Origin of the sequence: Rhodovulum sp. YNF3179 (genome assembly GCF_050586465.1) — a bacterium.
GTDB lineage: Bacteria > Pseudomonadota > Alphaproteobacteria > Rhodobacterales > Rhodobacteraceae > CAJXYS01.
The window spans coordinates 1-55,988 of the sequence record NZ_JBOCEG010000002.1 but is presented as its reverse complement, the minus strand read 5'-3'; the positions used below and the strand labels follow the sequence as shown (position 1 = coordinate 55,988).

50 protein-coding genes and 2 tRNA genes are annotated in these 55,988 nt (G+C 70.3%); 21 read left to right on the top strand and 31 right to left on the bottom strand.

From position 1 onward, the window contains the following. The first annotated feature begins 29 nt into the window (after window positions 1–29). Window positions 30–824, top strand: a complete 795-nt coding sequence (locus ACQ5SP_RS03190) for an inositol monophosphatase family protein (RefSeq protein ID WP_430936371.1) — start codon at window positions 30–32, stop codon at window positions 822–824. Between the two features lie 63 nt (window positions 825–887). On the opposite strand, the gene ACQ5SP_RS03185 is transcribed toward ACQ5SP_RS03190, so the two are convergent. From ACQ5SP_RS03185 to ACQ5SP_RS03175, 3 genes are all read right to left on the bottom strand, one after another. Further along, a complete protein-coding gene (locus ACQ5SP_RS03185) occupies window positions 888–1,646 on the bottom strand; it encodes a YgfZ/GcvT domain-containing protein (RefSeq protein WP_430936369.1) in 759 nt (252 codons plus the stop codon). Window positions 1,647–1,715: 69 nt separating this feature from the next. Further along, window positions 1,716–3,485, bottom strand: a complete 1,770-nt coding sequence (locus tag ACQ5SP_RS03180; RefSeq protein ID WP_430936367.1) for an ABC transporter ATP-binding protein — start codon at window positions 3,483–3,485, stop codon at window positions 1,716–1,718. 6 nt (window positions 3,486–3,491) lie between these two features. Then, entirely contained in the window at window positions 3,492–4,181 is a 690-nt protein-coding gene (locus ACQ5SP_RS03175) for a fused DSP-PTPase phosphatase/NAD kinase-like protein (RefSeq protein ID WP_430936365.1), read from the bottom strand. Between the two features lie 148 nt (window positions 4,182–4,329). On the opposite strand from ACQ5SP_RS03175, the gene ACQ5SP_RS03170 reads away from it, so the two are divergent. Continuing rightward, the gene (locus tag ACQ5SP_RS03170) at window positions 4,330–5,529 is read left to right on the top strand and encodes a pyridoxal-phosphate-dependent aminotransferase family protein (protein ID WP_430936363.1); all 1,200 of its coding nucleotides are present in this window, start codon (window positions 4,330–4,332) and stop codon (window positions 5,527–5,529) included. Here ACQ5SP_RS03170 and ACQ5SP_RS03165 read toward each other — a convergent pair. The 4 genes from ACQ5SP_RS03165 to ACQ5SP_RS03150 form a co-directional block, all read right to left on the bottom strand. Continuing rightward, window positions 5,526–5,711: a hypothetical protein gene (locus ACQ5SP_RS03165; RefSeq protein WP_430936361.1), complete on the bottom strand. Its 186-nt coding sequence runs from the start codon at window positions 5,709–5,711 to the stop codon at window positions 5,526–5,528. The two genes, ACQ5SP_RS03170 and ACQ5SP_RS03165, sit on opposite strands and share 4 nt — an antisense overlap. Window positions 5,712–5,769: 58 nt before the next feature. Next, window positions 5,770–6,879, bottom strand: coding sequence for a pyridoxal phosphate-dependent aminotransferase (locus tag ACQ5SP_RS03160; RefSeq protein ID WP_430936359.1), 1,110 nt, complete (start codon window positions 6,877–6,879; stop codon window positions 5,770–5,772). Between the two features lie 276 nt (window positions 6,880–7,155). Then, window positions 7,156–9,933 carry a valine--tRNA ligase gene (locus ACQ5SP_RS03155; protein WP_430936357.1) on the bottom strand — a complete coding sequence of 926 codons (2,778 nt, stop codon included), beginning with the start codon at window positions 9,931–9,933 and terminating at the stop codon, window positions 7,156–7,158. 84 nt (window positions 9,934–10,017) lie between these two features. Beyond that, window positions 10,018–10,452, bottom strand: a complete 435-nt coding sequence (locus ACQ5SP_RS03150; protein ID WP_430936355.1) for an Lrp/AsnC family transcriptional regulator — start codon at window positions 10,450–10,452, stop codon at window positions 10,018–10,020. Window positions 10,453–10,591: 139 nt separating this feature from the next. Between ACQ5SP_RS03150 and ACQ5SP_RS03145 the strand changes: the two genes are divergently transcribed. Then, a complete protein-coding gene (locus tag ACQ5SP_RS03145) occupies window positions 10,592–11,737 on the top strand; it encodes a type III PLP-dependent enzyme (protein ID WP_430936353.1) in 1,146 nt (381 codons plus the stop codon). A gap of 70 nt (window positions 11,738–11,807) precedes the next feature. After that, window positions 11,808–14,105 (top strand): xanthine dehydrogenase family protein molybdopterin-binding subunit, encoded by a 2,298-nt coding sequence (locus ACQ5SP_RS03140; RefSeq protein ID WP_430936351.1) that lies wholly within the window; start codon window positions 11,808–11,810, stop codon window positions 14,103–14,105. A 20-nt stretch (window positions 14,106–14,125) separates the two neighbouring features. On the opposite strand, the gene ACQ5SP_RS03135 is transcribed toward ACQ5SP_RS03140, so the two are convergent. The 4 genes from ACQ5SP_RS03135 to ACQ5SP_RS03120 form a co-directional block, all read right to left on the bottom strand. Then, window positions 14,126–14,701, bottom strand: a complete 576-nt coding sequence (locus tag ACQ5SP_RS03135) for a cobalamin biosynthesis protein CobQ (RefSeq protein WP_430936349.1) — start codon at window positions 14,699–14,701, stop codon at window positions 14,126–14,128. Between the two features lie 34 nt (window positions 14,702–14,735). Then, entirely contained in the window at window positions 14,736–15,353 is a 618-nt protein-coding gene (locus ACQ5SP_RS03130; RefSeq protein WP_430936347.1) for a hypothetical protein, read from the bottom strand. An 80-nt stretch (window positions 15,354–15,433) separates the two neighbouring features. Next, window positions 15,434–16,798 (bottom strand): TolC family outer membrane protein, encoded by a 1,365-nt coding sequence (locus ACQ5SP_RS03125; RefSeq protein WP_430936345.1) that lies wholly within the window; start codon window positions 16,796–16,798, stop codon window positions 15,434–15,436. A 45-nt stretch (window positions 16,799–16,843) separates the two neighbouring features. Next, window positions 16,844–17,497, bottom strand: coding sequence for a protein-L-isoaspartate O-methyltransferase family protein (locus ACQ5SP_RS03120; RefSeq protein ID WP_430936343.1), 654 nt, complete (start codon window positions 17,495–17,497; stop codon window positions 16,844–16,846). Between the two features lie 132 nt (window positions 17,498–17,629). Here ACQ5SP_RS03120 and ACQ5SP_RS03115 point away from each other — a divergent pair. Then, window positions 17,630–17,703, top strand: a tRNA-Cys gene (locus ACQ5SP_RS03115). 47 nt (window positions 17,704–17,750) lie between these two features. Here ACQ5SP_RS03115 and ACQ5SP_RS03110 read toward each other — a convergent pair. Then, window positions 17,751–19,010, bottom strand: coding sequence for an NAD(P)/FAD-dependent oxidoreductase (locus tag ACQ5SP_RS03110; protein ID WP_430936341.1), 1,260 nt, complete (start codon window positions 19,008–19,010; stop codon window positions 17,751–17,753). Window positions 19,011–19,099: 89 nt separating this feature from the next. Between ACQ5SP_RS03110 and ACQ5SP_RS03105 the strand changes: the two genes are divergently transcribed. The 4 genes from ACQ5SP_RS03105 to ACQ5SP_RS03090 all read left to right on the top strand — a co-directional run bounded on the left by ACQ5SP_RS03105 (window position 19,100) and on the right by ACQ5SP_RS03090 (window position 25,772). Beyond that, window positions 19,100–19,558 carry a DUF5615 family PIN-like protein gene (locus ACQ5SP_RS03105; RefSeq protein ID WP_430936339.1) on the top strand — a complete coding sequence of 153 codons (459 nt, stop codon included), beginning with the start codon at window positions 19,100–19,102 and terminating at the stop codon, window positions 19,556–19,558. 102 nt (window positions 19,559–19,660) lie between these two features. Continuing rightward, complete coding sequence (locus tag ACQ5SP_RS03100) at window positions 19,661–21,484, top strand: autotransporter assembly complex protein TamA (protein ID WP_430936337.1); 1,824 nt, start codon at window positions 19,661–19,663, stop codon at window positions 21,482–21,484. After that, the gene (locus ACQ5SP_RS03095) at window positions 21,481–24,762 is read left to right on the top strand and encodes a translocation/assembly module TamB domain-containing protein (protein WP_430936335.1); all 3,282 of its coding nucleotides are present in this window, start codon (window positions 21,481–21,483) and stop codon (window positions 24,760–24,762) included. Before ACQ5SP_RS03100 ends, ACQ5SP_RS03095 begins: the two co-directional genes overlap by 4 nt. A gap of 86 nt (window positions 24,763–24,848) precedes the next feature. Then, a complete protein-coding gene (locus tag ACQ5SP_RS03090) occupies window positions 24,849–25,772 on the top strand; it encodes a PHP domain-containing protein (RefSeq protein ID WP_430936333.1) in 924 nt (307 codons plus the stop codon). A 341-nt stretch (window positions 25,773–26,113) separates the two neighbouring features. Here ACQ5SP_RS03090 and tsaA read toward each other — a convergent pair whose 3' ends face one another. From tsaA to ACQ5SP_RS03045, 9 genes are all read right to left on the bottom strand, one after another. Further along, the gene (tsaA, locus tag ACQ5SP_RS03085; RefSeq protein ID WP_430936331.1) at window positions 26,114–26,587 is read right to left on the bottom strand and encodes a tRNA (N6-threonylcarbamoyladenosine(37)-N6)-methyltransferase TrmO; all 474 of its coding nucleotides are present in this window, start codon (window positions 26,585–26,587) and stop codon (window positions 26,114–26,116) included. A gap of 34 nt (window positions 26,588–26,621) precedes the next feature. Next, window positions 26,622–27,884 (bottom strand): aminotransferase class V-fold PLP-dependent enzyme, encoded by a 1,263-nt coding sequence (locus ACQ5SP_RS03080; protein WP_430936329.1) that lies wholly within the window; start codon window positions 27,882–27,884, stop codon window positions 26,622–26,624. Between the two features lie 83 nt (window positions 27,885–27,967). Then, on the bottom strand, window positions 27,968–29,950 hold the full coding sequence (locus ACQ5SP_RS03075) for a TRAP transporter permease (RefSeq protein ID WP_430936327.1): 1,983 nt from the start codon (window positions 29,948–29,950) through the stop codon (window positions 27,968–27,970). Continuing rightward, entirely contained in the window at window positions 29,950–30,366 is a 417-nt protein-coding gene (locus tag ACQ5SP_RS03070; RefSeq protein ID WP_430936325.1) for a DUF1850 domain-containing protein, read from the bottom strand. The genes ACQ5SP_RS03075 and ACQ5SP_RS03070 overlap by 1 nt, the downstream gene beginning before the upstream one ends. Before the next feature lie 47 nt (window positions 30,367–30,413). After that, window positions 30,414–31,373 (bottom strand): TAXI family TRAP transporter solute-binding subunit, encoded by a 960-nt coding sequence (locus ACQ5SP_RS03065; RefSeq protein ID WP_430936323.1) that lies wholly within the window; start codon window positions 31,371–31,373, stop codon window positions 30,414–30,416. Window positions 31,374–31,527: 154 nt separating this feature from the next. Further along, a tRNA-Arg gene (locus ACQ5SP_RS03060) sits at window positions 31,528–31,604 on the bottom strand. A 64-nt stretch (window positions 31,605–31,668) separates the two neighbouring features. Then, a complete protein-coding gene (locus tag ACQ5SP_RS03055; RefSeq protein ID WP_430936321.1) occupies window positions 31,669–31,980 on the bottom strand; it encodes an ETC complex I subunit in 312 nt (103 codons plus the stop codon). Window positions 31,981–32,294: 314 nt separating this feature from the next. After that, window positions 32,295–32,969, bottom strand: coding sequence for an SOS response-associated peptidase (locus tag ACQ5SP_RS03050; protein ID WP_430936319.1), 675 nt, complete (start codon window positions 32,967–32,969; stop codon window positions 32,295–32,297). Window positions 32,970–33,029: 60 nt separating this feature from the next. Then, entirely contained in the window at window positions 33,030–34,604 is a 1,575-nt protein-coding gene (locus ACQ5SP_RS03045; protein ID WP_430936317.1) for a bifunctional metallophosphatase/5'-nucleotidase, read from the bottom strand. A gap of 128 nt (window positions 34,605–34,732) precedes the next feature. Here ACQ5SP_RS03045 and ACQ5SP_RS03040 point away from each other — a divergent pair, with 128 nt between their 5' ends. Genes ACQ5SP_RS03040 through arsC form a run of 4 tightly spaced genes read left to right on the top strand, consistent with a single transcriptional unit; the run spans window position 34,733 to window position 36,831 of the window. After that, the gene (locus ACQ5SP_RS03040) at window positions 34,733–35,062 is read left to right on the top strand and encodes an antibiotic biosynthesis monooxygenase family protein (RefSeq protein WP_430936315.1); all 330 of its coding nucleotides are present in this window, start codon (window positions 34,733–34,735) and stop codon (window positions 35,060–35,062) included. A gap of 31 nt (window positions 35,063–35,093) precedes the next feature. Next, window positions 35,094–35,432, top strand: coding sequence for a DUF952 domain-containing protein (locus tag ACQ5SP_RS03035; protein WP_430936313.1), 339 nt, complete (start codon window positions 35,094–35,096; stop codon window positions 35,430–35,432). Continuing rightward, entirely contained in the window at window positions 35,429–36,487 is a 1,059-nt protein-coding gene (locus ACQ5SP_RS03030; protein ID WP_430936311.1) for a quinone-dependent dihydroorotate dehydrogenase, read from the top strand. Before ACQ5SP_RS03035 ends, ACQ5SP_RS03030 begins: the two co-directional genes overlap by 4 nt. Continuing rightward, entirely contained in the window at window positions 36,484–36,831 is a 348-nt protein-coding gene (gene arsC, locus ACQ5SP_RS03025; RefSeq protein ID WP_430936309.1) for an arsenate reductase (glutaredoxin), read from the top strand. Before ACQ5SP_RS03030 ends, arsC begins: the two co-directional genes overlap by 4 nt. A gap of 4 nt (window positions 36,832–36,835) precedes the next feature. Here the strand turns inward: arsC and ACQ5SP_RS03020 are convergent, their stop codons facing one another. Genes ACQ5SP_RS03020 through ACQ5SP_RS03010 form a run of 3 tightly spaced genes read right to left on the bottom strand, consistent with a single transcriptional unit; the run spans window position 36,836 to window position 39,109 of the window. Continuing rightward, the gene (locus tag ACQ5SP_RS03020) at window positions 36,836–38,158 is read right to left on the bottom strand and encodes an MATE family efflux transporter (protein ID WP_430936307.1); all 1,323 of its coding nucleotides are present in this window, start codon (window positions 38,156–38,158) and stop codon (window positions 36,836–36,838) included. Further along, entirely contained in the window at window positions 38,151–38,660 is a 510-nt protein-coding gene (locus ACQ5SP_RS03015) for a PaaI family thioesterase (protein WP_430936305.1), read from the bottom strand. The genes ACQ5SP_RS03020 and ACQ5SP_RS03015 overlap by 8 nt, the downstream gene beginning before the upstream one ends. Next, a complete protein-coding gene (locus tag ACQ5SP_RS03010) occupies window positions 38,657–39,109 on the bottom strand; it encodes a PaaI family thioesterase (protein ID WP_430936303.1) in 453 nt (150 codons plus the stop codon). The genes ACQ5SP_RS03015 and ACQ5SP_RS03010 overlap by 4 nt, the downstream gene beginning before the upstream one ends. A 328-nt stretch (window positions 39,110–39,437) precedes the next feature. On the opposite strand from ACQ5SP_RS03010, the gene ACQ5SP_RS03005 reads away from it, so the two are divergent. The 6 genes from ACQ5SP_RS03005 to ACQ5SP_RS02980 all read left to right on the top strand — a co-directional run bounded on the left by ACQ5SP_RS03005 (window position 39,438) and on the right by ACQ5SP_RS02980 (window position 46,049). Continuing rightward, window positions 39,438–39,836 carry a MerR family transcriptional regulator gene (locus ACQ5SP_RS03005; protein WP_430936301.1) on the top strand — a complete coding sequence of 133 codons (399 nt, stop codon included), beginning with the start codon at window positions 39,438–39,440 and terminating at the stop codon, window positions 39,834–39,836. A gap of 22 nt (window positions 39,837–39,858) precedes the next feature. Continuing rightward, the gene (locus ACQ5SP_RS03000) at window positions 39,859–41,637 is read left to right on the top strand and encodes an acyl-CoA dehydrogenase C-terminal domain-containing protein (RefSeq protein WP_430936299.1); all 1,779 of its coding nucleotides are present in this window, start codon (window positions 39,859–39,861) and stop codon (window positions 41,635–41,637) included. A 61-nt stretch (window positions 41,638–41,698) separates the two neighbouring features. Further along, a complete protein-coding gene (locus ACQ5SP_RS02995; RefSeq protein WP_430936297.1) occupies window positions 41,699–41,935 on the top strand; it encodes a hypothetical protein in 237 nt (78 codons plus the stop codon). Continuing rightward, window positions 41,932–42,570, top strand: coding sequence for a glutathione S-transferase family protein (locus tag ACQ5SP_RS02990; protein ID WP_430936295.1), 639 nt, complete (start codon window positions 41,932–41,934; stop codon window positions 42,568–42,570). Before ACQ5SP_RS02995 ends, ACQ5SP_RS02990 begins: the two co-directional genes overlap by 4 nt. 41 nt (window positions 42,571–42,611) lie before the next feature. Further along, a complete protein-coding gene (locus ACQ5SP_RS02985) occupies window positions 42,612–43,823 on the top strand; it encodes an acetyl-CoA C-acetyltransferase (protein ID WP_430936293.1) in 1,212 nt (403 codons plus the stop codon). Between the two features lie 33 nt (window positions 43,824–43,856). Further along, window positions 43,857–46,049: a 3-hydroxyacyl-CoA dehydrogenase NAD-binding domain-containing protein gene (locus ACQ5SP_RS02980; protein ID WP_430936291.1), complete on the top strand. Its 2,193-nt coding sequence runs from the start codon at window positions 43,857–43,859 to the stop codon at window positions 46,047–46,049. 110 nt (window positions 46,050–46,159) lie between these two features. Here the strand turns inward: ACQ5SP_RS02980 and ACQ5SP_RS02975 are convergent, their stop codons facing one another. Together ACQ5SP_RS02975 and ACQ5SP_RS02970 are read right to left on the bottom strand one after the other, a co-directional pair. Continuing rightward, on the bottom strand, window positions 46,160–46,825 hold the full coding sequence (locus ACQ5SP_RS02975) for a sulfotransferase family 2 domain-containing protein (RefSeq protein ID WP_430936289.1): 666 nt from the start codon (window positions 46,823–46,825) through the stop codon (window positions 46,160–46,162). Beyond that, the gene (locus tag ACQ5SP_RS02970; RefSeq protein ID WP_430936287.1) at window positions 46,822–47,757 is read right to left on the bottom strand and encodes a DMT family transporter; all 936 of its coding nucleotides are present in this window, start codon (window positions 47,755–47,757) and stop codon (window positions 46,822–46,824) included. The genes ACQ5SP_RS02975 and ACQ5SP_RS02970 overlap by 4 nt, the downstream gene beginning before the upstream one ends. A gap of 93 nt (window positions 47,758–47,850) precedes the next feature. On the opposite strand from ACQ5SP_RS02970, the gene ACQ5SP_RS02965 reads away from it, so the two are divergent. Both ACQ5SP_RS02965 and ACQ5SP_RS02960 read left to right on the top strand, forming a co-directional pair. Beyond that, window positions 47,851–49,482 (top strand): AMP-binding protein, encoded by a 1,632-nt coding sequence (locus ACQ5SP_RS02965; protein WP_430936285.1) that lies wholly within the window; start codon window positions 47,851–47,853, stop codon window positions 49,480–49,482. Window positions 49,483–49,564: 82 nt separating this feature from the next. Beyond that, complete coding sequence (locus ACQ5SP_RS02960) at window positions 49,565–50,581, top strand: hypothetical protein (protein ID WP_430936283.1); 1,017 nt, start codon at window positions 49,565–49,567, stop codon at window positions 50,579–50,581. Window positions 50,582–50,677: 96 nt separating this feature from the next. On the opposite strand, the gene ACQ5SP_RS02955 is transcribed toward ACQ5SP_RS02960, so the two are convergent. The 5 genes from ACQ5SP_RS02955 to proS form a co-directional block, all read right to left on the bottom strand. Continuing rightward, window positions 50,678–51,370, bottom strand: a complete 693-nt coding sequence (locus tag ACQ5SP_RS02955) for an ABC transporter ATP-binding protein (RefSeq protein WP_430936281.1) — start codon at window positions 51,368–51,370, stop codon at window positions 50,678–50,680. Then, on the bottom strand, window positions 51,363–52,649 hold the full coding sequence (locus ACQ5SP_RS02950; protein ID WP_430936279.1) for a lipoprotein-releasing ABC transporter permease subunit: 1,287 nt from the start codon (window positions 52,647–52,649) through the stop codon (window positions 51,363–51,365). The genes ACQ5SP_RS02955 and ACQ5SP_RS02950 overlap by 8 nt, the downstream gene beginning before the upstream one ends. Window positions 52,650–52,720: 71 nt before the next feature. After that, complete coding sequence (locus tag ACQ5SP_RS02945; protein WP_430936277.1) at window positions 52,721–53,932, bottom strand: PQQ-dependent sugar dehydrogenase; 1,212 nt, start codon at window positions 53,930–53,932, stop codon at window positions 52,721–52,723. A gap of 115 nt (window positions 53,933–54,047) precedes the next feature. Next, window positions 54,048–54,389 (bottom strand): hypothetical protein, encoded by a 342-nt coding sequence (locus ACQ5SP_RS02940; protein WP_430936275.1) that lies wholly within the window; start codon window positions 54,387–54,389, stop codon window positions 54,048–54,050. A gap of 53 nt (window positions 54,390–54,442) precedes the next feature. After that, window positions 54,443–55,789, bottom strand: coding sequence for a proline--tRNA ligase (gene proS / locus ACQ5SP_RS02935; protein WP_430936273.1), 1,347 nt, complete (start codon window positions 55,787–55,789; stop codon window positions 54,443–54,445). Window positions 55,790–55,988 lie beyond the last annotated feature (199 nt).

Here is a 55,988-nt window from a genome sequence, read left to right as displayed (position 1 = left end):
AGGACGGGCCTCGAGCAGAGGAGCCTAGGATGTATCAGGGCAGCGCCAATCTCAACGTCATGATCAAGGCCGCGCGCAAGGCCGGCCGGAGCCTCGTCAAGGATTTCGGCGAGGTCGAGAAGCTGCAGGTCGCGGTCAAGGGACCGGGCGACTTCGTCAGCCGCGCCGACACCCGCGCCGAGCAGATCGTGAAGGAAGAACTGACCGGCGCCCGGCCGAATTACGGCTGGCTGGCCGAGGAAGGCGGCGAGGAGCCCGGCAAGGATCCCACCCGGCGCTGGATCGTCGATCCGCTCGACGGCACCACCAATTTCCTGCACGGCCTGCCGCACTGGGCGGTCTCGATCGCGCTCGAGCACAAGGGCGAAATCGTCGCCGCGGTGATCTACGACCCGGCCAAGGACGAACTCTTCCATGCCGAGAAGGGCGGCGGCGCATGGATGAACGACACCCGTTTGCGGGTCTCGGGCCGGCGGGTCCTGATCGAGTCGATCTTCGCCACCGGCCTGCCCTTCGGCGGCCGCCCCGACCTGCCCGAAACGATCCGGGATCTCGGCCGGCTGCTGCCGGTCTGCGCCGGCGTGCGTCGCTGGGGCGCGGCCGCGCTGGACCTCGCCTATGTCGCGGCCGGGCGCTATGACGGGTTCTGGGAACGCCGGCTCAACCCCTGGGACATGGCGGCGGGCCTGCTGCTGATCCGCGAGTCCGGCGGCATGACCGAAGCGCTCCGTCCCGGCGACGGCATCTTCGAGTCCGGCGCCATGATCGCCGCCAACCCGGAGATTTTCGACAAGCTCGCCAGGATCCTCCGCGCGGGCGACTGACCGAGCCTTTCCAAGTGGCGGAAATATCCTTGCGCCCGCAGGGCGCGAAACCCCGGCCGGGCGTCAGCCCGGCCAGCGCAGGCGCGCCGCGCCGGCGGTCAGTTCCGCCCCCCTGGCGCGGTCGAACCGCAGATAGGCGATCGCGTGGCCGTCCGCGACGGTGAAAAGCCGCCCGGCGGGCTTGTCCCCGGCCATGATCTCGTCGCCCGGCGCCGCGGGGCCGTCCAGCTCGACGGTGACGAAGCCCTTCCGCAGCTCGGTCTTGTGCTTCATCCGCGCGGTCACCTCCTGGCCCACGTAGCAGCCCTTGCGGTGATCGACGCCGCCCAGCCGCTCGAACCCCGCTTCGAGGATGAAGGTCTCGCCCGGAACAAGCTCGATCCCGGTCTCGGGAATGCACCGGGCGACGCGGATCCGGTCCCAGTCGATTTCCGGCGCGGCGCCCTCCGCCGGGCCATAGGCCCGCCAGCCGAGCGCCGGGTCGCGCGGATCCGCGACCGCGCCCGCGGGCGGATCGCCCAGCCCGCGCGTCACGTGCAGGTCGGTCCGCTCGATCGTGACGTCCGCGCGCAGCTTGTAGAGCGACAGGCGCTTGATCAGGTCCGGCGCGTGATCGCTCTTGACGTCCAGCAGGATCCGCGCGCCGTCCGGGATCAGCAGGAAATCGACGAGATACTTGCCCTGCGGCGTCAGCAGCGCCGCGTAGACGGGCCCGGCTTCCAGCCCCGCCACGTCGCTGGTGATCAGCCCCTGCAGGAAATGCAGGCGATCCGGCCCGCCGATGGCGAGCACGCTGCGGTCCTCGGCCCTCTCGCCCGTCATGGCTGCCTCCTTTTCCGTGTTCCCCGTGCGAAGATAGGTGCGCCTGCCCGCCCTGACAGGGGGGGGGCGTCACGTGCCCCCGAACTGCAGCCGGTAGAGCCCGGCATAGATCCCGTCCCGCGCGATCAGCTCGTCATGGGTTCCCTGGTCGACCACCCGGCCCTTGTCCATCACCACGATCCTGTCGGCGTCGCGCACCGTCGAGAGGCGATGCGCGATGACGAGCGTGGTGCGGTTCGCCGAGAGGTTTTCCAGCGCCTCCTGCACCACCGCCTCGGAGCGCGCGTCGAGCGCCGAGGTCGGCTCGTCCATCAGCAGGATCGGGGCGTCGCGCAGCACGGCCCTGGCGATGGCCACGCGCTGGCGCTGCCCGCCCGACAGGTTCGCCCCGCGCGGGCCGGCCGCGCTGTCGAGCCCGGCGGTCATGGTCGCGACGAAATCATCCACATGCGCAACCCTTAGCGCGCGGTCCAGCGCCTCCGGGTCCGCCCCGGGACGCCCGAGCAGGATGTTGTCGCGGATCGTCTCGTCGAAAAGCGCCGCGTCCTGGGTGACGACCGAGTAGAGATCGCGCAACGTGGCGAGCGGCAGGTCGCGCAGGTCGGTCCCGCCGATCGTCACCCGGCCAGAGACCGGGTCCGCAAGCCGCGTCAGCAACCGGAAGACGGTGGTCTTGCCCGCCCCCGAGGGTCCGACCAGCGCCGTGACCTTCCCCGCTTCGGCGGTCAGGCTGACGCCATCCAGGACCGGCAGGTCGCCATAGGCGAAATGCACGTCCTCGAGCACGACGTCGGCTGTCCGCGGCGGCACGTCCAGCCCCTTGGGGCGCGCCGGGGAAAGGATCGTCGGCTGCGCCTCGAAGACCGCATGGATCCGTTCCAGGCTCGCCAGGGCCGTCTGCCAGGTGCCCGCCACGTTGCCGAGCCGCCGCAACGGGTCGAAGACCAGCGCCATGGCGGTGAAGAAGCTCATGAATTCGCCGACGGTCACCTCGCCCTCGATGATCTGCGTGCCGCCATAGGTCAGCACGCCGAAGAAGCCGATACCGGCGGCGATATCCATCATCGCCGGGATGCCCGACCGCCCGGCCGTCGCGCGCAGTTGCGCGCCGATGAAATCGTCGAGCGTGCGGTCGAAGCGGTCGCGGTCGCGGAGCTCGTTCGTATTGAGCTTGATCGTGTCGATGCCGTGGAAGATCTCGTCGAGCCGGGTCGACAGGAACGAGGCCGACGACCGCGCGATCCGCGACGTGCTCCGCACGAGCCGCTGCAGAATGGCGACGGGAAAGATCAGCAGCGGCGCGGCGACCAGCGCCAGCAGCGTCCAGACCCAGTTGATCGACAGCGCCACCGCGAACAGCGAGACAAGCGCGATGACGTCGCGCCCGGCCGCCGTCAGCACCGAGGACCAGATGTTGGACACCTGCTGGGTGTCGCCCCGGACCCGTTCGATCAGGTTGCCCGGCGCGTTGTCCTGGAACCAGACACTGTCGAGCGCCAGCATGTGCCCCACCATGTCCCGCTGGAGCGCCGCCGACACCTTCAGCCCCACCCGTGCCATCAGGATCCGCTGCGTGAAGCCCGACACCGATCGCAACAGGAAGGCGCCGAGGATCACCAGCCCGACCAGCGTCGCCGCGCCGCTGTTGGCGCCCACGAAGACCTCGTCGAACATGGGTTTGACCATGTAGCTGAGCAGCCCGATCGTGCCGCCCTCGATCGACATGAGCAGCAGCGCGAAGAGGATGATCGGCAGATGCTCGCGCAGATAGCCCCGCCAGAGCCAGCGGGCGATCACGCCGCCGTCGCTGTCGCCGATATGCGGAAGTGCCCGGGACATGCCCGCTCAGCCCCGCCGGCCGCGCGCGGCGTCGAATTCCGCCTGCAGCGCCGCCGGGTCGTAGCGCGTCTCCAGCCACTGCCGGATGGGCATCGGCGTCTCCGCGGTGTCGCGGGCATAGGCGTCGAGCATGCAGGACAGCACGCCCTTCGGGCCGCCGCGCAGGTGCAGGTAGCGCAGACCGAGCTGTTTCCGGGCCTCGGCCACGGGCACGTCCGCCTCCGCCATCAGGTAGAGCGCCGCCGCCAGGCCCGAGCGATCCGCGCCGGACTTGCAATGCATCACGAAAGGCCGCTCGACGCTGTGGAAGAGGTCGAGCAGGCGCAACAGATCCGCCGCCGGCGGCAGCCGCCGGGCCGAGAAGGGGCAGTTGACCAGCGCGAGTCCGAGCTCACGGCAGGCTTCTTCCTCGAACAGGTAATAGCTGCTCCGGGGTGCCCCGCGCAGGTTGATCACGCTGCGCAGCCCCATGTCCCGGAACTGCCGGAGACGCCGCGGCGACGGCTGGTTCGACCGCCAGACCCCCGGCGCGACCTCGTGCAGGTTCGACCAGACCGTCCGCAGCAGCCCGTGATCCATAAGGAGCGCATGCCAGAAGGCGCTGCGCCGCCCCGCCGGGGTGGATATGTCGCTGCCCGCGGGCTGGCGCAGGCTGCGCGCGGACCCTGTGAGGCGGTCGAGGAGCTGGTTGAGCATTCAAGGCCCTGGAACGGCGTTTGACAGGCGCCGGGTCTAGCCCGAATTGCCCGGCCTGACAAGCGCGCAGCCCCGGCCGGCCGGCCGGCCCGATTGACGCCATCCGCGCGCCGGCCTACCAGTTTCCGGCCAGAGAGGAGATGCCCCCATGCCGCACAGCCCCGGTCGCCCCTATCTCGCCATCCCGGGCCCCTCGGTCGTTCCCGACCGGGTGCTGGCCGCGATGCACCGGGCGGCGCCGAACATCTACGAGGGACCGCTCCACGACACCGTGGCCGGCCTGATCCCGGACCTGCGCCGTGTCTTCCGCACCGCCGGCGACGTGGCGATCTACATCGCCAACGGGCACGGCGCCTGGGAAGCCGCGCTCGCCAACACGATACCGCGCGGCGGCAAGGTGCTGGTGGTGGCGACGGGCCGTTTCGGCCACGGCTGGGCAGAGATCGCGCGGCGCATGGGGCTCGCGGCCGAGGTGCTCGATTTCGGCAAGCGCGCGCCGTCCGATCCCGCGAAACTCGAAGAGCGGCTCCGCGCCGACGGCGCCGGCGAGATCTCCGCCGTGCTCGTCACCCATGCCGATACCGCGACGACGGCGCTGAACGACATTCCCGCGCTGCGCGCCGCGATCGACGCGGCCGGCCATCCCGCGCTCCTGATGGCCGACTGCATCGCGAGCCTCGCCTGCGACCGCTTCGAGATGGACGCATGGGGCGTCGACGTGACCGTGGCCGCCAGCCAGAAGGGGCTGATGACGCCACCCGGGCTTGGCTTCGTGGCCTTCGGTGCCAGGGCCGCCGCGGCGCGGGCCGGGGCCGATATGGCCACCGCCTACTGGGACTGGGTCCCGCGCACCAGGCCCGAAATGTTCTACCAGTATTTCGGCGGGACCGCGCCCACCCACCACATCTTCGGCCTGCGCGAGGCGCTGGACATGCTGGTCCACGAGGAAGGGCTGGAGGCGGCCTGGGCCCGCCACGCGCGCCTCGCCGCGGCGGTCTGGGCCGCCTGCGCCGCCTGGGGCCGGGAGGGACGGCTGGAGCTCAACATCGCCGATCCCGCGGCCCGCAGCCACGCGGTCACCGCCGTGCGGCTCGGTGCGCCCGACGGCACGCGGCTGCGCCGGTGGCTCGAGGCCGAGGCCGGCGTCACGCTCGGGATCGGGCTCGGCATGGCCGACCCCGGCGACCCGGCCTGGCACGGCTTCTTCCGGATCGCGCATATGGGCCATGTGAACGCCCACATGACGCTGGGGGCGCTCGCCGCCATCGACGCGGGGCTGAAAGCGCTCGGGATCCCGCATGGCCCCGGCGCGGTCGAGGCCGCCACCCGCGCGGTGGCCGGGTCCTAGCCCCGGCGCCGCATCGCCATCCGGGCGATCGCCCAGTTCAGTCCCACCGCCAGGACGAGGACAGCCGCGAGCCCGAAAACGGCCCACAGCACGAAAAGCAGGTTGAAAAGGTTCACCCCGGCCATCACCAGCGCGGGCCTGGTATAGTTCGGAGCTTCGCCGATGGGGCGCCTGTACTGCATCGCGACCTCGCCATGTCCGGGGCGAAGCCTAGCATGATTCGGCGCGGGGCAGTCCCGGCTAACCGGCCCGCGCGGCGGCGAGCGCCTCGGGCAGCGCGGCCTCAAATACGTCGAGCTCGTGCTCCAGGCCGACGGAAACCCGGATACAGCGATCCAGCGGCGCGACCCCCGGCATGCGCACGAAAACGGCGCGCGCGACGAGACCGTTCAGGACGCGCCGGGCGAAGGCACCGTCGCCACCGCAATCGATCGCGACGAAATTCGTCGCCGAGGGCAGCGCCGCGAGCCCGTTCGCCGCCGCGATGGCGGCGATCCGGTCGCGCCCGGCGGCGACGCTGGCCTGCACATGGGCCAGCCATGCGCCGTCCTCGAGCGCGGCCAGCGCGCCGGCCTGGCTGATCCGGCACATGCCGAAATGGTTTCGGATCTTGTTGAACGCGTCGATGAGCGGCGCGGCGCCGATCGCGTAACCGACGCGCGCGCCGGCCATGCCGTGGGCCTTGGAAAAGGTTCGCATCCGGATCACCCGCGGATCGTCGGGATCGATCGCGGGGGCGGTGTCCTCGGGGGCGAATTCCAGGTAGGCCTCGTCGAGCACCATCAGCGTGCCGTCGGGCACGGCCTCGATCATGCGCTGCACGGTGTCCGCGTCGTGCCGGGTGCCCATCGGGTTGTCGGGGTTCGACAGGTAGACGAGCTTGGCGCCGGTCTCGCGAGCCTTGGCGATCAGGGCCTCCGGATCCTCGCGGTCGTCGCGGTAGGGCATCTTGTGCAGGACGCCGCCGAAGCCCGAAACATGGTAGGCAAAGGTCGGGTAGGCCCCGTCGGAGGTGACCACCGCGTCGCCCGGGGCGACCAGCATCCGCACCAGGTAGCCGAGCAGCCCGTCGATCCCCTCGCCCACCATCACGTTTTGCGCCCCCACGCCCAGAGACGCGGCCAGCGCCTGGCGCAACGCGAAGCTCTGGGCGTCGCCGTATTTCCAGACCTCGGCAGCGCCGGCCTCCATGGCGGCGATGGCCTTGGGCGACGGGCCGAAGGCACTCTCGTTCGCGCCGAGCCGCGCGCGGAAACCGCGCCCGCTGTCGCGCTCCTGGGTCTCGGGGCCGACGAAGGGCACGGTGGCGGGCAGGTCGGCCACCAGCTCTGTGTAACGTGGTCCTGTCATGGACCCGGGGATAGGGCATCGCGCGCGCCCCGGCAAGACGGGCGCAACGCCCCGCCGCGGGAGCCGCGACGGGGCGCCGTCCAAGTGGGCGGTCATCGGCGTCCCCGCCTGTACCGCCCGGCCATCCTGCGGCACGGCCGGTTTCCAAGTGGTAAAAATATCCCCGCCGGAGGCGGAAATCGCCGCGCAGCGGCCCGCGGGGCGGGCGGCCGCTGCGCGGCCGCGGATTTCATGCGCGCCGCGCGGGGGATATTTGGACCACTTGGACGGAGCCCGTCACGCGATCTCGGCCAACCGGTCGCGCGCGGCGGCGAGCTTGGCGGCCTCGTCCTCTTTCTGGGCAAGCTGGGCGCGGGTGTCCTCGACCACGTCCTCGGGCGCGCTCTCGACGAATTTCGGATTGGAGAGCCGGCCCTTCAGGCCACCCATTTCCTTCTCGAGCCGGGCCAGCGTCTTTTCGAGCCGCGCCTTCTCGGCGCCGACATCGATGATGTCGGCCAGCGGCAGGCAGAAGGTGCCGCCCTCTACCGCGACGGTGACCGCGCCCTTGGGCGGCGTGTCGGCCACGGTGATGCTGTCGATCCGCGCGAGCCGCTTCACCAGCGCCTCGTTGCGGTCGAGCGCCGCCTGCCCCGCCGCGTCCAGCTCGATCTGGAGCACCGGGATCTGCAGCCCGGCCGGCACATGCATCTGCTGGCGCGCCGAGCGGACGTCCTCGATCAGCCCGATCACCCAGTTCATCTCGCGGTCGGCCGCCGGGTCCACGAGGTCGCCGCCATGGGCCGGCCAGTCGGCATGGACGAGCATCTTCGGGCGGTCCGCGATCTGGCCCCAGAGCGCCTCGGTCACATAGGGCATGAAGGGATGGAGCATCACCAGGCACTGGTCGATCACCCAGGCCATGGTGGCGCGCGTCTCGGCGACCACGGCGGGATCTTCGGAATTCAGCAGCGGCTTGGCGAATTCCACGTACCAGTCGCAGACCTTCCCCCATGTGAAGGCATAGAGCCCGTTGGCCGCGTCGTTGAAGCGGAAGGCCTCCAGCGCGGCGTCGGCGGCCTCGCGGATGCGGGCGGTCTCGCCCACGATCCAGCGGTTCACGGTCTCGCGCACGGCGGACGGGTCGAAAGCTGGGTCCGGCCGGCAGTCGTTCATCTCGGCGAAGCGCGCGGCGTTCCAGATCTTGGTCCCGAAGTTGCGATAGCCCGCGATGCGCTGCGGGCTCAGCTTCAGGTCGCGGCCCATCGCGGCCATCGAGGCCAGCGTGAAGCGCACCGCGTCGGCGCCGTACTCGTCGATCAGCTCGATCGGGTCCAGCACGTTGCCGAGCGACTTGGACATCTTCTTGCCCTTCTCGTCGCGGACCAGCGCGTGGACATAGACGGTGTGGAACGGCTTCTCGCCCACCACGGCGTATTGCATCATCATCATCCGCGCGACCCAGAAGAAGATGATGTCGAAGCCGGTGATCAGCACGTCGGTGGGGAAGTACCTGCGCAGCTCCTCGGTCTCCTCGGGCCAGCCCAGCGTGCCGATGGGCCAGAGGCCGGAGGAGAACCAGGTGTCGAGGACGTCCGCGTCGCGGGTCAGCGGCTTGCCGCCGGCCATCTCGCGCGCCTCGGCCTCGCTCGGCGCGCAGTACTCGTTGCCCTCGGCGTCATACCACACCGGGATCTGGTGCCCCCACCAGAGCTGGCGCGAGATGCACCAGGGTTCGATGTTCTCCAGCCAGTGGAAATAGACCTTGGCGTCCTGCTCGGGCAGGATGCGCGTCTCGCCCGAGCGCACGGCGTCGATGGCGGGGCCGACGACCTTCCCGGCATCGACGAACCACTGGTCGGTCAGGTAGGGCTCGATCGCCACCTTGGAGCGGTCGCCGTGGGGAACCATGTGGCGGTCGGCGTCGATCCCGTCGAGCCAGCCCTCGTCGCGGGCCCAGGTCACGATCGCGTCGCGGGCCTCGTAGCGGTCGGTGCCGTCGAGCCGCTCGATGGCGGCGGCCAGCATCTCGGGATCGCAGCCCGCGGCGAAATCCGGATTGTCCGACAGTCTCATCCCCGCGCGGGTGTTCATAACGTTGATCGCGCGCAGCCCGCAGCGCTGGCCCACGGCCCAGTCGTTGAAGTCGTGCGCGGGCGTGATCTTGACCGCGCCGGTGCCTTTTTCCGGGTCGGCGTGTTCGTCGGCCACGACCGGGATGGACCGGCCCGTGATCGGCAGTTTCACCGTCTTGCCGATCAGGTGCCGGTAGCGCGGGTCCTCGGGATGAACCGCGACGCCGGTGTCGCCCAGCATCGTCTCGGGGCGGGTGGTGGCCACGACCAGGTAGTCGCGCGGCGCGGTCGCGGTGACGTTGCCCTCCGCGTCCCAGTCGACCGGGGCTTCCCAGGTCGCGCCGTCCTCGAGCGCGTAGCGCAGGCGCCACATCTTGCCGTCTACCTCGACCTGCTCGACCTCGAGATCCGAAATCGCGGTCTCGAAATGCGGGTCCCAGTTCACCAGCCGCTTGCCGCGGTAGATAAAGCCCTTGTTGTACATCTCCACGAAGACACGGATCACGGCGTCGTGGAAATTGCCCTCCTCGCCGGCGGGCGCGCCGGGCGCGCCGGACATGGTGAAGGCGTTGCGCGACCAGTCGCAGGAGGCGCCGAGGCGCTTGAGCTGGTTGATGATCGTGCCGCCGGACTGGCTCTTCCAGTCCCAGACCCTGGCGAGGAATTCCTCGCGCGTGAAATCGCGGCGCGACTTGCCCTCCTTGGCGAGCTCGCGTTCCACGACCATCTGTGTGGCGATGCCGGCATGGTCCTGCCCCGGCTGCCAGAGCGTGTCGTGCCCGCGCATCCGGTGCCAGCGCACCAGGATGTCCTGCAACGTGTTGTTGAAGGCGTGCCCCATGTGCAGGCTGCCCGTCACGTTGGGCGGCGGGATCATGATGCAGAAGCTCTCGGCGCCGGGCGTCGCGTTCGCGCCTGCGGCGAAAGCGTCGGCCGCTTCCCATTTCGCGTAGATTTCGGGCTCCGCCTTGGCGGCGTCGAAGGTCTTGTCCATGGCCATGGGTCGGGTTCCGCGTGCCGGTTGAGGGTTCGCGCCCCTGTTACCGAAAGCGCCCGGGAAGGGAAAGGCCGTAGTCCCGCCCCCTTACACCACCGCGCGGTCGATCTTGGTCGAGAGTTGCACCAGGCTTTCCGACGACCGGACCCCGGTGACCGCGCCGATGCGGTCGAGCGTCTCGTCCAGTTCGCGAGTGGTGTCCGCGGCGATCTCGAGGATCAGGTCGAACCGCCCCGACGTGGTATGGGCACGCTCCACCTGGGACATGGGTTTCAGCCTTTGCAGCACCGTGGGCGTGGCGCGCGGCTCGATCTGCAGAAGAACCGTCGCGCGGATGCGCCCGGCGCCGGCCTCGGCGCCCAGCCGGATCGTGTAGCCCGCGACGGTGCCGGTCCGCTCCAGCCGTTCGATCCGGGCCTGCACGGTCGAGCGCGCCACGTCGAGATGGCGCGCCAGCGTCGAGACGGAGGCACGCGCATCGCGCGCCAGCGCGGCCAGCAGACGGCGGTCGAGATCATCCATGTCGTTTTGCCATGATTTTTGTCATATCGCCGATCATTTCTGGCGATTCTACACTTTAACCCGGTGAAATCGACACCTAATTGCTCGATCCTGTTCCCCGAGCACGCGGATACAGTCTCCAGCCAAGGAGCCGACCACCATGGGGCTGAGCAAGACACTCTGGGCGACGCCGCAGGACTACCTGCGCGCCAAGGAGCCCGACACGCCGGTGATGTTCTTCTCGCCGGAGGTGCTGCAGGCAACTGCCGCGCGGTTCCGCGCGGGCTTCCCGGGGCTCGTGACCTACGCCGTGAAGGCCAATCCCTACCCCATGGTGCTCGAGAACCTGTCCGCCGCGGGGATCGCGGGTTTCGACGTCGCCTCGCCGGCCGAGATTGCCGCGCTTCGGCAGATCGCGCCCGACGCGGCGCTGCATTACAACAATCCCGTCCGCTCGCGCCGCGAGATCGCGGCGGCCGCCGCGGCCGGCATCCGCGCCTACTCGGTCGATTCCCCGGGCGAGCTGGACAAGCTGGCCGACCTGGTGCCGCCCGACGGCGTCGAGATCGCGGTCCGGCTGCGGCTGCCCGTGGCCGGGGCCACCTATGATTTCGGCGCCAAGTTCGGCACCGACCCGGACCACGCCGTCGATCTGCTGGCGCGGGCGGCGGCGCACGGCTTCACGCCGTCGATGACCTTCCATCCCGGCACGCAATGCGTGTCCGCCGATGCCTGGACCGCCTATATCGAGGCCTCCGCCGACGTGGCGCGGCGTGCCGGTGTCCGGCTTGCCCGGCTCAATGTCGGCGGCGGCTTCCCAAGCCACCGGAGCGGACCCGAAGCCCCATGTCTCGACGCGATCTTCGCCGCCATCGACACGGCGACGGCCCGCGCCTTCGGCGCCGCGCGCCCGGCTCTCCTGTGCGAGCCGGGCCGCGCCATGGTGGCCGAAGCCTTCACGCTGGCCGCGCGGGTCAAGGCGGTGCGCGCGGATGGAAGCGTCTTTCTGAACGACGGGATTTACGGCGCGATGGCCGAATTGCCGATCATGGGCGCGACCGACCGCATCGTCTGCCTCGCGCCCGACGGGACCCGCCGCGCGGGACCGCCCGCGCGGCGCGCGGTGTTCGGCCCGACCTGCGACTCGCTCGACCGCCTGCCCGGCGACCCGGCGCTGCCGGCGGACCTCGCAGAGGACGACTACGTCCTTTTCGCGGGGATGGGCGCCTACTCGCTGGCCACCCTGACGGGCTTCAACGGCTACGGCGCGTTGGAAACCGCGACGGTGCGACGGCTGGCCGGCTGAGCGGGGTTTTCCCTGCCCGATGATCGCTCTATCGTCTGGGCGGAATTCACGCGCTCAGCAGGGGAGCCTCATGTCCAAATTCGGCATCAGCCAACCGATCAAACGTGTCGAGGATGTCCGCTTCCTGAATGGAACCGGCCGCTACATGGATGACACCGCGCCCGAGGGCGCGCTGCGCGCCTTTGTCTTCCGCTCGCCGGTGGCCCATGGCGAGATCACGACGCTGGACGTCGCCGACGCCCGGGCGGCCGACGGCGTCCACGCGGTGCTGACCGCCGCCGAGCTGGACGCGGCCAGCGTGCGCAACCAGATGGACGCGGCGGTGGTCAAGAACCGCGACGGGTCCAGGGGCGCCGCGCCGCCGCGCCCGATCCTGGCCATCGACCGGGTGCGCTACGTGGGCGAGCCAGTCGCGCTGATCGTGGCCGAGACGCTGGCGCAGGCCAAGGATGCGGCCGAGCTGATCGGGCTGGACGTGGAGGATCTGCCGGTCTGGACGACGCTCGCCCCCGGTGGCGAGGCGATCCACCCCGAGGCGCCGGAAAACCTCGCCTATGACTGGGCCTTCGGCGACGCGGAACAGACCGAAAAGGTCTTCGCCGGCGCCGCGCATCGCGTCTCGCTCGAGATCGACGACAACCGGATCATCGTCAACTCGATGGAGCCCCGCGGCTGCTGGGCACGCTGGGACGGCGCGCGGATGCACGTCTCCTTCAGCGGACAGGGCGTCTGGGGGCTGCGTGACCAGATCGCCCGGAATCTCGGGCTCGACAAGGGGGCGGTGCATGTCACCACCCCCGACGTCGGCGGCGGCTTCGGCATGAAGGGCTTTGCCTACCCGGAATATTTCGCCGTCGCCGAGGCGGCGCGCCAGACCGGCCGGCCGGTGCACTGGATGGCGGACCGCTCCGAATCGATGCTCAGCGACAATGGCGGGCGCGATCTCGTCTCGGTGGCCGAGGCCGCCTTCGACGAGGACTACAAGCTGATCGGCTACCGCGTGCACACGACCAGCAATCTCGGGGCCTATAATTCGGGCTTCGGCCAGAACATCCAGTCGGAACTGGCGCTCAAGGTGCTGACCGGCACCTATGACGTGCAGGACGTCTTTTTCGCGGTGAAGGGCATCTACACCAACACCGTGCAGGTCGACGCCTATCGCGGCGCCGGACGGCCCGAGGCGATCTACGTGCTGGAGCGCCTGATGGACCACGCCGCGCGCCAGTTCGGTCTCAGCCCGTGGGCACTGCGCCAGAAGAACTTCATCCCCGCCGACGCCTTCCCCTACGTCTCGGCCAGCGGCGAGACCTATGACGTGGGCGATTTCGGCCGGGTGCTGTCCCGGGCCGAGAAAGTGGCCGATCTTGACGGTTTCGCGGCCCGCCGCGCCGACTCCGGGGCCGCCGGCAAGCTGCGCGGGATCGGGCTGTGTTATTACATCGAGTCGATCCTGGGCGATCCCAGCGAGACCACGAAGCTGGAATTCACCGACACGGGCAAGGTGCGGCTTTACGCCGGCACGCAGTCGAACGGCCAGGGCCACGAGACCGTCTACGCCCAGATCCTGAACGAGTTCACGGGCATCCCGATGGACGCGGTCGAATTCGTGCAGGGCGACAGCGACCTGATCGCCAAGGGGGGCGGCACGGGCGGCTCGCGCTCGGTGACGACGCAGGGCACCTCTATCAAGGCGACCTCGTCCAGGCTGATCGAGAATTTCACCCCCTTCGTGGCCGAAGAACTCGACGCCGCGCCGGAGGAAATCGACTTCGAGGACGGCAATTTCCACGCCCGCGGCACCAACAAGTTCATCGGGCTGATGGATGCCGCGCAGGCCGCGCGCGACAAGGGCCGCGACGACCTGCTGGTCTGCGAGGCGGAGACGAAGCTGCCGGGCCGATCCTATCCCAACGGCGCCCATGTCTGCGAGGTCGAGATCGACCCGGAGACGGGACAGACCGAGGTGGTCAGATACACCGTGGTCGACGATTTCGGCGTGCTGATGAACCCCACGCTGGCCGAGGGCCAGGTGCATGGCGGCGTCGTCCAGGGGCTGGGCCAGGCGATCATGGAGAACGCGGCCTACGATGCCGACGGCCAGCTCCTGACCGGCACCTTCATGGATTACGCGATGCCGCGCGCGATCGACACGCCCTTCATCACCTTCCATTCCGAGCCGGTGCCCTCCACCGCCAATCCGCTCGGCATGAAAGGCTGCGGCGAGGCCGGGACGGTCGGCGCGATGGCCGCCGTCGGCAACGCGGTGCAGGACGCGCTCTGGGACCGGGGCATCCGGCGGGTGGACATGCCTTTCACCCCCCTGCGCGTCTGGAGCTGGCTCAACCGGGCGGACATTGCGGCGGAATGACGCCGCCGGCCCGGCCGGGGTCAGGCTGAAAAGACCAGCCGCCAGAACAGCGTGGGCAGCATTTCCGCCAGCGCCGCCAGCGCGATCAGCGCCCGCGCGCCCGCCCCCCGGAAGCGCCGCCAGAGCAGCACGCAGAGGGCAAGCGCCAGCACCCCCTCAACCGGGCCGACAAGGGCCGCGTGATGGGCGTCGTCCCAGTAGCTGACCGGGCTTCGGACGACATGGTCCGAGAACGGCCAGAAATGGGGGCGCCCGTCGTCGTGGTGCAGCGGCAGGTCGGTCAGCACATGAAGCAGCCCCGCCCCGCCGAAGGCCGTCAGCGCGTCGCGGCGCAGCCAGGCGCCGGCGCCGAAGAGCAGGCCCCAGAGGAGGATCGCGTTGTCGATGCGGAACACGGCTTGCCAGCTCTCGGAAAAATAGAGCTGGTCGAAGACGATGCGCGGGGCGATCCCCTGGACATAGAGCGCATGCGCGGACAGCAGCCAGAGCGACAGGTCCGGCACCAGGGCCCCGGCCAGCGCGGCGGCCGTGACGCGCCAGGCATCGGGCCGTGCGAAGGCGGCCGCGCCGATGATCAGGTGTGCCGGGGTGTTCATGGCAGGCTCCGCCCGGCGGGCGGGCGCGACAGGGTTACTCGAATTCGCGGCTGGCCAGCGCCCGGTGAATCTCGCGGCGGACCAGTTTCTTGACGTTGCGGGTGATCCGCTCGCCCAGCTCGCCGCGCAGTTCCTCGCGCACGACCTCGGCCACCAGTTCGCGCAGCGCCTCCTCGTCGAAGGTCGCGTCCTCGAAGCCGGCATCGAGTCCCGGCGCGTTCTCCGGCGTGCTCTCCACATCTGCCGGCGCGGCGGCGGCGCTCAGATGAAGCCGCCGTCCATCCCGGACGGTCTCGGGCATCTCCGCAGGCCTATCGGGCGATGGGGCCTCCGCGATCGGGTCCGCGGCGGTTTCGGCGTCAGTGTCGCTTTCGGCCTCCGCGCTGTCTTCCACACGCAGCGCGTCTGTCAGCAGCAGCCGATCGCCGGGCTGGTCCGCCGGCACGTCCGGGGCCGCCCCGTCGGGCACGGTGGGCGCCTCGGGCTCGGTGGCCAAGGGTCCGGGGCTCATGTCTTGAACCGGCTCGGCGGGCGCCGGCGCGGCGTCTTCGGGATCGGTGGCCTGCTCGGGGGCCTTGGAGTCGTCCGAGACGAGCCGCCTTATGGAGGACAGGACGTCCTCGACATCCACGGATGACACGGAATTCGACATCGGGATCTCTCCGGTTCAGGGTGCAGGTATAGTAGCCTCCCGCGGGGCTCAATACAACGGCTGGTTTAACGCGCCTTGGCTCAGTTGCGGCCGCTGCGCTCCAGCACGCGGTCGAGCCGCTTGCCCTGGATCGACTGGACCGGCGCGTTCTTGACCGCGTTGTAATACGCCGCCGGATCGTAGCCAGCGACCTCGAGGCCCAGGTGATCCGTGGTCAACAGCCCCATCGCCGACAGCAGGGCATAGACCGCGACGTATTCGTCGCGCCGCGCCTGGACGAGATCGTTGCGCGCGGTCAGCAGCTCCTGCTCGGCATCGAGCACGTCGAGCGTGGTGCGTGCGCCCAGCTTCGCCTCTTCGCGGACGCCCTCGAAGGCCAGTTCGGCGGCGCGGATCTGCTGCTGGCGCGCGGTGATCGAGGCCCGCGCGACCTCGAGCTGGGCCCAGGCCCGGGCGACCGCGTCCTCGATGGTCAGCGAGGTCTGGAGCAGTTCGGCGCGCACGCTTTCGGCGTTGGCCATCGCCTGGCGCTGCGCCGAGTCGAGCCGACCGCCCTGGTAGATCGGCACCGTGACCGACAGCTCGCCGCGGGCAACATCGCCATAGGACGGCGTCCCCTGCGTGACGCTCCGGTTGCGCGACAGGCTGGCGCCCAGCTCCACCCTGGGCAGCTTGGCCGCGCGGGCGCGTTCGACGTTGATTTCCGCGGCCTTCACAAGGTGCTGGACCTGCTTGATCGCCGGGTGGTTCTGGTTGGCGAGCGCCTTGGCAGCCTCCAGCGTGGCGGGGATCTCGGGCGCGGGCGGCGGCGCCTGCAGGTTCGCCGGATACGCGCCGATGGCCAGGAAATACCTGGCCCGCGCGACCTCGAGCGCGCCCTGCGCGGCCACCAGCCGCGACCGGGCCTCGGCCACGCGGGATTCCGCCAGGCTCACATCGGTGCGCGTCACCTCGCCCACCTCGAACCGGTCCTCGGCCGCGCGCAACTCCTCGCGGGTCAGACGCAAGCTGTTCTCGGCCAGCCGGACCGACTGTGCCTCGGCGCGCATGTCCATGTAGGCGCTGACCGCATCGAAGAGCACGTCCTGCTCCACCGTCACCAGCGCGGCGCGGGTCGCAAGCACGTTTTCCTTCGCGGCCTCGACCCCGAGCCGGTTCCGCCCGCCCTCATAAAGCGTCAGCCCCGCGGTCAGGCTCAGCGAGCCCTGATAGGCGCTGACATCGGTATCGCTGGCGGAAGCGACGAAGTTGAGCACGGGCCTGAGAAGCGAGACCGCCTGCGCCACGTCCTCGTCCGTGGCGCGCAGCGTGGCGCGGTTCTTGTCCAGCAGGTTGCTGTTCTCATAGGCGGTGACGAGCGCCTCGGTCAGGGTCTCGGCCGTGCCGGCCCCCGCGACGAAGACGGCCGCCAGGCCCCCCAAGACCGCATTGCGTATCGCCTTCATCGCCTGTTGCCTCCGTCGCTGTTGCCGCCGGGGTCTGCGCCCGGCTCAGAATTCGAACTCACGCGCCACGTTGAACCCCGGCAGGAGCGGCGCCGTCGCGTCGAACGCGTAGCGCCAGGTCACCCGTCCGCCCGACTTGATGCCGAGCCGCGCGCGCCCGAGCGCGCCTTCCATGAAGATCGCGATGATGCGCCCGCCGTCCTTGAGCTGATCGAGAATGGCGTCCGGCACCTGTTCGACCCCGCCCTGCAAAAGGATGATGTCGTAGGGCCCGTGCTGCGGTGCGCCCTCGGTCAGGGGCGCCTCGACCACCGCCACGTTGTCGGCCTCCTGCTCGGACAGCAGCGTCTGCGCCTCGGCCGCCATGCTGGCGTCTTCCTCGACGGCCACGACCGCCTCGGCCAGCCGCGCGGCGACCGCGGCGGAATAGCCGTAGCTCGCGCCGATATCGAGCACCAGGTGATCGGCCCGGATATCGAGCGCCTCGAGCATCTTGGCCAGCACCCGCGGCGCAACTACGACGCGCCCGCCGCCCAGGTCGATATCCTCGCTCATGTAGGCGAGGTCCCGCTGGGTGTCCGGGACGAAGACCTCGCGCGGGATGGTCAGCATCGCTTCGATGATCGGGTATTCGGTCACGTCTGATGGCCGGACCTGGCCGTCTACCATCGCTCTGCGCCGGGCGGCGTAATCTGTCATGGAAGCGCCTTGAATCTTCGCGTTTATACCGGGGTCGTCTTGCCACAGTTTCCGGCGCGCGGCAACTCGCCTCGCGGTGTATGTGCGCTTGCACCGGCCCCGGGCGCTTGATATAGACCGGCCGTTGCCGGCGGCGAGTTGGCGGAGTGGTTACGCAGCGGATTGCAAATCCGTGTACACCGGTTCGATTCCGGTACTCGCCTCCACAACGATCCCCTTCGGATACATCCCTCGGGACTGCGGCAAGATGCCGTCAGAACCGCGCCGCGTCGAAGCCGGTGATGTCGAGATTCGGCGCCCGGCCCTCGGACAGGTCCGCCACGATCCGGCCGGTGATCCCGCCGAGCGTCAGCCCGAGATGCTGGTGCCCGAAGGCCAGCAGGATGCGGTCCGACCGCGGTGACGGCCCGATCACCGGCAGCGCGTCCGGGAAGGAGGGACGGAAGCCGAGCCATTCCTCGGCCGGGCCCTTGAGCGGGCCGAACATCTCGGCCCCCTTGCGTTCGAGATAGCGCAGCCGCCGGCGGTTCGGCGGGCGCCGCGTCCCGGCGATCTCGACGGTGCCAGCCAGCCGCAGGCCCTGCGCCATGGGCACCGCGTAGAAGCCGGCCTCGGCCCAGCCCACCGGCCGCGACAGCCGGTGCGCCTCGCCGGGGTATTGCAGGTGATAGCCGCGCTCCACGTCGAGCGGCAGCCGCTCGGCCCCGGAGCCCGCGATCCCCGTCGCGTGGGCCCCTGCCGTGATCGCGACCCGGGCGGCGCGCAGGGTCTCGCCGCCGGTCGTGACCTCGACGCCGTCGGCCAGCGGCCGCACCCGTGTCACGGCGTGCCGCAGCACCCGGCCGCCCAGCGCCTCGAAGCGGCGCTGCATGCGCCGCACCAGTTCCTGCGGGTCGCGCAGGTGCCGCGCCCCGGTGAAGCGCAGCGCGCGGTGCACCGGGAGACGCAGGTCCGGCTCCAGCGCGGCCACGTCCGCCGGGCCCAGCTCCTCGGCCGGCACGCCCAGCCGGTGCCGGAGCGCGTTGCCGTCGGCGGCGGCCGCGAACCCGGCGCGCGTCGTCCAGACGTAAAGCGCATCGTTCGCGACGACGAGATCCTCGGCGCCGGCCTCTTCGATCAGGGGATTGAGGCCCGCATCGGCATGCGAGAGGATGGCGGCCAGCGTGGCGGCGATCGCCTCGACCCGGGCGGGACGGCAATTGGCCAGGAAGGACAGAAGCCAGCGCGGATGTGTCAGCGCATGGAGATAATTCACCGAAAGCGGGCTCTCGGGGCTCGCCAGCAGCCGCGGGATGCTGGCGAGGATATCGGGGCTGTTGACCGGCAGGCAGCCATAGGTCGCCAGCGTGCAGGCGTTGCCGTAGCTCGCCCCGGCACCGGGCGGCGCGGGATCGCACAGCAGCACCCGCTGCCCGCGCTTGGCCGCCCAGAGTGCCGTCGCCATGCCGACGATGCCCGCCCCGGCCACGACCAGGTCGATCTCCGCTCGGTCCCTCGCCCGGTTCGTCGTCACGCAGCCCCCCTTTCACCGTTGCGCCAGTCTTGGGCCAGGCGCCCGGAAATGCCAAGACGCGTTTCGGTCGCGCTCCGGGCAGGCCGGGCATGAGGCTTCTCTGCGACGAGATGCTGGGCCGGCTTGCGCGCTGGCTCCGCGCGGCCGGCCACGACACGCGGCTCGCCACGCCCGGCCAGGACGATCGCGCGGTGCTCGGGACGGCCATCGCCGAGGACCGGCTGCTGCTGAGCCGGGACCGGGGGTTCGCCGAACGCAAGGCGGCGACCGGCCGCCTGCTGCTGCTCGAGAGCAGCGCCGTGCCGGACCAGGCCCGCGAGCTGCGCCGCAGGCTCGGGCTGGACTGGTTGGCCGCTCCCTTCACCCGCTGCGTCGTCGACAACGCGCGTCTCCGGCCCGCCTCGTCGGCCGAGCGCGCCCGGCTGCCCGACGGCGCACGCCGCATCGGCGGACCGTATTTCGCCTGCCCGGCCTGTGGCCGGCTCTACTGGGCGGGCGACCACCACGCCCGGATGCGGGCGCGGCTGGAGGACTGGGCGGGGTCCTGAGCGGAGTCGCGCCCCGGAAACCCGCAGGCTGCGCTTGACGCTGTGCCTCCCGGCCTAGCTATGCCAGACTTTACCGTGATGCTTCGTGGGGAATCGGTTCACATGCGCCTGCCGTCTTTCCGGCCCGGACCCGTCCGCCGCACATTGGCGGCCCTGGCGCTTGGCCTGTGCGGGCTTGCCGCCGCGGGCGCGGCGGATGCCGCCGAGGTATCGCTGGCGGCGCCGTCGGCGGATGAGGATCTCACCGCGGCCCTCGAGGCGGCCTCGCTCCTGGTCGCGGCCGAGCGCGACGGCGAGACCAACGCGGATCAACTGGTCGCCGCGGCGCAGGCCGATTACGGACGGCTGCTGGCCGCGCTCTACGCCCAGGGCCACTATGGCGGCGTGATCACGATCCGCGTCGACGGCCGCGAGGCGTCCGGCATCGCCCCGCTCGACGCCCCCGAGCAGGTCGACCGCGTCGAGATCACGGTCCGGCCCGGCCCGCTCTTCACCTTCGGGCGGGTCGAGGTCGCCCCCCTCGCCCCTGGCACCGCGCTGCCGGACAGCGTGGCGGCCGGCGCCGCCGCGCGCACCCCGGCGATGCGGCAGGCCGTCGAGACCGCGATCGAAGGCTGGCGCGAGACCGGCCGCCCCAAGGCCCGTGCGACGGACCAGAGCATCACGGCAGATCACCGCAACCGCAGGGTGGACGCGGCCTTCATCATCGATCCGGGCCGGCTGGCCCGCTTCGGCAGGTTGATCGTCACCGGCGAGTCGCGCGTTCGACCGGACCGGATCCGTGCCATCGCGGGGCTGCCGAGCGGCGAACGTTTCTCGCCCGAGGCGCTGGAACGCGCCGCGGGCCGGCTGCGGCGGGCCGGAGCCTTCGGGGCGATCACGCTTTCGGAAGGCGAGGTGATCGGCCCGGACGGGCGGCTCGACATCACCGCGCAGATCTCGGACCGCAAACCGCGCCGCATCGGGGGCGGGGCCGAGTTCTCGATCGTCGACGGGTTGACGCTGAGCGGCTTCTGGCTGCACCGCAACCTGCGAGGCGGGGCCGAGCGACTGCGCTTCGACGCCGAGATCGCCGGGATCGGGGGCGAGACGGGCGGCGTGGATTACGTGCTGTCGACCCGCTTCACCCGGCCCGCGACCTTCACGCCCGACACCACGCTCAGCATCGGTGCCGAGATCGGCCGCGAGGATGAGCCCGACTACCTGTCCGACCGCTTCGAGGCCGATATCGGCGTCGAGCACATCTTCTCGGAACGCTTCGGCGACCGGCTTACGGGCCGGCTGGCGGTGGGCACGCATATCGCGCGGGTCGAGGACGACCAGGGCGAGCGCGACTTCACCTTCGTCACCCTGCCCGCCGGGCTGACCTGGGATGGCCGCGACGACCGGCTCGAGCCGACCGCCGGGCTCTACGGCGACCTCGAAGCCACGCCCTTCACCGACCTGGACGCCGGCACCACGGGGCTCTGGCTCACCTTCGACGGCCGCGCCTACCGGCAGATCGGTCCGGCGGTCCTGGCCGGGCGCTTGCAGCTGGGCAGCCTCGCCGGGGCTGCGGGCAGCGAGGTGCCGCCCGACTACCTGTTCTATTCCGGGGGCGGCGGCACGGTGCGCGGACAGGACTACCAGTCGCTCGGCATCGATCTGGGCGGTGGCGACAGCATCGGCGGGCGGTCCTTCACCGCCGTGTCGCTGGAGGCGCGGATGCCGGTCACGGGACCCTTCGGTATGGCGGTTTTCGCGGATGCCGGCTATGTCGGCGCGGAAGCCTTCCCGGACGGCAGCGGGGACTGGCATGCCGGGGCCGGGCTCGGCCTGCGCTACGACACCGGGATCGGGCCGCTGCGGGTCGACCTGGCCACTCCGGTGCGCGGCGGCGAGTCCGGCAGCATCCACGTCTATATCGGTATCGGACAGGCATTTTGAGAAAGCTGGCACATATCTGCGCCGCCCTGGCCGTTTTGTTGCTGCCCGCCCTCGCGGCCGCACAGGACGACGGCGACGAGGGCAAGGGATTCCTGACGCGCAAGCTGCAGGAGCTGCTGTCCGATGCCGGGCGCGAGGTGCGGATCGACGGCTTCGAAGGCGCGCTGAGCTCCGAGGCGACGATCGCAACGCTGACGATCGCCGATGATGACGGCGTCTGGCTCAGCCTCGAGGGGGTGACGCTCGACTGGAACCGGGGCGCGCTGCTGCGCGGCCGGGTCGAGGTCAACCGGCTGACCGCCGAGCGCATCGCCCTGCCCCGCCTGCCCGCGGGCGACGGGGATGCGGCGGCGCCGGCGCCGGAGGCGCAGGAGTTCGCCCTGCCGGAGCTGCCCGTGTCGGTGGAGATCGGCGAGATCAGCGCGGAGCGCGTGAACCTTGGCGCCCCGGTTCTGGGCGAGGCCACGGCGCTCACTGCGAAAGGGGGGCTGGCGCTCGTCTCCGGGCGCGGCACGGCCACGCTGGAGATCGCCCGCATCGATGGCCCGCGCGGGCGTTTCGCGCTCGACGCGTCCTATGACAACGCGACGCAGGACCTCGCGCTGGATCTCGACCTGCAGGAAGAGTCCGACGGGATCGCCGCCCGGCTTCTTCAGCTGCCCGGGCGGCCGGCGGTCGCGCTGACGGTGGCGGGCACGGGGGCGCTCTCGGATTTCACGGCCGATATCCGGCTGGCGACGGAGGGCCGCGACCGTCTCACCGGGCGGGTTCGGCTGGCACGGGACGAGGACGCCGCCGGCGCCGGAACGCAGCGCTTCTCCGCCGATCTCGGCGGCGATATCCGCCCGCTGATGGACGCCGACTACCGGGCCTTCTTCGGGGCCGACACGCGGCTTGACCTGGCCGGTCACCGCACGCCCTCGGGCGTAACCGTGATCGAGCGGCTGGACATCGAAACCGCGCAGTTCGGCCTGGGCGGCACCGCCCGGATCGGCGCCGACGGGTTCCCCGAGCGTTTCGATCTCAACGGGCGGATCGCCGCCGCGTCGGGCGGCCGGGTGATCCTGCCGGCAGGCGCGCCGCAGACCAGCCTGCGCAGTGCCCGCCTGACGCTGTCCTACGACGCCAAGCGCGGCAGCGGCTGGCAGGGCTCCATCCTGGCCGAGGAAGTGACACGCGACGGCACCGACATCGATCGGCTTGCGCTCGACGCGCGGGGTACGCTGACCCGGCAGCCCCGCGACACCGGCGGGATCAAGGCCGTGCGGGCGCAGGTCGAGGCCACCGCCGAGGGCCTCGCCTTCGCCGACGCCGCACTGGCCCGCGCGACCGGCCCGCGCGTCACGGCGGCGGCGGGCCTGTCGTGGCAGGCCGGCGGCGCGCTTCAACTCGCGGATGTCCGGCTCGGCGGGGCCGATTACAGCCTGTCGCTCGACGGGCGGGTCTCGGACCTGGCGGGGGGGATCGCGACCCAGGGGACGGTGCAGCTCTCGGCTGCGGACCTGTCGCGGTTCTCGGGTCTCGCCGGACGCCCGCTGCGGGGCATGGCCGAGCTGCAAGCCGAAGGGAGCGCGACGCTCCTCTCGGGCAGTTTCGACATCGAGGCGGCGGGACGGACAGATGGCCTGTCGATCGGCGAGCCGACCGCGGACGTGCTCGTCGGCGGGCCTGGGCGGCTTGCGCTCTCGGCCCGGCGCGATACCGGCGGCGTCACGCTGCGCGCCTTCGAGATCACCACCCCCGGTCTGGAGGCATCGGCGGACGGCAGCGTCGCCAGCGGGGCGACCCGGCTGGAGGTCGCGGCGCGGATCACCGATGTCGCGCGGCTCACCGACGCGCTGTCGGGGCCATTGTCGGTCGCCGGGACAGTGGGACAGGACGGCGCGGACTACAGGCTCGACGTCGCGCTCGAGGGACCGGGCGGCAGCCGCGCCACGGTGGCCGGCAGCTACGCGCCCGGGGCGAACCGCGCCGATCTCGACGTGGACGGGCGCCTGCCTCTGGCGCTGGCCGACGCGGTGATCGGCGGCGGCGTCCGGCTGCGCGGGGACCTGGACTTCGATCTTGCCATCGACGGCCCGCCCGGCATCGGCGCGCTCTCGGGGCGGGTCTCGACCGCCGGCACGCGGGTGCTGCTGCCCGAGGCGCGGCTGACGCTGCAGGACGTTGAGGCCCGGGCCGATATCGCCGGGGGCGCGGTCGAGATCGACGTGGGCGCCGCGGTCGAGACGGGGGGACGGATTACCGCCGACGGCCGCGTCACCCTGGCGCCCGACGCCGGCTTCCCCGGTGCGCTGCGCATCGGGCTGCGCAACGTGGTTCTCGAGGATCCGGCGCTTTACCGCACCTCCCTCGCCGGCGACGTCACGGTCGACGGCGCCCTGGCCGGGGGCGCGCGCATCGCGGGCCGCATCGATCTCGGCGAGACCGATCTGCGGGTGCCGACCTCGACCTTCGGCAGCCTCGAAGCGATCCCGCCCATCACCCACCTGGGCGAACCGGGCGACGTGCGCACGACACGCCAGCGCGCGCATCTCCTGGACGGCGACGCGAACGGCGATGGCGGCACGGCCGGGCCGGCCTACCCGCTCGACGTGACGATCTCGGCGCCGCGGCGGATCTTCCTGCGCGGGCGCGGGCTCGACGCGGAGCTTGGCGGCGAGCTGCGCCTGGCCGGGACGACCGCCGAGGTCATCCCGACGGGCCAGTTCGAGCTGGTCCGCGGCCGGCTCGACATCCTGGCCCAGCGCTTGGTGCTGACGGAGGGCGCGCTCAGCTTGGCGGGAACCTTCGAGCCGCGCGTCAGGCTGGTCGCGCGGTCCGAAACCGACGACGGCGTGATCGTCTTCATCATCGTCGAGGGCGCAGCCACCGATCCGGAGATCACCTTCCGCTCGGAACCCGAGCTGCCCGAGGACGAGATCCTGGCGCAGCTCTTCTTCGGCCGGGGCATCGACGAATTGTCAGCCTTCCAGGCCGCCCAGCTCGCCGACGCGATCGCGGAACTCAGCGGGCGGGGCAGCGTCGGGGTGATCGGACGGCTACGCGACCAGTTCGGGCTGGACGATCTCGACATCCAGACCAGCGAGGACGGCGGCACCACGGCACGGATCGGGAAATACATCACCGACAACGTCTACACGGACCTGGTGATCGGCTCCGACGGCAAGACGGAAATCACGATCAATCTTGACGTGACCCCGAGCCTGACCGCGCGCGGCAGCGTCGGCGCGGAAGGCGAGAGCGGCATCGGCATCTTCTTCGAGCGCGACTACTGAGCCCGGACGCGCTGTCACGAAAGGGTCGCAGGCGAATGCTAGGCCAGCCCGGCATTTCAGCGCGCGCGCGCCCCAGGAGAGACACGATGACGCCCGACGCCTTCGCCGCCCCCGGCCGTTTTTTCCGCGGCAACCTGCACACCCATTCGACGCTGTCAGACGGGGCGCTGTCCCCGGCCGAGGTCTGCCGGCGTTACCGGGCCGAGGGCTACGACTTCATCAGCCTCACCGATCACTTCGTCGGGCTCTTCGATTACCCGATCGCCGATACGACGGGTTTTCGCGGCAACGGCTTCACCACGATCCCCGGCGCCGAGCTTCATTCCGGGGCCATGTCGAACGGCGAGCTCTGGCATATCCTCGCCGTCGGCCTGCCTGCAGATTTCGCGCCCTCCCACTCGCCGAGCTTTGCCCCGGTGGATGGACAGGAGACCGGGCCGGAGCTGGCCGCGCGGGCCCGCGACGCGGGCGCCTTCGTCGCGGTGGCGCATCCGCAATGGTCCGGCCTGACGCTGGCAGACGCGCGCAGCCTCGAGGCAGCCCACGCGGTGGAGGTCTATAACCACGGCTGCGCCACCGGTGCCGACCGCCCCGATGGCCTGCACACGCTCGACCTGCTGCTGACCGAGGGCCGGCACCTGTCGCTGGTCGCCACGGACGACGCGCATTTCCATGGCCCGGATCATTTCGGCGGCTGGGTGATGGTCAAGGCCGAGGAGAACGCCCCCGAGACCTTGCTGGAGGCGCTGAAGGCCGGGCGGCACTACAGCAGCCAGGGCCCCGAGTTGCGCGGCATCACGCTCGGCGCGCGCGAGATCACGGTCGATTGCTCGGCGGTGGGCGCGGTGATCGTCCAGGGCGCGGGCACCGCCGCCGAGGTGCTCCACGGCATCTCGATGACCCAGGCCACGCTGCCGCTGTCGCGCTTCCGCCGAAGCCCGTGGATACGGGTGACGGTCATCGACCGGGCCGGGCGGCGGGCCTGGTCGAACCCGATCTGGCTGAACTGAGCGAGACCTGTCACAAAACTGTGATGTGGATAAGTGATGCTTCGGGTGAGGCTGCCCCGTGCGGCGCGACCGGAGGGTGACGATTTGCGGGTGAGCGAGTGCAAGTGGCATCCCGGCCTGGCCGTGACGGAACGGGCGCGTGCCCTGTCAAGGCCGCGGCCCCCGCACCGTATGCGTGCCGCCGCCTTTTCCCCCGCCCCCCATGCCGCGACCTGCCCGCGACGGCGACGATCCCCATGAGACAGGTTTCCCGAGTGCCCGCGTAGCGAGTACGGAGCGTCCCGGCCCCATCCGCCGGGACGCTCTTTTTCGGGATGCCGGCGGGCCGGCCGCCCGGGCCGCTAACCGGCGCCCGGCTTCGGCGGCGCTTTCGGCGTGAAACTGTCCCGGTCGGGCTTGATGTCGAGCAGCGGCGTGCCGTCGAGGCAGTCGAGCCCGCGCACCGTCAGCACCGGTCCGTCGATCGCCACCAGGCGGACAAGCGCCGTGCCGATCGGGTTGGGCCGCTCGGGCGAGCGGAGCGCGAAGGTGCCGTAAAGCGTCCCGTCCGACGTCGGGTTCTGCACCAGGAGATCGCGTCGCGACCGGTCGAGCCAGTAGAGAAGCTCGACCGTTTCGTAGGCCTCCAGCCCGGCAAGCGCCCGGTCGAAGGGCGCGAACAGCTCCACGCGGCATGCCGGGCCATCGGCCCCGCCCTGGCGCGGGCAATCGGCCCGGTCGGTCCAGGGCGTGCCGATCCGGCCGATGAACCGGAGCCCCGCATCGCGCGCTGCGCCGGTCTCCGCGGCGACCTCGCCGGCGCGGGTCCCGGTCACGGGCGCGCGCCGCGCCCGGTGCGGAGCGCCGCGTTCACGCGGCACTCTCGGCGATCTCGCGGATCGCGGTCAGGAAGCGGGCGACCTCGTCGGTGGTGTTGTAGTGGCAGAGCGACACGCGGATGCAGCTGTCGAGCCCCAAGGGATCGAGGATGTTGCCCGAGTAGTGATCGGCCTTGCGCGTGTGGGTGCGGATACCCTGCGCGTTCAGCCGGCTCACGACCTCGGCTGCGGGCACGCCATCGACGGTGATCGAGACCAGCCCCTCGCGCCGGGGATTGTCGATGCCGCCGATCACCCCGATGCCCGGAATGTCGGCCAGCCCGGCCAGGTTGCCCGTGCCGTGCAGCATCGCGTCGGTCAGCGCCGTTTCGTGCTCGTGGATCGCCCGGCCCGCGGCCTCGATCCGGGTGCGGCGGTCGTCGGAGTCGCTGAACCGGCCGCCCAGCCAGTCGAAATAGGCCACCACGTCCGAGAAGGTCGCGTAGGCCCCGGTGTCCCGCGTGCCCAGCTCCCAGGGTTCGCCCGGCGCGCCCATCAGGTGATCATGCGGCATCTGCGCCAGCCGGTCGGACACCCAGGCCACCCCGTAGCCATGACGCGAGAAGCACTTGTAGGGCGAGATCACGTAGCCGTCGATGCCGTAGGACTGGATGTCCAGGCGTCCGTGCGCGGCATGCTGGATCCCGTCCACGATGATGTAGCAGTCCGGCGCCGTCTCGCGGATCTTCCGGGCGATGGCGCCGACATCCACGCCCATGCCCGTCACCGGCGAGGTGTGGAGGATCGTGGCCACCCGCGTATCGGGCGTGATCTCGGGGGCGTAATGCGCCGGATCGACCGAGCCGGTCGCGTCGTCATGGGCCACCAGCACATGGGTCTGGCCGGCGATCTCGCTCCACTGTCTGGCGGCGCTGCGCGAGGCGGGATGTTCCAGCGTCGTGCCGAGCACGCGGCCGCCGCCGCGGGTGCCGATACAGGCCGCGCGGATCAGCCGGAAGAGCAGCTCCGTCCCGCTCTCGCCGACGAAGAACTGGCCCTCGGGCGCGTTGAAGAGCACCCGCATGTCCGCCTTGGCGCGGTTGATGATATCGACCAGTGCGTGCGCCGCGGGGTTATCCCGGCCCTGGTTGTCGGGGATGGCGGCGAACTTCGTCGTGGTCTCGACCACGGAATTCAACGTCAGCGCGCCGCCCGCGTTTTCGAAAAAGACGCGATCGCCCTGGAAGGGGCAGCTGTCGACATGGGCGAAACGCCCGCGGATCTCGTCCATCAGGCCCGGTGTCTGCTCGAACATTCTCTCTCCTCGACGGTTTGGGACGGGCGCCCGGACGGTGCCCGCCGGATTAGGGTGTCAGCGATACCCGCGACGGCAGGCGGTCATGCGGTGGTGGGTGTCTCTCCCGTCCTGGCGCGGGCGGCACGGTTGAGCCCCAGAAGACCGCAGATCAGCACGGCGCCGGCGATCTCGGCCGTCAGGTCGGGCCAGAAGACCGCGATCACGGCCGGGATCAGCAACGCGCGTTGCCACGTCGGGATCGGTGCCCAGAGGAACCCCTCGAGCACCGCGGCAAAGGCCACGATGGCCAGGATCGCGATGGCCCCGTTCCAGAGCACCAGCGGCACCGGCCCGCCGACGATGATCGGTTCGTTGAAGACCATGAAGAGCGGGATCAGGTACAGGCCCTTGGCGAATTTCCAGGCCTGGAAACTGGTTTCCATCGGTTTCGATCCGGCGATCGCGGAACCCGCGAAGCCCGCCAGCGCCACGGGGGGCGTGACGTTGGAGTCCTGCGAGTACCAGAACACCACCAGATGCGCGATCAGGATCGGCAGGCCGAATTCCTCGGTGAGCGCGGGCCCGACCAGGATGATCAGCACGATATAGGCCGCCGTCACCGGCAGCCCCATCCCGAGGATCAGGCTGGCGATGATCACCAGAAGCAGCGCAAGGACGAGATTGCCGCCCGAGAAGGCGATCATCATTGCCGAGAACTTGAGCCCGAGCCCGGTCAGCCCCACGACGCCCACGATGATGCCGGCCACCGCGCAGGCCATCGAGACCGGCACGGCGTTCCGCGCGCCCAGCTCCAGCGCCTCGAGCGTCTTGGCCGCCCCGGCCCGGCAGAGCGCCGCGAACCCGTCCAGCGTGGGCCCCTTCAGCACGAAATCCATGAGCGCCCGCAGCACCGCCGCCGCCACCACCGCGACGATGGCGAAGAACCCGACGCGCATCGGGGAATAGCCGGCGATCAGCAGCGCGATCAGCGCAACGATCGGCAGCAGGAAATGCCAGCCCTCGGCCATGACGTCCCGCACGCTCGGCAACTCGTCGGAGGTCATGCCGGACATGCCCTGCTTGACCGCCGCGATATGGACCAGCAGGTAGACCGCCCCGAAATAGAGCACCGCCGGGAAGATCGAGATCAGGACGATCTCGACATAGGGCACGCGCGTGAACTCGCTCATCAGGAAGGCGCCGGCACCCATCAGCGGCGGCATGATCTGCCCGCCCGTCGAGGCCGCCGCCTCGATCCCGCCGGCCTGCGCCGGTCGGTAGCCGAGCCGCTTCATCAGCGGGATGGTGAAGGCGCCGGTCGTCACCACGTTGGCGATGGCCGAGCCCGAGATCGACCCCATCCCGGCCGAGGCGATGACCGAGGCCTTGGCCGGCCCGCCCCGCTGGCGGCCGGTGGCGGCATAGGCGAGATCGATGAAGAACTTGCCCGCGCCGGTCACCTCGAGGAAGGCGCCGAAAAGCACGAAGACGAAGATGAAGGTCGCGGCGACGCCGAGCGGGATGCCGAAGATCCCCTCGGCGCCGAGGGTCATCTGGCTGGACAGGCGGTCGAGCGAATAGCCCCTGTGATTGAGGATGCCCGGCATCCAGTCGGCCAGCCAGGGCAGTTCGCCCCGCCCGCCGGCGAAGGCGTAGGCCAGGAATATCCCCCCGATCAGCGTCATGACCCAGCCGACGGCGCGGCGCGCGGCCTCGAGCACGACGAGCGTGGTGACGACGCCGACGGCCACGTCGATCGTGCGCGGGAAGATCGCGTTGGCGATGATGTCGATGTTCCAGGGCACCCAGAACCCCACGAGGATGCCGCAGGCGATCAGCGCCCCGTCGATGATCCAGCCCAGCACGCCGCGGGGCCGGTTGGGACCGAAGGCGGGGTGGATGAGAAAGCACAGGACCAGGATGAAGCCCAGGTGGATCGGGCGCTGGTAGAACAGCCCGAGCGGCTGCACGCCGGCGGCGTAAAGCTGGAAGAGCGACAGCGCGATGCCGACGACGGTGATCAGCTTGAGCACCACGGTGGACGGCCCGGGGGGCTCCGGCTGCCCGGCCATGTCGGTGACCATCAGCCTCCCTCCTCGATCAGCGCGATACGCACCCGCTCATGGGCGGCCGCGTCGGACAGGGAAACGACCCGGTCGCCGATCCGGATGCGGTGATCCACGGGGCCGGCGCCGGGGCGCAGGACATAGGCGTCGCCGGGCACCGCCTCGTCGAGATCCTCGATCCAGTAGCCGCCCTGCCCGTCGGACACCTGCCGGCCGCGGCCGGGGATATGGTCGAGCCCGGCGGCGAAATCGGGAAGGTGCGAGCGGACGAGCACCATGCGCCCGGCCCGGTTCTCGTAGCAGTCTTCCACCTCGAACCCCTGCACGGAATGATGCCAGAGCACGCACCACCCCGCGCCCTCGGGCACGTCGGCGCTGAGGATCTCGGCGCCGGTGTCGATAACGGTAGCGGTCAGCGTGTCTGCGCGTGACACGGTCGGCAAGAGGAGGAGGGCCAGAAGCCCTCCTCCGATGACAGGCCTCACGGACGCAGGCGATCCGGGACGTCGGCCCCGGCTTCCTCGTAGTAGCGGATCGCGCCGGGATGCAGCGGGATCGGCGTCGCGCCGAGGGTGAACTCGACCGTGGTCTGGTTCGCCGCCGGATGCACCGCCTGCAGGTCAGCGATGTTCTCGAACATGGCCTTGGTGATCTGGTAGGCGAGATCCTCGGACATGGCCGAGGAGGCCACCAGCACGTTCGGCACGCCGAGCACGTTCACGTCCTCGGCGACGCCCTCGTAGATGCCGCCGGCGAGCGTGGTCTGCGCGAAGATCGGGTTGGCCTCGCGGGCCGCGGCGATCTCATCGGCGCTCAGCTCGATCATCCGGATGTCATTGGTGGTGGCAAGGTTCAGGATCGACGAAGTCGGGGCGCCCACGCTCCAGAAACCGGCGTCGATGTCGCCGTTGGCGAGCGCGTCGGCGGTCTCGTTGAAATTCAGCCGCTGCTCGTCGATGTCGTCATAGGTGAGCCCGTTGGCGTTCAGCACCGTCTGTGCGTTGACCTCGGTGCCCGACCCGGGCGCGCCGACCGACACGCGCTTGCCGGCAAGATCGGCGAGCGATTCGATCCCAGAGCCTTCCAGCGTCACGATCTGGATCATGTTGGCATACATCGAGGCGAGCCCGTGCAGCATCTCGAGCGGCTGGCCATCGAAGCGGCCGGTGCCGGTCTGCGCCTGCTGCACCGTATCGGCCAGGCCGAGCGCCATGTCGGCGTCGCCGCGCGCGACGAGCCCCATGTTCTCGACCGAGGCGCCGGTGACCTCGGCGGTCGCGGCAAAGCCGTCGATGTGGTTGTTGATGACCTCGGCGAGACCACCGCCCATCGGGTAATAGACACCGCCGGTGCCGCCGGTGGCGACGGAAAGCTGCTGCTGCGCGAGTGCCGGCGTGCCGGCGACCAGCGCGGTTGCGACCAGGGTCTTGAACAGGTTCATGCGTTTCCTCCCTTTCACATGTGTGCGTCTTGTGTAACGGCCGTTTCTGCGCACGCCAACCCATCTAGCGCGTTCCGGGATCCCGGCCATGTCGCGCCGCGGCGGGTTCCGGGTGTCGGCCGCGGGCCGGGGCCGCGCCCGGTTTCCGGATTTCTGGCGATCCCGCGAGGACTCGAACCCCGAACCTGCTGATTAGAAGTCAGCTGCTCTATCCAGTTGAGCTACGGGACCGCTGACGCGGTTTTGCGCCAGCGGGGGCGCGAGATCAAGACCAAGCCGCGCGGCGGCGGGCCGGTCAGTGGGTCCAGGTGGCCCGGCGGTTGGGCGCGAAGTTCTCGCCGTAGCCGCGCGGGCGGATATTGTGCCGGCGCGCCTTGGGCTCCATCACGATGGCGTCGATACCGTGCTCGCGCGCGTAGGACAGCGCCGCCTCCTTGGAATCGAAGCTCAGCTTGACCTGCGAAAGCATGTCGTCGGAGCTGGTCCAGCCCATCAGCGGATCGACTTCGCGCGGCGAGGCGGGCGAGAATTCCAGCACCCAGTGCCGGGTCTTGGCAGTACCGGACTGCATCGCGTTCCGGGCCGGCTTGTAGATTCGCGCGCGCATGGCAGATCTCCTTGGCTGACGCGCCCGTTTATCGTCAATGCGCCGCCCCTCTGCAAGGGACTCCGTGGTCGCGGCGGCGATTGTCGGGGGGAACGGGCAGCTTCGGTTGCCGAACGGGGCCTGGGAGCGAGGGGTGGGGTGGGTGGTGCGGCCCCGCCCGACAACCGACATGCTGCTTGCCCCGTTAACCTAGTCCGGTCGGCGTGTGCGGGGCAAGCGAAATTCTTGTAAAAGTTGCATCTCTTTCAGGCCCTTCGTTAAACGGATCGTAACGCTTTCGCGGAGTGCGGGCCGGCAGGGGCATGCCGCGGCCGTCACTCCGCATCCGGGTCGATCGGTTCCGTCAATTCCGGTCCCTCGACGCGGTTCGAGTTCACCCGCGTCGAGACCCGGTGAAAGGCAAAGAAATCCTCCGGCGGCGATGTCATCAGGCGCGCCGCCCCCTTTCCCGCCTCTCCCAGCCAGAGCGGCCAGTCCTCGGCGGCGATCACCACCGGCACCCGGTGGTGGATCGACGACAGCGCCGCGTTGGCCTGCGTGGTCACGATCGCGCAGGTGGTGAACCGGGCCTCGCCCCGCTCCCAGTCCTGCCAGATCCCGGCAAAGGCGAAGGGCGCATCGTCGGGGCGGTGGATGTACCAGGGCAGCCGGTTGCCGTCCGCGTCCTTCGTCCATTCGTAGAAGCCCGTGGCCGGGACCAGGCAGCGGCGTTCGCGGCAGGCGGCGCGGAAGGCCGGTTTCTCGGCCAGGCTCTCGGCGCGGGCATTGATCAGGAGGGGCCCGTCGGTCGGGCTCTTGTACCAGTGCGGCAGGAACCCCCAGCGCATCGGGCGCAGCCGCCGCTGCCCGTCCGCGCTGGTGACCGTCGCGATGTCGTTGGTCGGGCAGACATTGTAGCGCGGAACCGCCGGCAGGTCGTTGCCCGGCACGGCATCGAAGAGCCGCGCCATGGCATCGTCGGGAAGGGTGATCGCGAAACGCCCGCACATGGCAGAGAGGCCAGCGGCTCCGCCGGGGCCCGCAAGGGGCGGCCCCCGGCAGACACCGGATCACTCGACCGCGGTGATCCGCCCGTCGGTGTAGGGCGCGTAGGGCGCGTTCTCGGCGAGGAATTCCGCCGTCACGTCCGCCAGGTCCGGGCCGAAGTCGTAGGCGTCCATGGCATCGCGGAACATGGCGTAGCCGTCGCCGCCGTTGCGGACGTAATTGTTGCTGACGACGCCGTAGGTCGCAGCGGGATCGAGCGCCACCCAGCTGCCGGCGTCCCGCACCATCACCTCGCGCACGCGGGTCCCGGCTTCCGCCGACGGATCCCAGGAGAACTTGAGACCGGCCACCTGCGGGAACCGGCCGGCACCGTCCTCGACCTGGCTGACGCCATTCTCGAGCGCATCGCGGATCGCCTGCCCCGACACCTGGAAGGTCGACAGCGTGTTCTGGAAGGGCAGCACGGTCAGAACCTCGCCCATGGTGACGTCGCCCGCATCGATGGAGGCGCGCAGCCCGCCGCCGTTCTGGATGGCGATCTGGATACCCTGCGCGCGCACGCGCTCGAGCATGGCGTCGGCCACGAGGTTCCCCATCTCGCATTCGCCGGCGCGGCAGGAGGCCCGGTCGCCGTCGATCGGCGCGCCCGTCTCGGCCACAACCATTCTGCGGATCTCGTCGAGCGGCGCGCCAAGCTCGGTGATGCGCGCCTTGGTCGTGTCGTCCTCGGCCACCGCGGCGTCCATGATCAGCGGCGCGCCCACGGCGTCGGTCACGACGCCGGCCTCGTCGAAAGTGACGTTCAGCTCGCCCAGGAACTTGCCATAGGCATAGGCCTGCACGATGGCGGTATCGCCCACCATGGTCGGGTAAGGTCCGGCCGCGTCCGGGTCGTCGGCATGAAGATAGGTGTTGGAATGGCCACCCACGATCACGTCCACGCCGGTCGTCCCGGCGGCGACGCGCTGGTCGACGCCATAGCCCGAATGGCTGAGCACGATGATCTTGTTCACGCCCTCGGCGGTCAGCGCGTCGACCTCGGCCTGCACCGCGGCGACGGGATCGGTGAAGACAACGTTCGGGCCGGGGCTGGCCAGTTCGTCGGTGTCCTGGGGGGTCAGGCCGATCAGGCCCAGTCGCGCACCGCCGCGCTCGATCACCACGCTCTTGCGGATCACGTCGTTGAGCAGCGGCTCGCCCGAGATGTCGGCGTTCGACATCAGGATCGGGAACCGCACCGCCTCGGTGAAGCCGCGCAGCACCTCGGGGCCGTCGTCGAACTCGTGGTTGCCCACGGTCATCGCGTCGTAGCCCATCTTGTTCATCATCTCGGCCGCGACCTTGCCCTTGTAGTAGGTGTAATAGAGCGTGCCCTGGAACTGGTCGCCGCCATCGACGAGGATGTGGTTGTTCGTGCGCGCCCGCGCCTCGGCGATCGCGGTCACCAGCCGGGCCGAGCCGCCGAAGCATTCACCGGCCTGGTTGTCCTCTTCCGAGCAGCCGGAATCATACTTGGAGATCGGCTCGAAGCGGGCGTGGAAATCGTTGGTGTGCAGAATCGTGAGCGTATAATCGGCGGCGGCCGGCGTGGCGCAGACGGCCAGCGCGGCCACGGAAATCAGCATGCGTGGGGTCATGGGATCTTTCCTTCCAAGAAACCCGAGGGGCGGGCGCACCCGCGCATTGGCCGGCCGCCTCCCTCGACTATATGACCAAACTGTAGCAGAGATTTCGAAACGCGATAGCGCCGAGACGGGAGACCCGGATGTTTCTGACGATGAACCGCTTCAAGGTGCGCCTCGGCCAGGAGGACGCCTTCGAGACCGTATGGAAGACCCGCGACAGCCAGCTTAAGGCGGTGCCCGGCTTCGTCGCCTTCCACCTGATGAAGGGCGACGAGAACCCGGACGCGGGCTATCGGCTCTACGCCTCGCACACGCTCTGGGCCAGCCGCGATGCCTTCGAGGCCTGGACGAAATCCGAGGCGTTCCGCCAGACCCATCGCGGCGCCGGGGCCCATGCCGACATCTATCTCGGCCCGCCGGAGCTGGAAGTCTTCGATTCGGTCCAGCATCTCGCGGCCGAGGACGCTTGACCGGGGCGCCCGGCGCGGGCATGTGGGCGCCATGCTGATCTACAAGATATTCCGCGCCCCCGAATGGGCCGCCTTCCGCGCCGCGGGCGAGACCGCCGGCGCGCCGGTCGATCTCGCGGACGGCTTCATCCACTTCTCCACGGCCGCGCAGCTGCGCACCACCGCCGCCAAGCATTTCGCTGGCGAAGACGGGCTGGTGCTGGTCGCCGTCGCGTCGGAAACGGTCGGCGACACCCTCGCCTGGGAGCCGTCCCGCGGCGGCGATCTCTTTCCGCATCTCTACCGCCGGCTGCTGATCTCCGACGTGACCTGGCACGCCGACCTGCCGCTCGGCCCCGAGGGGCACGTCTTCCCCGAGGACCTGGCGTGAGCTGGGTCGAACGTGCCGGGCTGGCCGCGCTGCACCGGCTCGATCCCGAGACCGCGCACGGCCTGTCGATCCGCGCGCTGCGCGCGGGGCTGGTTCCCCTGCCCGGCCCAGTGAGCACGGCGCGCCTGCGAACCCGGATCGCCGGGCTCGACCTGCCGAACCCACTCGGGCTGGCCGCGGGGTACGACAAGAACGCCGAGGCGATCGCGCCGCTGCTGCGGGCGGGCTTCGGCTTCGTCGAGGTGGGTGCGGCGACGCCCCGTCCGCAGCCCGGCAACCCGCGCCCGCGGCTCTTCCGGCTGTCGGCGGACCGGGCGGCGATCAACCGTTTCGGCTTCAACAACGACGGTGCCGAGACGATCGCGGCGCGGCTGGCGGCGCGGCCCGCATCGGGCGTGGTCGGGCTGAACCTCGGGGCCAACAAGGACAGCACCGACCGGGCCGCAGACTACGCCGCGGTGCTGGCGCGCTGCGGGCCGCATGTGGACTTCGCCACGGTCAACGTCTCGTCGCCCAATACCGAGAAACTGCGCGACCTGCAGGGCACCGAGGCACTGGCCGCGCTGCTGGGCGGCGTGATGGAGACGCGCGCGGCGCTCGACCGGCCGATCCCGGTTTTCCTCAAGATCGCGCCCGATCTCACCGAGGCCGAGCTGGACGGGATCGCCGGGGTCGCGACCGCGGCCGGTCTCGACGGGATCATCGCCACCAACACCACCCTCTCGCGCGACGGGCTCACCGACCCGCAACGCGACGAGACCGGCGGCCTCTCCGGCCGGCCGCTCTTCGAGCGCTCGACCCGCGTGCTGGCACGGCTCTCGGCGCTGACCGACGGTGCGATGCCCCTGATCGGGGTCGGCGGGATCTCCTCCGCCGGGGACGCCTATGCCAAGATCCGCGCCGGCGCATCAGCGGTGCAGCTCTACACCGCGCTGGTCTACGAGGGGATATCGGTCGTCCCGCGCATCCTGCGGGGACTGGACGCGCTGCTGGAACGCGACGGCTTTGCCCGTCTCGCGGACGCCGTCGGCACGGGACGGGAGGACTGGCTGTGAGCCTCGTGACGATCTGGCACAACCCGCGCTGTTCGAAGTCGCGCGAGACCCTGAAACTGCTCGAGGCGCACGGCGCCGCGCCGGACGTCCGGCTCTACCTCAAGGAGCCGCCGAGCGCCGCCGAGATCCGCACCGCGCTGGACCTGCTCGGCCTCTCCGCGGCGGCGCTGACGCGGATGAAGGAGCCCGTCTTTCGGGATCTCGGTCTGTCCGGGGACAGCCCGGAGGAGGCACTCATCGCGGCCATGGCAGAGCACCCGATCCTGATCGAGCGACCCATCGTCTTCGCCGATGGTGACGCCGCGCTCGGCCGGCCACCGGAGGCGGTGCTGGCGCTGCTCTGAGCGCTCAGGCCCCGGCGCCGGCCTCGAGCGCCGGGTAGCGCAGCGCGAGCGTCAGGCCGCGGGCCACGAAGGAAACCAGGAAGGCGATCCAGAGGCCGTGATTGCCGTAGGCCGGCACGAGAAGCAGCACGGCCAACCCGTAGATCGCCAGCGACAGCGCCGCCATGTTGCGCATGTCGGCGGTCCGGGTGGCGCCGATGAAAATCCCGTCGAGCATCCAGGCCGGCAAGGCCAGCAGCGGCACCAGGACCATGTAGGCCAGGTAGACCCGCGCCGTCTCGCGCACCTCGGGGGCCGTGGTCATCACGTCGATGAGGGCGCCGCCGAAGATCGCGAAGCCCAGCGCCAGCGCGATCACGCAGACGAGGCCCCAGAAGCTCGTCAGCAGCGCGCCCCGGCGCAGCGCCGGACGCGCCCGCGCGCCCATCGCCTGTCCCACCAGCGCCTCGGCGGCGAAGGCGAAGCCATCCAGGGTGTAGGCCGTGATCTCCAGGAACTGCAGCAGGATCTGGTTGGCCGCCAGCGGCACGTCGCCGAAATCGGCGCCGAGGAACAGGAAGGAGATGAACATCGCCTGCAGCATCAGCGACCGCAGCAGGATGTCGGAATTCACCTTGGCCATGCGCCTGAGCCGCGCGGCGTCGAAGACCCGCGCCCAGCTGCGCCAGGCCGCCCCCCGGAAGGCATCCCGGCACAGCCAGAGCCCCAGCGCGAGGCCCGACCACTCGGCCAGGAAGGTGGCGAAAGCCACGCCGTTCACCCCCCATCCGAGCCCGAGGACGAAGACGAGATCCAGCACGACGTTGAGCCCGTTCATCCAGAGCTGGAGCGCCAGCACGGCACGCGTGCGCTCGAGCGCGATCAACCAGCCCGTCAGGCCGAAGATCGCGATCATGGCAGGGGCCGACCAGATCCGGATCGCCATGTAGTCCCGCGCCATGGATTCGACCGCGGCACTGGCCGGCGCGAGCGCGAGCGCGGCGCCGAAGATCGGCAGCTGGAACAGGATGAAGACCGCCCCCGCGACGAGACCGATGATCAGCGCGCGGGTCAGCAGCGCGTCGACCTCGGCACCGTCCCGGGCGCCCTGCGCCTGGCTGGTCAGGCCGGTGGTGCCCATCCGGAGGAAACCGAAAATCCAGTAGATCCCCGTGATGATCACCGCGCCGATCCCGACCGCGCCGATCGGCTCGGGCGTGCCCATCTGGCCGACCACGCCGGTGTCGACCGCGCCCAGGATCGGCACGGTGGCGTTCGACAGCACGATGGGCACGGCAATCCGCAGCACCCGCCTGTGGGTCAGCGACCCGACGGCGATGTCAGGCATCGCGGCTCGGCATCAGGAAATGGCCGGTCGCCTGGGCATAGAGACGGCTGCGGTTGTCCTGCCAGGCCTCGACATGGACGCTGGCATAGCGCCGGCCGGAGCGGTTGACCCGCGCCCGGGCATAGGCGTCGCGCGGCAGCCCCGACCGCAGGTAGTCCACGGTGAAGTCGATGGTCTTCGGCATCCGCGGCAGCGGTTCGGTTTCCAGAGTCTCCAGCGCGAGGCGCCCCTGCTCCATGTCTTCCCAGATCAGCGACCAGGACAGCTCGATGATCGCGGTCACCTCGAGGAAGGCCGCGGTCACGCCGCCATGAAGCGCGGGTAGGAACGGGTTCCCGATATGGCGTTCGTCGAAGGGCAGCATCGCGGTCAACTCGTCGCCGCGGCGCTCGAAGCGGATGCCGAGAAAGCCGATATAGGGCACCTGGTCCACCAGCGCGGTCAGCACCGCGTCGCGGCGCTGCTTGACGACCTGCACCGGTTCGGGCGGGGTGCGGCTCATGACGCGCTGCCCTCCCTGGGTCGCTCCACGGTGAAGGCGCCGGCCGCGGTGGCGACGGGGGCGCCGGTTTCCTCGTCCTCGGCGGTGGCGCGGATGAAGGCGACGGTCCGGGTGACGTGGTAGCATTCGGCCCGGGCGGTAATCCGCTGGCCGGGCGTGGCCGGGCGCATGTAGTCGATCCGCAGGTCGAGCGTCGCGGTGCCCGCCGGGGCCGAGGGGTGCGACATCGCCGCCGCGCCGCCGCAGGTGTCCATCAGGGCCGAGACCGCGCCGCCATGGATCACGCCGGTCTTGGGATCGCCCACCAGCCGCGGGTCATAGGGCATCGAGATAACCGCCCTGCCGTCGCCCAGCTCCTCGAGTTCCATCCCGAGCGCCTTCGAATGCGGGATCGCCTCGATGAACTGGCGGGCCATCCGGGCCTTCCTGTCGCTGTCGAACTCGGTCATGGCGCCTGGCCGTCCCCTTGTCGCGTCGGGGTCCATGTATTCGCGCTTGGTTTCCTCTCTGCAAGCTTAAAGTCTCGCAGGTGAGAGCGTTTCTCAATTTCACGACCGACCCGTCTTGAGCTTGAGCCATGCGCCCGGGCCTGCGGCGTCGTCGGGGGGGAAAACGGGGTCCGCGTCGTGAACCGGCGGCAGCCCCCCGGGCAGCCGCACACCGCCCGCCTGGGTCCCATGACGTCGCGTAACGTTTACGTCAACGTCAACATTTGCCCTTGATCTGCCGACCCCGCACCGCAAAATTCCGGGCAGTTGACGAGATTGGGGGAGTGAGATGTCCGATCAGCTCATGACCATCCGCGAAATGTGCGCGGCCTTCGGGGTCACGCCGCGGACACTACGGTTCTACGAATCCAAGGAACTCCTGTTCCCGGTGCGCGAGGGACAGAAACGGCTGTTCACCAAGCGCGACCGCGCCCGGCTCAAACTGATCCTGCGGGGCAAACGCTTCGGCTTCAGCCTCGAGGAGATCCGCCAGCTGCTCGACCTCTACGATATGGACGACCAGCAGATCACCCAGCTGACGCGCACCTACGACATCGCCAAGGAGCGCCTCGCGGACATGGAACGCCAGCGCGCCGAACTGGACGAGGCCATCGCGGAGCTGAAGCAACAGCTCGACTGGGGCGCGCAGATGATCGAGTCGCTGAAGCGCCCGGACGCCGCCGAATAATCCTGCAGGGAGCCCGACGCAGATGCCGCACTACACCGCCCCGACCCGCGACATGCAGTTCCTTCTGCACGAGGTGCTGAACGTCACCGGCTCCGACATCCCGGGATATGACGAGCTGGAGCCGGACGTCACCTCTGCCGTGCTGGAGGAGGCCGGCCGGCTCGCCGGCGAGGTCCTCGCGCCGCTGAACCCCGTGGGCGACGCCGAGGGCTGCCATTTCGAGAACGGCGTGGTGCGCGCACCGAAGGGGTTCCAGAACGCCTATGACGAAATGCGCGCCGGCGGCTGGATGGGGCTCGACGCGGACCCCGCCTATGGCGGCCAGGGCATGCCCTACCTGCTGGGCACGGCGGTGGGCGAGATGTTCGTCTCGGCGAACATGGCCTTCAACATGTACCAGGGCCTGACCCACGGCGCCTACTCGACGATCCATGCCCATGGATCGGAGGCGCAGAAAGCCACCTATCTGCCCAAGATGGTCAGCGGCGAATGGTCCGGCACCATGAACCTGACCGAGCCGCAATGCGGCACCGATCTGGGACTGATCCGCACCAAGGCCGAGCCGCAGGATGACGGCAGCTACAGGATCACCGGGCAGAAGATCTGGATCTCGGCCGGCGAACACGACCTGAGCGAGAACATCATCCATCTCGTTCTGGCGAAGATCCCCGGCGGGCCCGAGGGCACCAAGGGCATCTCTCTCTTCATCGTGCCGAAATTCCTGGTCACCGAGGACGGCGCCCCCGGCGCGCGCAACGCGGTCCAGTGCGGCGGGCTCGAGCACAAGATGGGCATCCACGGCAACGCCACCTGCGTGATGCATTACGACGGCGCGACCGGTTACCTGGTCGGCGAAGCGCATACCGGCCTCAAGGCGATGTTCACCATGATGAACGAGGCCCGCATCGGCGTCGGCGTCCAGGGCTACGCGCTTGGCGAAGTGGCCTATCAGAACGCCCGCGCCTTCGCGCAGGACCGGCTGCAGGGGCGGGCCGCGACCGGCACCGCGAACCCCGACGGCCCGGCCGACCCGATCATCGTCCACCCGGACGTGCGGCGGAACCTCATGCATCAGAAGAGCTTTGTCGAGGGCGCCCGCGCCTTCACCTTCTGGGGCGCCGAGATGATCGATCGCGCCATGCGCGCGGAGGACGCCGAGGCCGAGGCGATGATCTCGCTGCTCACGCCTGTCATCAAGGGCTTCCTGACCGACAAGGGCTTCGAGACGACCGTGCTCGCGCAGCAGACCTATGGCGGCTCGGGCTACGTGAAGGAATGGGGCGCCGAGCAATTCGTCCGCGACGCCCGTATCGCCATGATCTACGAGGGCACCAACGGCATCCAGTCGCTCGACCTCGTGGGGCGCAAGCTGCCGTCCAGGGGCGGCCAGGCGATCATGGCCTTCTTCGAGCTGGTGAAAACCTTCATCAAGGAGAACGAGGGTCACGAGGCGCTGAAGGCCGGGTTTCTCGACCCGCTCAAGGCCGCGTCCAAGGATCTCCAGGCCGCCGGCACCTATTTCATGCAGCACGGCATGAAGAACCCGAATGCGGCGCTGGCCGGCTCCTACGACTTCATGCACCTTTTCGGGCATGTCTGCCTGGGGCTGATGTGGGCGCGGCAGGCCAAGGCCGCGTATGCGGCGCTGGCGAACGGCACCGGCGACGCGGCCTTCTACGAGGGCAAGCTCGTCACCGGGCGTTACTACATGGCCCGGCAGCTCCCGGCGACCGCGCTGCACCTGGCACGGATCGAGTCGGGCGACGAGACGGTGATGGCGCTCGAGGCCGAGGCGTTCTAGCAAGGGGACCAGTGCAGACCGCCGCCGCGTCCGGCGCGGGGGCCGCCAGAGGAGGAGACAGATGCCGAGGACCGAGCGCCTGACCCGCCGTTTCCCCGTCGCCACGTCCGACGCCGCGCACCGCCAGCTGCGCCGTTTCGCCGACAGGACCGGGCTCGACCCTGACAGGGCGCTGACCTTCATCCTCGAAAACCTCGGCGACCTGGAACAGGAGGTGCGTTTCCAGCACCGCCTGCAGCTTTATGTGGCCCGGCACGGCCAGACCGCCGGCGACGGACCGGCAAAGGGGGAGAGATGACCATCAAGCTCTACTGCTTCGGAGAGTCCGGCAACGCCTACAAGGCGGCCCTGACGCTGGAACTCTCGGGCCTCGCCTGGGAGCCCGTCTTCGTCGACTTCTTCCACGGCGAGACGCGCACGCCCGAGTTCCGCGCGCTGAACCCGATGGGCGAGGTTCCGGTCATGGTGGACGGCGACGTGACGCTGAGCCAGTCCGGCGTGATCCAGGACTACGTGACATCCAAGAGCGGCAAGCTCGGCGGGCGCAGCGCGGCCGAGCGCCGCGAAGTGCTCCGCTGGGTGTTCTGGGACAACCACAAGCTCAGCTCGCAAGCGGGCACGGTGCGCTTCCTGATGAATTTCCTGCCCGAGGATAAGCGCCCGGACGCGGCGGTGATCGCTTTCCTGCAGGCGCGGCTGCGGTCCGCCTACAAGGTGCTCGATGCCGAGCTCGGCAAGCGCGACTGGCTGGTGGACGACGTCTTCACCATCGCCGACATCGCCTGTTGCGGCTACCTCTACTATCCCGAGCCCTTCGGCTTCGACCGCGCCGACTGGCCGAATATCGACGCCTGGCTCGACCGGATCGCCGAACAGCCGGGCTGGAAACATCCCTATGACCTGATGCCCGGACGCCCGTCCGACCGGGCCTGACCCATCCGCATATCCGACCCTGCTGACAGGAGACGACACAGATGTCCGACGCCTATATCTACGACGCCGTGCGCAGCCCCCGCGGCAAGGGCCGCAAGGACGGCGCGCTGCACGAGGTGACGGCGCTCCGCCTCTCGGCCGAGGTGCTGAACGCCGTCAAGGATCGCAACGGCCTCGACACCCGCGCGGTCGAGGACGTGATCTGGGGCAACGTCACCCAGGTCGGCGAACAGGGCGGCTGTCTCGCCCGGTCGGCGGTGCTCGCCTCCGATTTCGACGAGCGTGTGCCGGGCGTCGCCATCAACCGGTTCTGCGCCAGCGGGCTGGAAGCTGTGAACATGGCCGCCAACCAGGTGCGCGCCGGCGCGGGGGAGGCCTATGTCGCCGGGGGCGTCGAGATGATGGGCCGGGTGCCGATGGGCTCCGACGGGGCGGCGATCGCCGTGGACCCGTCGCTGGCCATGAAGAGCTACTTCGTCCCGCAGGGCATCGCGGCCGACATCATCGCGACCGAATTCGGCTTCTCGCGCGACGACTGCGACGCCTACGCGGTCGAAAGCCAGCGCCGCGCCGCCGCGGCATGGGAGGACGGACGCTTCGCCAGATCCGTCATCACGGTCCGCGACCAGAACGGCATGGCGATCCTCGACCGCGACGAACACATGCGCCCCGGCACCGACATGCAGTCGCTCGGCGGGCTGAAGCCCGCCTTCAAGGAACAGGGCGAGTCGATGCCGGGCTTCGACAAGGTCGCGATCATGAAATACCCGCACCTCGAACGGATCGAGCATGTCCACCATGCCGGCAACAGCTCGGGGATCGTCGACGGCGCCGCGGCGGTGCTGGTAGGCTCGAAGGCCTTCGGCGAGGCCCATGGGCTCACCCCCCGCGCCCGCATCCGTGCCAGCGCCAAGGTCGGCACCGATCCGACGATCATGCTGACCGGGCCGGTGCCCGCCACCGAGAAGGTGCTCGAGGCCGCCGGCATGGAGATCGGCGATATCGGCCTGGTCGAGGTCAACGAGGCGTTTTCCGCCGTGGTGCTGCGCTTCCTGCAGGCCTTCGGGGTCGATCACGCCCGCGTCAACGTCAATGGCGGCGCCATCGCGATGGGCCATCCGCTGGGTGCGACCGGGGCGATGATCCTCGGCACGCTGCTCGACGAGATGGAGCGCCGCGACGCCGAGACCGGGCTCGCCACGCTCTGCGTCGCCAGCGGCATGGGATCCGCCACCATCATCGAGCGCGTCTGAGCGCGCGGCACGAGATCCGAAGGAGAACACGAGATGACCGATTTCACCTGTGCCGTGGACGAGAACGGCGTCGCCGTCATCACCTGGGACGTGCCCGGCAAATCCATGAACGTGATGTCCATGCAGGGCTTCGAGGCGCTCGACGCGCTGATCGACCGGGTGCTGGCCGACGACGCCGTCAAGGGCGCCGTCATCACCAGCGGGAAGCCGGACTTCGCCGCCGGCATGGACCTGAACGTGCTCGCCCGGATGAAGGACGAGGCCGGCGACGACCCGGCGCGCGGTCTCTTCGAGGGCGTGATGCGGATGCACGGGGTGCTGCGCAAGATCGAGCGCGCGGGCATGGACGACAGGAACCGCGGCGGCAAACCCATCGCGGCCGCCCTGCCCGGCACCGCGCTCGGCATCGGCCTCGAGATCCCGCTGGCCTGCCACCGCATCTTCGCCGCGGACAATCCCAAGGCCAAGATCGGTCTGCCCGAGATCATGGTCGGCATCTTCCCCGGCGCGGGCGGCACGACCCGCCTGGCGCGCAAGATGGGCGCGATGGCGGCCGCGCCCTTCCTGCTGGAAGGCAAGCTCAGCGACCCGAACAAGGCCATGGCCGCGGGCCTGATCGACGCGGTGGCCGACGACCCCCTCGCCGCGGCGAAGGCCTGGGTTCTGGAGGCCGGCGACAAGGACATCGTCAAGCCCTGGGACGAGAAGGGCTACAAGATGCCGGGCGGCGCGCCCTATCACCCGCAGGGCTTCATGACCTTCGTGGGCGCGAGTGCCATGGTCAACGGCAAGACACAGGGCGTCTACCCCGCCGCCAAGGCGCTGCTGTCGGCGGTCTATGAAGGCGCGCTGGTGCCCTTCGACACCGCGCTGAAGATCGAGGCGCGCTGGTTCACCCACGTGCTGATGAATCCCTCTTCGAGCGCGATGATCCGCTCGCTCTTCATCAACAAGCAGGCGCTGGAGAAGGGCGCGAACCGCCCCGAGGCGCCGGACCAGCGCGTGCGGAAGCTGGGCGTGCTCGGCGCGGGCATGATGGGTGCGGGGATCGCGCTGGTGTCGGCGCAGGCCGGGATCGATGTCGTGCTGATCGACGCCGACCAGGCGGCCGCCGATCGCGGCAAGGCCTATACCGCCGATTACATGGACAAGGGCATCAAACGCGGCAAGGCGACCGAGGCCAAGAAGGCCGAGGTTCTGGACCGGATCACGGCGACGACCGACCACGCCGCCCTCGCGGGCGCCGACCTGATCATCGAGGCGGTGTTCGAGGACCCCGGCGTGAAGGCCGAGGTCACCGCGAAGGCCGAGGCCGCCGCCGGCCCGGACTGCATCTTCGCCACCAACACCTCGACGCTGCCGATCAGCGATCTCGCCACGGCCAGCGCGCGCCCCGGACAGTTCATCGGCATCCATTTCTTCAGCCCGGTCGAGAAGATGATGCTGGTCGAGATCATCAAGGGCCGCGAGACCGGCGACCGCGCGGTGGCCAAGGCGCTCGACTACGTGCGGCAGATCCGCAAGACGCCGATCGTGGTCAACGACGCGCGTTTCTTCTACGCCAACCGCTGCATCATCCCCTATATCAACGAGGGGGTGCGCATGGTGCGGGATGGCGTGACGCCGGCGCTGATCGAGAACGCCGCCAAGCTCGCGGGCATGCCGCTCGGCCCGCTGCAGCTGACCGACGAGACCTCTATCGAACTGGGCGTGAAGATCGCCCGGGCGACGAAGGCCGCCATGGGCGCGGCCTACCCCAACGATGCCTCCGACGCGGTGCTGTTCTGGCTGGCCGACCAGGGCCGGCTCGGGCGCAAGGCGGGGGCGGGCTTCTACGACTATGACGAGAAGGGCAAGCGCACGGGGCTCTGGGACGGGCTCGGCGCGGAATTCCCCGCGGCCGCGCGCCAGCCCGACGTGACGCAGGTGCAGCATCGGCTGCTCTTCGCGCAGGTGCTGGAGGCCGTGCGCGCGCTGGAGGAGGGCGTGCTCGAGGACATTCGCGAGGGCGATGTGGGCGCGATCCTCGGCTGGGGCTTCGCGCCCTGGTCGGGCGGCCCCTTCGGCTGGCTCGACATGCTGGGTGCCGCGCGGGCGGTGGAGATCTGCGAGGGGCTGGCAGCCGCCCATGGCGACCGCTTCGCCGCGCCCGCGCTCCTGCGCGAGATGGCGGCGCGGGGCGAGAGCTTCTACGGCCGCTTCGGGCCCGGGTCCGCCGCGGCCTGACCCGGCGGCCAGATCGCGGCGGCTTCGCCGCCGAGCCGTTGCGTTGCGCGCGCGCCTCGCGGGGCGCGCGCGGTGCCTCCGGCGGGGATATTTACGGAACGATGAAGCCGCTACCCGGGCACGGGATCGTCGAAGCGATAGCCGAAGCGGGCGATGTCCTCGGCGCAGAGATCGGCGACCCGCGCCGCCTCGGCGTCGCCGTAATAGGGCCGCCAGTCGCGCCGGCGGTCCGACCGGTTGACCCCCGGGGGCAGCACGGGACGAAAGCCCAGATGCGCCGCCAGCGGCGCGATATCATCGTCCAGATGCTCGCGCCGGAGAAAGAGATCGCAGGTCTCGCGCCCGTCCGGCCGCCGGACATAGGCGCCGTAGGGATTGGCGCGGACCGAGGCGGCGAGTCCCGGATCCGCGAGGAAGCCCCCGAAATCGAGCGCCTGCGCGCGGGCCACCGCCGGGTGGGCGAAGCCCTGCGCGCGCAGCCAGTGGTAATAGCTCACCATCCGGTCCCAGGGGTTGCGGACGAGCGTGAAGACGAAGAAGGCATCCATCTCGTCGGGGGTCACGAGCCCCGCGATATCGGCGAGGCGCGCATGTTTCCAGAGCCGCCCCGCCGTCTGCACCTCCGCCAGGCGGTGGCGACGGCGGCGGGCCTTGGGGGTGTCGCCCACGAGGATGTCGTCGGCCATCGCGCGGGTCTCGAGCGCCAGCGTCATCGCGGTCCCGCCCGTCTTCGGCGCGTGCACGAAGATATAGCGCCGCCCGCGCGAGACGATCACGGCTGCACCGCCTGGCGCCGGGCCGCGCCGGGATCCCGGCTGCGCAGGCCGATCACGATGCCGGCCACGGCGATGAGCGCGATGCCGAGATAGGCGGTGGGCGGCAGCACCTCGCCCCAGAGCACCCAGGCCCAGCCGCCGGCCGACACCAGGAAGACGTATTCGAAGACCGCGAGATAGCTCGGATCGGCCAGCTGGTAGCCCCGCGTCAGAAGCCCCAGCGCCAGCAGCGACCCGACCGCCTGCACGCCGGTCCAGAACAGGAAGGCCGGCGTCGCCGGGACCCAGCCGCGGTCGAAGAACGCGGTGCCCGGCGCGGGCAGGACGAGATGCACCACGGCGAGCCCGAGAACCGCCCAGACCGCGAGGCCGGCGAAAAACCCGGCCTGCAGGCACATGGTGCTCTCGCTGGCGCAATGCCGGCGGGTGACCAGCGCCTGCAGCGCGTAGAGGAACCCGGCCGCCACCGGCAGCAGGGTCAGCGCCGAGAAACCCCCGGCCTGGGGCCGCAGCACCAGCAGCACGCCGGCGAAGCCCACCGCCACGGCCAGCACCCGCCAGCGCCCGATGCGCCGGCCGAAGGCGAAGACCGAGATCAGCAGGACGAAGATCGGCGCGGTGAAGAGCCCCGCCCCAACCTCGGCGATCGGCATCATGGCAAGTGCCGCGAAATAGAGCACCATCGCGCCGGAGAGAAAGACACTGCGCCAGAGCACGGGCCGCCATCGGCGCGGCCGGAGCCGCCAGCCGAGGGCTGCGGCGCCGGCGGCCAGCACCACCGCCACCATGGCCGAGCGCGTCAGGTGAAACTGCCACAGCCCGGCCTCGGCCGCGATCAGCCGCACCGTGTTGTCGACGAGCCCCAGCAGCGTGACCGCCCCCAGGATATGCAGCGCCGCCAGAAGCGGCCGTCCGTCGTCGCTGTCCTGCATCGCGCCCTCCCGTCTTTTCTCTTTTCAAAGAAGCCTCGCCCACGCAATATTTCTGCCGGCCTAAAAGACACATAACGACCAGGGAGGACTGCCATGGGCTGGCTGCCCGACGAACGGGGTCTCGACAAGACCGCGGCCAATTTCGTGCCGCTCACGCCGCTCTCGCATCTGCGCCGCGCCGCGGATGTGTTCCCGGACCGCCTGGCGGTGGTGCACGGACGTCACCGCAAGACCTACGCCGAATACCACGCGCGGGTGACGCGGCTGGCCGCGGGGCTCGCAGGGCTGGGCGTGGCGCCGGGCGACGTGGTGGCCACGCTCCTGCCCAACATCCCCGCCCAGGCGGAGGCGCATTTCGGCGTGCCCGCCTGTGGCGCGATCCTCAACACGATCAACACGCGGCTCGACGTGGACACGGTGGCCTATATCTTCGGCCATGGCGGTGCCAGGGTGGTGCTGGTCGACACGGCGCTGCTGGAGCTGGCCGAGGCCGCCATCGCCGCGATGGAGGGCGCGCCGCCGCGCATCATCGAGGTGGCCGACGCCGAGGCGGGCTTCACGGCGAGCGGGCGTTACACCGATTACGAGAGCCTGCTCGCCGCGGCCGACCCGGGGTTCGACTGGGTGATGCCCGAGGACGAGTGGGAAAGCCTCGCGCTGAACTACACCTCCGGCACCACGGGCCGGCCCAAGGGCGTCGTCTACCACCATCGCGGCGCCTACCTGATGACGATGGGCACGGTGGTCGCCTGGCGCATGGTTCTGCATCCGGTCTTCCTGACCATCGTTCCGCTTTTCCACTGCAACGGCTGGTGCCACACCTGGCTCATGCCGCTGGTCGGCGGCACGCTGGTCTGCTGCCGGGACATCACCGCGGGGGCGATCTACGATGCCATCGCCGACGAGGGCGTGACCCATTTCGGCGGCGCGCCCATCGTGCTCGGCGCCATCATCCACGCCGAGGAGGCCGAGCGCCGGCCCTTCGACCATGTCGTCGAGGTTTTCACCGCCGGCGCCCCGCCGCCCGCGGCCACGCTGCGCGCGCTGGAGCCGCTGGGCTTCAACGTCACCCAGGTCTACGGCCTGACCGAGACCTACGGCCACGTCACCGAGTGCCTCTGGCGCGCCGAGGACTGGGATCCCCTGCCCGAGGAAGAGCGCTACGCGATCAAGGCCCGCACCGGCATCGCGATGCCGATGATGGAAGACGTGACCGTCATGGATCCCGAGACCATGACAGACACGCCGCGCGACGGGGCGAGCCTCGGCGAGATCATGCATCGCGGCAACTGCGTGATGAAGGGCTACTACAGGAACCCCGAGGCCACCGCCGAAGCCTTCGCCGGCGGGTATTACCATTCGGGCGACATCGCCTATCGCCATCCCGACGGCTACATCAAGATCGCCGACCGGGCCAAGGACATCATCATCTCGGGCGGCGAGAACGTCTCGTCGGTCGAGGTGGAAAACGCCCTCGCCCATCACCCCGCGGTCGGGGTCTGCGCGGTGGTGGCGAAACCGGACGCGCGATGGGGCGAAGTGCCCTGCGCCTTCGTGGAGCTGAAGCGCGGCGCCGAGGCGTCGGAGGACGAACTGATCGCCTTTTGCCGCGCGCGGCTGGCGGGCTTCAAGACCCCCAAGAAGGTGGTATTCCGCGACCTGCCCAAAACCTCCACCGGCAAGATCCAGAAGTTCGAGCTTCGCGACGCGGCCAGGGCGCTCTGAGCCCGGGCGGCGTTGCCGCCTCCCGGGGCCTGCGCTATCATCGGGGCCATAACCACACCGAGCAGAAAGCCCGACAGGCCCCATGACAGCGCTGAGCGAATACGAACGGCTGGAGTCGGGCGGGCTCTGGCGCGCCGGGCCCGAGGCCCAGCGTCGCGAGGTGCTCGTCAGCTTCGGGGACGCCTCGCTGGTCATCGCCGATCCGCGCACGGAAATGGCCATCGCGCACTGGTCCCTGCCCGCGGTGGACCGGCGCAATCCCGGCGCGGAACCCGCGGTCTATTCGCCCGACCCCGAGGGCGGCGAAACCCTCGAGATCGACGACACCACGATGATCGAGGCGATCGAGAAGGTCCGCGCGGCCATCGCGCGGCGCCGGCCACAGCCCGGGCGGCTGCGGCTCGCGACGCTCGGGCTGGTGGTGGCCACGCTGGTGGCGCTTGCGGTCTTCTGGCTGCCCGGGGCGCTGGTGAACCACGCGACGCGGGTCGTGCCCGAGGCCAAGCGCGCCCAGATCGGCAGGGCGCTCCTGGCCGATATCACCGCGCTTGCGGGGCCGCCCTGCCGCACCCCGCTGGGCAGGGCGGCGCTGGTCCGGATCGAGACCCGGCTGCTGCCCGGCCGCGGCCGGCTGCTCGTGCTTGACGGCGGGGTTCGCGGCAGCGCCCATCTGCCGGGCGGGATCGTGCTGCTGTCGGCCGCGTTGGTCGAGGATCACGAGGGCCCCGAGGTCGCCGCCGCGCATGTCGTGCTGGAACGCCTCCGCGCCGAGACCCGGGATCCGCTGGCGCGGCTCCTCGATCATGCCGGGGCGCTGGCCACCTTCCGGCTGCTGACCACCGGCACGATCCCCGCCGCCGCGCTCGAGTCCTATGCCGGCGATCTCCTGGTGGCGCCGCCGGTCGCGGTGCCGGAGACCGCTTTCCTCGCCGCGCTGGACGCGGCCGGCCTGCCGAGCACGCCCTATGCCTATGCCCGCGACGCCACCGGCGAAACCACGCTTTCGCTGATCGAGGCCGATCCCTATCGCGGCCGCACGCCGCCGCGGCTGCTGTCCGACGGGGCCTGGGTGAGCCTGCAGGGAATCTGCGGCGAGTGAACCGCTCCAAGTGGGCCAAATATCCCGGCCGGAGGCCCCGAGCGCCCGCGAGGGCGCGAGACGAAAGACCCGGCGCCCCGCCAGGGGCGCCACCTTTCAGATCGCCCCCGGGGTGATCCGGCCCTCTTCCAGCGTGACGACCCTGTCCATCCGGGCGGCCAGCTCGGCATTGTGGGTGGCGATCAGCGCCGAGAGCCCGGTCTCGCGCACCAGCGCCATCAGCACCCCGAAGACCCGGTCGCTTGTCGCCGGGTCGAGATTGCCGGTGGGTTCATCGGCCAGCAGCACCCGCGGCGCGTTGGCCAGTGCCCGGCAGAAGGCCACGCGCTGCTGCTCTCCCCCCGAGAGCGCGGCCGGCCGGTGATCGGCCCGCGCGCCGAGTCCCACCCGGTCGAGCAGCTCCGCCGCCCGCGCCGCCGCGGCGGTCCGCGTCGCGCCATTGGCCCGCTGCGGCAGCATCACGTTCTCGGCCGCGGTGAATTCCGGCAGCAGGTGATGGAACTGGTAGATGAAGCCGATATCGGCGCGCCGCGCGCGGGTGCGCCGCCGATCGCCGAGCCCGCTCAGCGTCTCGCCGGCGATGGCCACGGCGCCCGCGTCCGGCGTGTCAAGCAGCCCGGCGATGTGCAACAGCGTCGACTTCCCCGCGCCCGAGGGCGCGGCCAGCGCGACGACCTCTCCCGCGGCCACGGCGAGCTCGGCGCCGTCCAGCACCCGGACCTCGCTGGGCAGGCCTTGGTTATAGGCCTTCCGCACCCCCGACAGCTGCAGCATCGGCGCCTCACTCATAGCGCAGCGCCTCCACCGGGTTCATCCGCGCGGCCCGGCGCGCCGGAAGGATGGTGACCCCGAAGGACAGCCCCAGCGACAGCGCCACCGCCGACAGCACGTCCCCCCATTCGAGCCGCGCCGGCAATTCCGAGAGATAGCGCACGCTGGGATCCCACACGCCGCCCCCCAGGATCCAGTTCACCGCGTCGAAGATCGGATCGATATAGATCGCGAAGAGGCACCCCATCAGCACGCCCAGCGCCGTACCCGCGACGCCCACGGCCGCGCCGCAGATAAAGAAGACCCGCAGCACCGCGCCCTCGGTCAGCCCCACCGTGCGCAGGATGCCGATGTCACGCCCCTTGTTCTTCACCAGCATGATCAGGCCCGAGACGATGTTCATCGCCGCGATCAGCACCAGGATCGAGAGGATGATGAACATCACGTTGTCTTCCATCTTCAGCGCCTGCAGGAACGCGCCCGAGGCATCGCGCCAGGTCCAGACCTGCGCCCGGGGTCCGGCGGCCTCCAGCAGCGCGGGCACCATGGCATCGACCGCGTCGGGATCCTCGACGAAGATCTCCAGCTCGTCCGCAACGCCCTCGCGGTTGAAATAGCCCTGCGCCTCGGCGAAGGGCATGTAGACCCGCGTCCGGTCGATGTCGTACCGGCCCACGGTGAAGATGTAGACGACCTCGTAGGCCTTGACGCGGGGCGACGTTCCGAAGGCGGTCTTGACGCCCTCGGGTGAAATCAGCCGGACGCGGTCGCCCACCCCGACCCCCAGCGCGCGCGCGACGCCCGAGCCGATGGCGATCCCCTCGCCGAACCGGTCGAGATCCCCGCGCGCCCGTTCGGGCGTGGCGACGAGCGGCACCGTTCGCAGATCGTCGCGCCGGGTGCCGAAGACCTCGACGCCGGCATTGCGGCCCTGCCCGGCCGCCATCACCTGCCCCCGGATGATCGGGGCCACCCGGGTGACGCCGGGCACGGCGGCCACGCGGCCGGCCATGGCGTCGTAGTCGTCTATCGCGCGGCTGACGCCGCCGGTCCCGGTCTCGTAGGCGCCGGAATACACGGTCACATGGGCATTCGCGCCCAGGATCGTCCCCACGAATTCGTGCCGGAAGCCGGACCGCACGGCCAGCGTGGCAATCAGCGCGAAGACCGCCAGCGCGATCCCGATGAAGGAGATCCAGGTCATGACGCTGACGCCGCCCTCCGCGCGGCGCGCGCGCAGGTAGCGCCAGGCGATCATCCATTCGAAGCCCGCGAAGGGGGAGGTGCGGCCGGTCATGCGCGCTCCAAGAGAAATCCGCGGCGACACTGCGCCGGGGCGCGGGCCGGGTCAAGCCCGCCCGCGCGCCATCAGCCCCCGCCCGGCGTCAGGCGCAGCACCGCGCCGTTCCGCGCATCCGTCAGCACCAGGAGCGCCCCGTCGCGGTCGATGGCCACGTCGCGCATGCGCGCCTCGCCCGTGAAGAAGCGTTCCTCGCCCGCGACCCGGTCGCCCTCGAGACGCAGCCGCACCAGCCCGCCGGGATTGAGCGAGGCCGCCAGGATGTCGCCCTCCCAGTCGGCGAACATGTCGCCCCGGTAAAAGACGAAGCCGCCCGGCGCGATCACCGGATCCCAGTAGTAGCGCGGCTCGACGAAGCCCGCGCGCCGCTGCGCGCCGGAGCCCACCGGCCGGCCCGAGTAGTTCTCGCCGTAGCTGACCACCGGCCAGCCGTAATTGGCGCCCGGCGCGATCCGGTTCAGCTCGTCGCCCCCCGCAGGGCCGTGTTCCAGCGTCCAGAGCGCGCCGGTCGAGGGCCGGATCGCCGCGCCCTGCGGGTTGCGGTGCCCGAGGCTCCACACCCCGCCGAGCGCATCGGCGTCCCCCGCGAAAGGATTGTCGGCCGGCACGTCGCCATCGGCCGTCAGCCGCATGACCTTGCCGTAGCTCTTGTCGGGATGCTGGGCGAACTGGCGTTCGCGCGCGGTGAAATGCTCGCCCGTGGTGATGAAGACGTGATCGCCGCTGGCCACCACGCGCGATCCGTAATGCGCCGGCGTCGGCGAGGGCGGCGTCTGCACGAAGATGTCCCGCACCGCCTCGAGCCGGCGCAAATCCGCGCCCAGCTCGGCCCGGGCGACGGCGGTGGCGGAACGCCCGCGCCCCATGGGCTTGGCATAGCTGAGGAAGATCACCCGGCTCTCCGCGAAATCCGGGGCCAGCGCGACGTCGAGCAGGCCGCCCTGGCGCTGGGCCAGCACCTCGGGCACGCCGGCGATCGCCGGGCCGAGCGTTCCGTCCGCCGCGAGATGACGGAGCCGCCCGGCGCGCTCGGTCACCAGGTAGCCGCCCCCGGGAAGCACCGCGATGCCCCAGGGATGCACGAGCCCGTCGGCCAGGGTCTCGACGGCGAACCGCATGCCGCTCTCCATGGCGGGGGCCCGCGTCTGGTTGGGGAAGGCGGGGCTGAACTCGGGCACGTTCCTGGGACCCTGATCCACCGGCGCACCGGTCTGGGCGGCGGCAGGCAGGGCCAGTGCCGCCAGAACGGCGGCGACGAGACATGTAAGACGGTCGGGCATCGGGACACCTCGCGGTCGGTTGGGATCGCCATCCTAACACATAGCCGCCCGCCGCGTTCCGTCACGCCCGCCCGCACGTCAGGCCGTCCCGCGGGAGTCCGGACGACACCGCGCCTCAGGAGGCCGCCGCGAGAAGCGCCGCGATGACATCCTCGGTGCCGGCCTTCTCCAGCTTGAGAGAGATCGGCGCCGACGAGCGCAGCAGCCCGGCAAGCCGCGGCCCCAGTGCCGTTTGCGCAAGCAGCCCCGCCAGCGCGCCGGCCGGCATCTCGGACACGGCAATCGAGAGCGTTCCCGACAAAGTGGCCGCAATCGGAGCCGCCTTGGTGTTGTAGCAGGCGGTGTAACATTCGCCCGTATCGTGCCAGTAGATCGCCGCGCAGCCGCCGCTGCAACTGATCGAACAGCCGTTTCCCACATCGCAACGCGACATCACCTTACCCTCACGCAACTTCACGGGAAGAGCGTATCATCAAGAGCGATGCGCCTCTAGCGCGATGTCGCCGAAGGTCAGCCGCGATGCGGTGCGTAGATTTCCACGAGCCGCGCCACCGCGTCTTCCGGCGTCATCTCGGTGCTTTCCCCGCTGCGCCGGCAGGTCAGTTCGACGACACCGTTCTTCAGCCCGCGCGGGCCGACCGTGATCCGCCAGGGCAGGCCGACCAGGTCCATGGTCGCGAACTTGGCGCCGGCGCGTTCGTCGCGGTCGTCGTAGAGCGGCTCGAGCCCCCGCGCGGTCAGCGCCGCGTAGAGCGTCTCGCAGGCGGCATCGGCCTCGGCGTCCCCCTGCTTGAGGTTCACGATCCCGCAATGGAAGGGGGTGACACCCTCGGGCCAGATGATTCCGTTCTCGTCATGGCTCGCCTCGATGATCGCGCCCACCAACCGCGAGACGCCGATGCCGTGGCTGCCCATATGGACCGGCACATGCGTCCCGTGATCGTCGACGACGGTGGCGCCCATCGGCTCGGAATACTTGGTCCCGAAATAGAAGATCTGGCCCACCTCGATCGCCCGCGACCGGCGCCGGCGATCCTCGGGGACCGACTCCTCGAACACCGCCGCGTCGTGGGTCTCGTCGGTGCGGGCATAGGGGGTCGTCCACTCGGTGACGATGCCGGCGCATTCGCCGCGGTCGTCATAGTCAACGTCGCGGTCGCCGAATTTCAGATCCGCGATGGCGGCGTCGTAGAAAACTTCCGACTCGCCGGTCTCCGCGAGCACGAGAAACTCGTGGCTCAGATCGCCGCCGATCGGCCCGGTATCCGCGCGCATGGGGATCGCTTTGAGCCCCATGCGCTCGTAGGTGCGCAGGTAGCTGACCATGTGGCGGTTATAGGCATGGACGGCGGCGTCCTTGTCGACGTCGAAATTATAGCCGTCCTTCATGTAGAACTCGCGCCCGCGCATCACGCCGAAGCGCGGCCGGACCTCGTCGCGGAATTTCCACTGGATGTGGTAGAGCGTCAGCGGCAGGTCCTTGTAGCTGCCGACATGGGCGCGGAAGATGTCGGTGATCAGCTCCTCGTTGGTCGGACCGTAAAGCATGTCGCGCCCGTGACGGTCGGTGACGCGCAGCATCTCCTCGCCGTAGTCGTCGTAGCGCCCGCTCTCGCGCCAGAGATCGGCCGATTGCAGCGTGGGCATCAGCATCGGGATATGGCCGGCGCGCGCCTGTTCCTCATGCACGATCTGCTCGATCCTGCGCAGCACCTTGTAGCCCAGCGGCAGCCAGGAATAGATGCCGCTCGCGGCCTGCTTGATCATGCCGGCCCGGAGCATCAGGCGGTGGCTCACGATCTGGGCCTCGGCGGGGGTTTCCTTCAGCACGGGCAGGAAGTAGCGGGACAGGCGCATCGGCATCCTCGTTGGCTCATCTGCGTTGGAGCCCGTCTATGCCATCAGGCAGGGTCAGGCAAGCCTGCCCCGGCGCCCGTCCAAGTGGCGGAAATATCCCCGCCGGAGGCATCGCGGGGGCGCGCGGGGGGGGGGGGGGGGGGGGGGGGGGGGGGGGGGGGGGGGGGGGGGGGGGGGGGGGGGGGGGGGGGGGGGGGGG

Coding starts and splice junctions, on each gene's coding strand:
- ACQ5SP_RS02985 (WP_430936293.1), top strand. CDS start 42,612: ATGTCCGACGCCTATATCTACGACGCCGTGCGCAGCCCCCGCGGCAAG.
- ACQ5SP_RS03035 (WP_430936313.1), top strand. CDS start 35,094: ATGCTGATCTACAAGATATTCCGCGCCCCCGAATGGGCCGCCTTCCGC.
- ACQ5SP_RS02950 (WP_430936279.1), bottom strand. CDS start 52,649: ATGACCGGCCGCACCTCCCCCTTCGCGGGCTTCGAATGGATGATCGCC.
- ACQ5SP_RS03185 (WP_430936369.1), bottom strand. CDS start 1,646: ATGACGGGCGAGAGGGCCGAGGACCGCAGCGTGCTCGCCATCGGCGGG.
- ACQ5SP_RS03125 (WP_430936345.1), bottom strand. CDS start 16,798: ATGAAGGCGATACGCAATGCGGTCTTGGGGGGCCTGGCGGCCGTCTTC.
- ACQ5SP_RS03155 (WP_430936357.1), bottom strand. CDS start 9,933: ATGGCCATGGACAAGACCTTCGACGCCGCCAAGGCGGAGCCCGAAATC.
- ACQ5SP_RS02965 (WP_430936285.1), top strand. CDS start 47,851: ATGGGCTGGCTGCCCGACGAACGGGGTCTCGACAAGACCGCGGCCAAT.
- ACQ5SP_RS02990 (WP_430936295.1), top strand. CDS start 41,932: ATGACCATCAAGCTCTACTGCTTCGGAGAGTCCGGCAACGCCTACAAG.
- ACQ5SP_RS03015 (WP_430936305.1), bottom strand. CDS start 38,660: ATGAGCCGCACCCCGCCCGAACCGGTGCAGGTCGTCAAGCAGCGCCGC.
- ACQ5SP_RS02960 (WP_430936283.1), top strand. CDS start 49,565: ATGACAGCGCTGAGCGAATACGAACGGCTGGAGTCGGGCGGGCTCTGG.
- ACQ5SP_RS03140 (WP_430936351.1), top strand. CDS start 11,808: ATGTCCAAATTCGGCATCAGCCAACCGATCAAACGTGTCGAGGATGTC.
- ACQ5SP_RS03090 (WP_430936333.1), top strand. CDS start 24,849: ATGACGCCCGACGCCTTCGCCGCCCCCGGCCGTTTTTTCCGCGGCAAC.
- ACQ5SP_RS03160 (WP_430936359.1), bottom strand. CDS start 6,879: ATGACAGGACCACGTTACACAGAGCTGGTGGCCGACCTGCCCGCCACC.
- ACQ5SP_RS03010 (WP_430936303.1), bottom strand. CDS start 39,109: ATGACCGAGTTCGACAGCGACAGGAAGGCCCGGATGGCCCGCCAGTTC.
- proS (WP_430936273.1), bottom strand. CDS start 55,789: ATGCGCCTGTCCCGCTACTTCCTGCCCGTGCTGAAGGAAACCCCCGCC.
- ACQ5SP_RS03165 (WP_430936361.1), bottom strand. CDS start 5,711: ATGCAGTACAGGCGCCCCATCGGCGAAGCTCCGAACTATACCAGGCCC.
- ACQ5SP_RS03055 (WP_430936321.1), bottom strand. CDS start 31,980: ATGCGCGCGCGAATCTACAAGCCGGCCCGGAACGCGATGCAGTCCGGT.
- ACQ5SP_RS03045 (WP_430936317.1), bottom strand. CDS start 34,604: ATGACCCCACGCATGCTGATTTCCGTGGCCGCGCTGGCCGTCTGCGCC.
- ACQ5SP_RS03105 (WP_430936339.1), top strand. CDS start 19,100: ATGAGGCTTCTCTGCGACGAGATGCTGGGCCGGCTTGCGCGCTGGCTC.
- ACQ5SP_RS03170 (WP_430936363.1), top strand. CDS start 4,330: ATGCCGCACAGCCCCGGTCGCCCCTATCTCGCCATCCCGGGCCCCTCG.
- ACQ5SP_RS03180 (WP_430936367.1), bottom strand. CDS start 3,485: ATGTCCCGGGCACTTCCGCATATCGGCGACAGCGACGGCGGCGTGATC.
- ACQ5SP_RS03000 (WP_430936299.1), top strand. CDS start 39,859: ATGCCGCACTACACCGCCCCGACCCGCGACATGCAGTTCCTTCTGCAC.
- ACQ5SP_RS03040 (WP_430936315.1), top strand. CDS start 34,733: ATGTTTCTGACGATGAACCGCTTCAAGGTGCGCCTCGGCCAGGAGGAC.
- ACQ5SP_RS03145 (WP_430936353.1), top strand. CDS start 10,592: ATGGGGCTGAGCAAGACACTCTGGGCGACGCCGCAGGACTACCTGCGC.
- ACQ5SP_RS03130 (WP_430936347.1), bottom strand. CDS start 15,353: ATGTCGAATTCCGTGTCATCCGTGGATGTCGAGGACGTCCTGTCCTCC.
- ACQ5SP_RS03075 (WP_430936327.1), bottom strand. CDS start 29,950: ATGGTCACCGACATGGCCGGGCAGCCGGAGCCCCCCGGGCCGTCCACC.
- ACQ5SP_RS02955 (WP_430936281.1), bottom strand. CDS start 51,370: ATGAGTGAGGCGCCGATGCTGCAGCTGTCGGGGGTGCGGAAGGCCTAT.
- ACQ5SP_RS03100 (WP_430936337.1), top strand. CDS start 19,661: ATGCGCCTGCCGTCTTTCCGGCCCGGACCCGTCCGCCGCACATTGGCG.
- ACQ5SP_RS02945 (WP_430936277.1), bottom strand. CDS start 53,932: ATGCCCGACCGTCTTACATGTCTCGTCGCCGCCGTTCTGGCGGCACTG.
- ACQ5SP_RS02980 (WP_430936291.1), top strand. CDS start 43,857: ATGACCGATTTCACCTGTGCCGTGGACGAGAACGGCGTCGCCGTCATC.
- ACQ5SP_RS03020 (WP_430936307.1), bottom strand. CDS start 38,158: ATGCCTGACATCGCCGTCGGGTCGCTGACCCACAGGCGGGTGCTGCGG.
- ACQ5SP_RS03120 (WP_430936343.1), bottom strand. CDS start 17,497: ATGACAGATTACGCCGCCCGGCGCAGAGCGATGGTAGACGGCCAGGTC.
- ACQ5SP_RS03050 (WP_430936319.1), bottom strand. CDS start 32,969: ATGTGCGGGCGTTTCGCGATCACCCTTCCCGACGATGCCATGGCGCGG.
- ACQ5SP_RS03175 (WP_430936365.1), bottom strand. CDS start 4,181: ATGCTCAACCAGCTCCTCGACCGCCTCACAGGGTCCGCGCGCAGCCTG.
- ACQ5SP_RS02970 (WP_430936287.1), bottom strand. CDS start 47,757: ATGCAGGACAGCGACGACGGACGGCCGCTTCTGGCGGCGCTGCATATC.
- ACQ5SP_RS03005 (WP_430936301.1), top strand. CDS start 39,438: ATGTCCGATCAGCTCATGACCATCCGCGAAATGTGCGCGGCCTTCGGG.
- ACQ5SP_RS02995 (WP_430936297.1), top strand. CDS start 41,699: ATGCCGAGGACCGAGCGCCTGACCCGCCGTTTCCCCGTCGCCACGTCC.
- ACQ5SP_RS03135 (WP_430936349.1), bottom strand. CDS start 14,701: ATGAACACCCCGGCACACCTGATCATCGGCGCGGCCGCCTTCGCACGG.
- ACQ5SP_RS03080 (WP_430936329.1), bottom strand. CDS start 27,884: ATGTTCGAGCAGACACCGGGCCTGATGGACGAGATCCGCGGGCGTTTC.
- ACQ5SP_RS03190 (WP_430936371.1), top strand. CDS start 30: ATGTATCAGGGCAGCGCCAATCTCAACGTCATGATCAAGGCCGCGCGC.
- ACQ5SP_RS03150 (WP_430936355.1), bottom strand. CDS start 10,452: ATGGATGATCTCGACCGCCGTCTGCTGGCCGCGCTGGCGCGCGATGCG.
- ACQ5SP_RS03065 (WP_430936323.1), bottom strand. CDS start 31,373: ATGAACCTGTTCAAGACCCTGGTCGCAACCGCGCTGGTCGCCGGCACG.